This window comes from bacterium, assembly GCA_019637795.1.
In the GTDB taxonomy this organism is placed as follows: domain Bacteria; phylum Desulfobacterota; class Binatia; order HRBIN30; family CADEER01; genus JAHBUY01.
On record JAHBUY010000006.1, the window covers coordinates 343,981 to 401,651 of the forward strand.

General features: G+C 72.8%; 48 protein-coding genes (2 of these 48 only partly in view). 6 read left to right on the forward strand and 42 right to left on the reverse strand.

Features of this window, described 5'->3' with window-relative positions:
* Nucleotides 1-913, reverse strand: partial view of a magnesium chelatase gene (locus tag KF840_21380; GenBank protein MBX3027456.1) — the 5' portion only. It extends 509 nt beyond the left edge of the window; the window shows 913 of its 1,422 coding nt (coding positions 1-913); the start codon lies at nt 911-913; its stop codon lies beyond the left edge, outside the window.
* Between the two features lie 131 nt (nt 914-1,044).
* On the opposite strand from KF840_21380, the gene corA reads away from it, so the two are divergent.
* Nucleotides 1,045-2,028 carry a magnesium/cobalt transporter CorA gene (gene corA / locus KF840_21385; protein ID MBX3027457.1) on the forward strand — a complete coding sequence of 328 codons (984 nt, stop codon included), beginning with the start codon at nt 1,045-1,047 and terminating at the stop codon, nt 2,026-2,028.
* Between the two features lie 9 nt (nt 2,029-2,037).
* Here the strand turns inward: corA and KF840_21390 are convergent, their stop codons facing one another.
* The 15 genes from KF840_21390 to KF840_21460 form a co-directional block, all read right to left on the reverse strand.
* Nucleotides 2,038-3,018 carry a peptidyl-prolyl cis-trans isomerase gene (locus KF840_21390; protein MBX3027458.1) on the reverse strand — a complete coding sequence of 327 codons (981 nt, stop codon included), beginning with the start codon at nt 3,016-3,018 and terminating at the stop codon, nt 2,038-2,040.
* 88 nt (nt 3,019-3,106) lie between these two features.
* Nucleotides 3,107-4,225: a hypothetical protein gene (locus tag KF840_21395; GenBank protein ID MBX3027459.1), complete on the reverse strand. Its 1,119-nt coding sequence runs from the start codon at nt 4,223-4,225 to the stop codon at nt 3,107-3,109.
* A 70-nt stretch (nt 4,226-4,295) separates the two neighbouring features.
* Nucleotides 4,296-12,782, reverse strand: a complete 8,487-nt coding sequence (locus KF840_21400) for a hypothetical protein (protein MBX3027460.1) — start codon at nt 12,780-12,782, stop codon at nt 4,296-4,298.
* Nucleotides 12,783-12,808: 26 nt separating this feature from the next.
* Nucleotides 12,809-14,956, reverse strand: a complete 2,148-nt coding sequence (locus KF840_21405; GenBank protein ID MBX3027461.1) for a hypothetical protein — start codon at nt 14,954-14,956, stop codon at nt 12,809-12,811.
* A 268-nt stretch (nt 14,957-15,224) separates the two neighbouring features.
* The gene (locus KF840_21410; GenBank protein ID MBX3027462.1) at nt 15,225-15,716 is read right to left on the reverse strand and encodes an HIT domain-containing protein; all 492 of its coding nucleotides are present in this window, start codon (nt 15,714-15,716) and stop codon (nt 15,225-15,227) included.
* A 19-nt stretch (nt 15,717-15,735) separates the two neighbouring features.
* The gene (locus KF840_21415) at nt 15,736-16,050 is read right to left on the reverse strand and encodes an integration host factor subunit beta (GenBank protein MBX3027463.1); all 315 of its coding nucleotides are present in this window, start codon (nt 16,048-16,050) and stop codon (nt 15,736-15,738) included.
* Between the two features lie 10 nt (nt 16,051-16,060).
* Complete coding sequence (locus tag KF840_21420; protein ID MBX3027464.1) at nt 16,061-17,803, reverse strand: 30S ribosomal protein S1; 1,743 nt, start codon at nt 17,801-17,803, stop codon at nt 16,061-16,063.
* A 59-nt stretch (nt 17,804-17,862) separates the two neighbouring features.
* Complete coding sequence (cmk, locus tag KF840_21425; GenBank protein MBX3027465.1) at nt 17,863-18,534, reverse strand: (d)CMP kinase; 672 nt, start codon at nt 18,532-18,534, stop codon at nt 17,863-17,865.
* Nucleotides 18,531-19,814, reverse strand: a complete 1,284-nt coding sequence (aroA, locus tag KF840_21430) for a 3-phosphoshikimate 1-carboxyvinyltransferase (GenBank protein MBX3027466.1) — start codon at nt 19,812-19,814, stop codon at nt 18,531-18,533. Before aroA ends, cmk begins: the two co-directional genes overlap by 4 nt.
* A complete protein-coding gene (locus KF840_21435) occupies nt 19,811-20,671 on the reverse strand; it encodes a prephenate dehydrogenase/arogenate dehydrogenase family protein (GenBank protein ID MBX3027467.1) in 861 nt (286 codons plus the stop codon). Before KF840_21435 ends, aroA begins: the two co-directional genes overlap by 4 nt.
* A complete protein-coding gene (locus tag KF840_21440; GenBank protein ID MBX3027468.1) occupies nt 20,661-21,773 on the reverse strand; it encodes a histidinol-phosphate transaminase in 1,113 nt (370 codons plus the stop codon). The genes KF840_21435 and KF840_21440 overlap by 11 nt, the downstream gene beginning before the upstream one ends.
* A complete protein-coding gene (gene pheA / locus KF840_21445) occupies nt 21,770-22,876 on the reverse strand; it encodes a prephenate dehydratase (protein ID MBX3027469.1) in 1,107 nt (368 codons plus the stop codon). The genes KF840_21440 and pheA overlap by 4 nt, the downstream gene beginning before the upstream one ends.
* Before the next feature lie 46 nt (nt 22,877-22,922).
* Nucleotides 22,923-23,813 (reverse strand): tRNA (adenosine(37)-N6)-dimethylallyltransferase MiaA, encoded by an 891-nt coding sequence (gene miaA / locus KF840_21450; protein MBX3027470.1) that lies wholly within the window; start codon nt 23,811-23,813, stop codon nt 22,923-22,925.
* 94 nt (nt 23,814-23,907) lie between these two features.
* On the reverse strand, nt 23,908-25,695 hold the full coding sequence (mutL, locus tag KF840_21455; GenBank protein ID MBX3027471.1) for a DNA mismatch repair endonuclease MutL: 1,788 nt from the start codon (nt 25,693-25,695) through the stop codon (nt 23,908-23,910).
* Nucleotides 25,692-27,092 carry a glucose-6-phosphate isomerase gene (locus tag KF840_21460; GenBank protein ID MBX3027472.1) on the reverse strand — a complete coding sequence of 467 codons (1,401 nt, stop codon included), beginning with the start codon at nt 27,090-27,092 and terminating at the stop codon, nt 25,692-25,694. The genes mutL and KF840_21460 overlap by 4 nt, the downstream gene beginning before the upstream one ends.
* 102 nt (nt 27,093-27,194) lie before the next feature.
* Here KF840_21460 and rfaE2 point away from each other — a divergent pair, with 102 nt between their 5' ends.
* A complete protein-coding gene (gene rfaE2 / locus KF840_21465; GenBank protein ID MBX3027473.1) occupies nt 27,195-27,698 on the forward strand; it encodes a D-glycero-beta-D-manno-heptose 1-phosphate adenylyltransferase in 504 nt (167 codons plus the stop codon).
* Between the two features lie 17 nt (nt 27,699-27,715).
* On the opposite strand, the gene KF840_21470 is transcribed toward rfaE2, so the two are convergent.
* Nucleotides 27,716-29,272: an MFS transporter gene (locus KF840_21470; GenBank protein MBX3027474.1), complete on the reverse strand. Its 1,557-nt coding sequence runs from the start codon at nt 29,270-29,272 to the stop codon at nt 27,716-27,718.
* Between the two features lie 147 nt (nt 29,273-29,419).
* Between KF840_21470 and rpmB the strand changes: the two genes are divergently transcribed.
* The gene (rpmB, locus tag KF840_21475) at nt 29,420-29,608 is read left to right on the forward strand and encodes a 50S ribosomal protein L28 (protein ID MBX3027475.1); all 189 of its coding nucleotides are present in this window, start codon (nt 29,420-29,422) and stop codon (nt 29,606-29,608) included.
* 73 nt (nt 29,609-29,681) lie between these two features.
* Complete coding sequence (locus tag KF840_21480) at nt 29,682-30,071, forward strand: RidA family protein (GenBank protein MBX3027476.1); 390 nt, start codon at nt 29,682-29,684, stop codon at nt 30,069-30,071.
* Between the two features lie 251 nt (nt 30,072-30,322).
* On the opposite strand, the gene KF840_21485 is transcribed toward KF840_21480, so the two are convergent.
* From KF840_21485 to KF840_21510, 6 genes are all read right to left on the reverse strand, one after another.
* Nucleotides 30,323-32,470 (reverse strand): bifunctional (p)ppGpp synthetase/guanosine-3',5'-bis(diphosphate) 3'-pyrophosphohydrolase, encoded by a 2,148-nt coding sequence (locus KF840_21485; protein ID MBX3027477.1) that lies wholly within the window; start codon nt 32,468-32,470, stop codon nt 30,323-30,325.
* Nucleotides 32,467-33,012 carry a cytidylate kinase family protein gene (locus KF840_21490; protein MBX3027478.1) on the reverse strand — a complete coding sequence of 182 codons (546 nt, stop codon included), beginning with the start codon at nt 33,010-33,012 and terminating at the stop codon, nt 32,467-32,469. Before KF840_21490 ends, KF840_21485 begins: the two co-directional genes overlap by 4 nt.
* Before the next feature lie 93 nt (nt 33,013-33,105).
* Nucleotides 33,106-33,984 carry a YicC family protein gene (locus tag KF840_21495; GenBank protein ID MBX3027479.1) on the reverse strand — a complete coding sequence of 293 codons (879 nt, stop codon included), beginning with the start codon at nt 33,982-33,984 and terminating at the stop codon, nt 33,106-33,108.
* 21 nt (nt 33,985-34,005) lie between these two features.
* Nucleotides 34,006-34,995, reverse strand: a complete 990-nt coding sequence (gene rfaE1, locus KF840_21500) for a D-glycero-beta-D-manno-heptose-7-phosphate kinase (GenBank protein ID MBX3027480.1) — start codon at nt 34,993-34,995, stop codon at nt 34,006-34,008.
* Nucleotides 34,995-36,026, reverse strand: a complete 1,032-nt coding sequence (locus KF840_21505) for a glycosyltransferase family 9 protein (protein ID MBX3027481.1) — start codon at nt 36,024-36,026, stop codon at nt 34,995-34,997. The genes rfaE1 and KF840_21505 overlap by 1 nt, the downstream gene beginning before the upstream one ends.
* The gene (locus KF840_21510) at nt 36,026-37,009 is read right to left on the reverse strand and encodes a hypothetical protein (protein ID MBX3027482.1); all 984 of its coding nucleotides are present in this window, start codon (nt 37,007-37,009) and stop codon (nt 36,026-36,028) included. Before KF840_21510 ends, KF840_21505 begins: the two co-directional genes overlap by 1 nt.
* 72 nt (nt 37,010-37,081) lie before the next feature.
* On the opposite strand from KF840_21510, the gene KF840_21515 reads away from it, so the two are divergent.
* On the forward strand, nt 37,082-37,963 hold the full coding sequence (locus tag KF840_21515) for a glycosyltransferase family 2 protein (protein MBX3027483.1): 882 nt from the start codon (nt 37,082-37,084) through the stop codon (nt 37,961-37,963).
* A gap of 27 nt (nt 37,964-37,990) precedes the next feature.
* Here KF840_21515 and KF840_21520 read toward each other — a convergent pair whose 3' ends face one another.
* From KF840_21520 to KF840_21540, 5 genes are all read right to left on the reverse strand, one after another.
* Entirely contained in the window at nt 37,991-38,764 is a 774-nt protein-coding gene (locus tag KF840_21520) for an FkbM family methyltransferase (GenBank protein MBX3027484.1), read from the reverse strand.
* A gap of 145 nt (nt 38,765-38,909) precedes the next feature.
* Complete coding sequence (locus tag KF840_21525) at nt 38,910-39,716, reverse strand: glycosyltransferase (GenBank protein ID MBX3027485.1); 807 nt, start codon at nt 39,714-39,716, stop codon at nt 38,910-38,912.
* Entirely contained in the window at nt 39,713-40,486 is a 774-nt protein-coding gene (locus KF840_21530; GenBank protein ID MBX3027486.1) for a glycosyltransferase family 2 protein, read from the reverse strand. Before KF840_21530 ends, KF840_21525 begins: the two co-directional genes overlap by 4 nt.
* Nucleotides 40,483-41,583, reverse strand: a complete 1,101-nt coding sequence (locus tag KF840_21535) for a glycosyltransferase family 4 protein (protein ID MBX3027487.1) — start codon at nt 41,581-41,583, stop codon at nt 40,483-40,485. Before KF840_21535 ends, KF840_21530 begins: the two co-directional genes overlap by 4 nt.
* Nucleotides 41,584-41,674: 91 nt before the next feature.
* Complete coding sequence (locus tag KF840_21540) at nt 41,675-42,460, reverse strand: glycosyltransferase (protein ID MBX3027488.1); 786 nt, start codon at nt 42,458-42,460, stop codon at nt 41,675-41,677.
* 302 nt (nt 42,461-42,762) lie between these two features.
* On the opposite strand from KF840_21540, the gene KF840_21545 reads away from it, so the two are divergent.
* Nucleotides 42,763-43,533 carry a class I SAM-dependent methyltransferase gene (locus KF840_21545; protein MBX3027489.1) on the forward strand — a complete coding sequence of 257 codons (771 nt, stop codon included), beginning with the start codon at nt 42,763-42,765 and terminating at the stop codon, nt 43,531-43,533.
* A 20-nt stretch (nt 43,534-43,553) separates the two neighbouring features.
* Here the strand turns inward: KF840_21545 and KF840_21550 are convergent, their stop codons facing one another.
* The 14 genes from KF840_21550 to KF840_21615 all read right to left on the reverse strand — a co-directional run.
* Complete coding sequence (locus KF840_21550; GenBank protein MBX3027490.1) at nt 43,554-44,285, reverse strand: hypothetical protein; 732 nt, start codon at nt 44,283-44,285, stop codon at nt 43,554-43,556.
* A gap of 164 nt (nt 44,286-44,449) precedes the next feature.
* Nucleotides 44,450-44,623, reverse strand: a complete 174-nt coding sequence (locus KF840_21555) for a Trm112 family protein (GenBank protein ID MBX3027491.1) — start codon at nt 44,621-44,623, stop codon at nt 44,450-44,452.
* On the reverse strand, nt 44,610-45,704 hold the full coding sequence (gene lpxK, locus KF840_21560; protein ID MBX3027492.1) for a tetraacyldisaccharide 4'-kinase: 1,095 nt from the start codon (nt 45,702-45,704) through the stop codon (nt 44,610-44,612). The genes KF840_21555 and lpxK overlap by 14 nt, the downstream gene beginning before the upstream one ends.
* Complete coding sequence (locus KF840_21565) at nt 45,701-47,026, reverse strand: 3-deoxy-D-manno-octulosonic acid transferase (GenBank protein MBX3027493.1); 1,326 nt, start codon at nt 47,024-47,026, stop codon at nt 45,701-45,703. The genes lpxK and KF840_21565 overlap by 4 nt, the downstream gene beginning before the upstream one ends.
* Nucleotides 47,023-47,766 carry a lysophospholipid acyltransferase family protein gene (locus KF840_21570; protein ID MBX3027494.1) on the reverse strand — a complete coding sequence of 248 codons (744 nt, stop codon included), beginning with the start codon at nt 47,764-47,766 and terminating at the stop codon, nt 47,023-47,025. Before KF840_21570 ends, KF840_21565 begins: the two co-directional genes overlap by 4 nt.
* 6 nt (nt 47,767-47,772) lie before the next feature.
* Complete coding sequence (gene msbA, locus KF840_21575; protein ID MBX3027495.1) at nt 47,773-49,515, reverse strand: lipid A export permease/ATP-binding protein MsbA; 1,743 nt, start codon at nt 49,513-49,515, stop codon at nt 47,773-47,775.
* 156 nt (nt 49,516-49,671) lie between these two features.
* Complete coding sequence (gene lpxB, locus KF840_21580; protein MBX3027496.1) at nt 49,672-50,832, reverse strand: lipid-A-disaccharide synthase; 1,161 nt, start codon at nt 50,830-50,832, stop codon at nt 49,672-49,674.
* Nucleotides 50,829-51,767 carry a Gfo/Idh/MocA family oxidoreductase gene (locus KF840_21585; protein ID MBX3027497.1) on the reverse strand — a complete coding sequence of 313 codons (939 nt, stop codon included), beginning with the start codon at nt 51,765-51,767 and terminating at the stop codon, nt 50,829-50,831. The genes lpxB and KF840_21585 overlap by 4 nt, the downstream gene beginning before the upstream one ends.
* The gene (gene lpxI / locus KF840_21590) at nt 51,760-52,572 is read right to left on the reverse strand and encodes a UDP-2,3-diacylglucosamine diphosphatase LpxI (GenBank protein MBX3027498.1); all 813 of its coding nucleotides are present in this window, start codon (nt 52,570-52,572) and stop codon (nt 51,760-51,762) included. Before lpxI ends, KF840_21585 begins: the two co-directional genes overlap by 8 nt.
* 187 nt (nt 52,573-52,759) lie before the next feature.
* A complete protein-coding gene (gene lpxA, locus KF840_21595) occupies nt 52,760-53,593 on the reverse strand; it encodes an acyl-ACP--UDP-N-acetylglucosamine O-acyltransferase (GenBank protein MBX3027499.1) in 834 nt (277 codons plus the stop codon).
* A 14-nt stretch (nt 53,594-53,607) separates the two neighbouring features.
* Nucleotides 53,608-54,129, reverse strand: a complete 522-nt coding sequence (locus KF840_21600) for an OmpH family outer membrane protein (protein MBX3027500.1) — start codon at nt 54,127-54,129, stop codon at nt 53,608-53,610.
* 28 nt (nt 54,130-54,157) lie between these two features.
* Complete coding sequence (gene bamA / locus KF840_21605; GenBank protein ID MBX3027501.1) at nt 54,158-56,563, reverse strand: outer membrane protein assembly factor BamA; 2,406 nt, start codon at nt 56,561-56,563, stop codon at nt 54,158-54,160.
* 95 nt (nt 56,564-56,658) lie between these two features.
* On the reverse strand, nt 56,659-57,333 hold the full coding sequence (locus KF840_21610) for an ABC transporter ATP-binding protein (GenBank protein MBX3027502.1): 675 nt from the start codon (nt 57,331-57,333) through the stop codon (nt 56,659-56,661).
* Nucleotides 57,326-57,671 carry the 3' end of a lipoprotein-releasing ABC transporter permease subunit gene (locus KF840_21615; protein MBX3027503.1) on the reverse strand. The gene runs 905 nt beyond the window's last position, so 346 of the gene's 1,251 nt are visible here — the last part of the coding sequence; its start codon lies off the right edge, out of view; its stop codon occupies nt 57,326-57,328. The genes KF840_21610 and KF840_21615 overlap by 8 nt, the downstream gene beginning before the upstream one ends.

The following is a 57,671-nucleotide window of genomic DNA, read 5'->3' on the forward strand; positions in this document are numbered from 1 at the left end:
TGTCGGGACAGGCGCGCGCCTCGAACGTCACCTGGGCGATGATCGCCTTCAGGAAGTCGGGGACGTGGACGGCGCGGCCGCCGCGGTCGATCGCCGGCAGCTCCTGCTCCATGATCGCGATCTCGTGCGGCAGGCTGCGCGGATAGTGGGTGCGGATCTGGACGTCGAAGCGGTCCTTGAGCGGCGTGATGATGCGGCCGCGCGAGGTGTAGTCCTCGGGGTTGGCGCTGGCGACGATGACCACGTCGAGCGGCAGCCGGATCCGGTAGCCTTTGATCTGGACGTCCTTCTCCTCCATCAGGTTGAAGAGGCCGACCTGCACCTTCTCGGTGAGGTCGGGCAGCTCGTTGATGGCGAAGATGCCGCGGTTCGAGCGCGGCACCAGGCCGTAGTGGATGGTGTCCTCGTCGGCGAGATAGCGCCCCTCGGCGACCTTGATCGGATCGACCTCGCCGATCAGGTCGGCGATCGACGCGTCGGGCGTCGCCAGCTTCTCGCCGTAGCGCGCCGCGCGGCCGATCCAGACGATCGGCGCCGCGTCGCCCTCCTCGGCGACCCGCGTGCGGCAGGCCTTGCAGATCGGCGCGTAGGGATCGTCGTGCAGCGGGCAGTCCGCGAGCGCCGGGATCGCCTCGTCGAGCAGCGCCGTCAGGCCGCGGATGATGCGCGACTTGGCCTGACCGCGTTCGCCGAGGAAGACCATGTGGTGGCCGGCGAGCAGCGCGTTCTCGATCTCCGGGATCACCGTCTCGTCGAAGCCGATGATGCCGGGCAGCAGCGGTTCGCGCCGCGCCAGCCGATCGAGCAGGTTGCGCCGCATCTCCTCGCGCACCGGCCGCACCGTGACGCCGGCGGCGCGCAGCTCTCCGAGGGTTCGCGGCCGGGCCGCGCCGCTCGTCGCGTCGGATGACATCGGCCGCGAGTATAGGGGGGTGCCTGGGGGTCGGCAACCGCCGGGGCGCGCCGTGCAGGGAGCGCGGAAGACGCCCCGCGGCGCCGCCCCGGCGATTGCGCCGCGGCGAGCGCCCGCTATAAGCGCCGCCCATGAACATGGTCGTGAACTGCGCCGCCTACGAGCACGGCCGGCGGGTGCGCAACATCCCGATCGACGACATCAGCGAGGTCCTCGAGCTGCCCGGGCCGTTCGTCTGGGTCGGCCTGCACGAGCCCGACGAGCCGCTGCTGCGCCAGATCCAGCAGGAGTTCGGGCTGCACGATCTCGCGGTCGAGGACGCGCTGCGCGCCCACCAGCGGCCGAAGCTCGAGGAGTACGGCGACGCGTTGTTCGTCGTCCTGCGCACGGCGCGCATCGACGACGGCGGCGCCGGGCACATCGTGCTCGGCGAGACGCATCTCTTCGTCGGCCCGCGCTACATCGTCTCGATCCGCCACGGCGCCTCGGCCTCGTATGCCGACGTGCGGCACCGCTGCGAGACCACCCCGCACCTCCTGAAGAAGGGCCCGGGGTTCGTCCTCTACGCGATCATGGACTTCGTGGTCGACCACTACTTCCCGATCGTCGACCAGCTCGAGGACCGGCTCGATTCGATCGAGGAGGCGATCTTCTCCTCCGCGACGCCGGACCGCGGCGCCGTCGAGGAGATCTACGACCTCAAGCGCGATCTGCTGGTCGGCAAGCGCGCGGTGTCGCCGCTGGTCGACATCTGCAACCGGCTGATGCGTTTCGATCTGGCGGTCATCCCCGAGGACACGCGGCCCTACTTCCGCGACGTCTACGATCACGCCATCCGCATCAACGAGACCATCGACACCCTGCGCGAGCTGGTCACCAGCGCCCTCGAGGCGAAGCTGTCGCTGATCTCGGTCGAGCAGAGCGACATCACCAAGAAGCTCGCCGCCTGGGCGGCGATCATCGCCGTGCCGACGATGATCGCCGGCATCTACGGCATGAACTTCGAGTTCATCCCCGAGCTGCGCTGGCACTACGGCTACCCCAGCGTGGTGGCCATGATGCTCGGCATCTGCGGCTTCCTCTACTGGCGCTTCCGCGCGGCGGGCTGGCTCTAGCCGGGCGGCTCACAGGCCGGGGAGCGGCGGCGGACCCGGCGGGCGCGGCGCGGCCGGCGGCGGCAGCGGCACGGCGGACAGTCGTTCGGGGTGCACCTCGACGTCGACCCGTCCCGCCGCCTCGGCATACAGCGCCTCCAGGCGCCGGTGCCGCTTCTCCGCCAGCACCTGGGCGCGGATCAGCGGCGCCACCTCCTCGAGCGGTCGCCGCGTCGCCGGGCGGGTGTCGACCAGCCGGATGACGTACAGGCCGTCCGCCGTCTCGAGCAGCGGCGCGAGCTGCCCGGCGCGTTCGAGCGCGAAGACGGCCGCGACGACGGCGGGAGCGAAGCGGCCGTCGGGTTGTCCGGCGACCAGCCAGCCGGTGTCGCCGCCGAGGTAGCGGCTCGCCTGGTCGTCCGAGTACTGCGCCGCCAGCGCCGCGAAGCGCGCCGCCTCCGGCTGCTGCTCCACTTCGGCGCGCACCGCGGCGGCGCGGGCCCGCGTCGCGACCACCGTGGTCTCCGCGGCGGGCTGGCGGAGGGCGAAGTGGATGATCGCGGCGCGCGCCGCGGCGGGAATGGTGAAGGCCTGGGGATGGGCGTCGTAGAAGGCGGCCACCTCGTCGTCGCCGACCCCCAGCGCGTCCAGGATCGGGTCGACCGCCTCCTCCCGATACTTGCCGGCGAGGATGTCCAGCATGTCGCGCCGCACGCCGTAGTCGTCGAGATAGCCGCGGGCGCGGCCATTGGCGGCCAGCACCTCGGTGCGCACCATCTCGTCCAGCAGGGCGCGCCGCGCCTCCTCGCTGGGGAAGTTGGCCGGGCCGCCGCGCCGCGCCATCTCGGCGCCGAAGTCGTCGACGCTGATCGACCGACCGTCGACGACGGCCAGCGGCGCCGCCGGCGCCGCGACCGGGGCGCGCTCCCGGCCGCGCGGCAGATGCTGCACGCCGATCGCCAGCAGCGCGCCGGCGATCGCGGCGAGGAGGAGCCTGCCCCAGGGCCTCACGGGCGGCGGCGCGACAGGGCGCGCGAGCGGTCGCCGGCGCGGCCGGCGCGGCGGAAGGATCCGCCCCGCCAGCCGGCCGGATGGCGCTTCAGGAGCCGCACGAGGTCAGCGCCCGGCTGACCGCCGCGATCAGCTCGGAGATGGTGATGGTGCCGTCGCCGTTGCCGTCGCCGGCCGGGCACTGCGCCACCGGCGTGGTGCCGAGGGCGATGTTGACCATGCGGATCAGCTCCGAGATCGCGACCTGGCCGTCGCCATCGCAGTCGCCGGCGCAGCCGCCCGTGCCCGGGGTCACGGTCGGCGTCGGCGAGGGCGTCGTCGGCCCGCCGGTGCCGGTGCGCACCGGCGTCGCGGTCACCGTCGGCGTCGCCACCCGCTGGCCGCAGGCGCCGCCCGGGCACTGGGCGGCGTCGAGGCAGGAGTAGCCCGCCTGGCTGCCATCGAGACAGACCAGGGTGGGCGAGACGCAGGTCGAGCCGGGGCACTGCGCGTTGCGCAGACACGGCAACCCCTTGCGCGCGCCGTCCAGGCAGAGCTTCTGCGAGCCGACGCAGGAGCCGCCGGCGCAGTTCTGCGCCACGTCGCAGCACTCGCCCGCCTGGGCGCCGCCGCTGCACGTGCCGCGCCCCGGGTTGATCGCGCAGGCGACGGCGGTGGAACACGCCGCCTCGATGCACTGACAGGCCTGCCCGTCGGCGCTGCCGCCGTCGCACAGCGCCCGGGCGACGGTGCAGAAGCCGCCGGGGCAGTCGACGTCGCCGACGCAGGTCTGGCCGTCCCGGCCGCCGCCGCTGCACAGCGCCTTGCCGCCCGAGAGATCGCGGCGGATGACCGTACCGCCGCGCACGGCGACCTCGCCCGCCAGACGGTCGTTGATGAAGAGTTGCACGGTGCTGCCGTCGAGGGCGGTGCCGGCGGGCAGCACCTCGCCGCTCTGGGTGGCCTGGGCGAGGGAGATCGCCAGACCGTAGAACGCCGGCGCCGCCGCGTTGGCGCCGACCACCGAGGATCCGAGCACGGTGTCGCCGAGGCGCGCCGAGACGACGCCGCCCGGCACCGGCTGGCCGTTGACCGAGACGCGCCCGTAGCACATCGCGTCGGGCGTGCTCAGCGCCGCCTGGCTCGCCGCGCCGCCGCAGGCGACGCTCAGGCAGACGGCGAGCAGCATCCCGGCGCGCCGCCGCGCGGCCGATTCCGTGGCAGCCATGGGTCCCGCCTCCTCGTTGCCGAAGGCCGTTCGCGGACGGCGTGTCGCGTGCGGCGCCGGCGTCTGCATCTCAGTTCCCCGACAGCGCATAGGTCTGGAAGAAGATGAGGATGTCCGAGATGCCCTTGCCGTCGCGGGCAACGCCATTCGGATCGACCACCGTGCCGCCACCGGCCACCGGCTTTCCGTAGATGAAGGTGTTGAGGCCCTGGTCGGCGTCGGCCAGCAGGGTGCCGCCGGTGATGATGAGCACCCAGCGCGTGTTCCACACCGAGCGGGCGATGGCGCGGCTCTCGGTCGTCACCTGGCCGGAGTCGAGCGAACCGCTGTCGTGATAGGCGCGGAAGCTGGAGTGGCGGCGGATGTCGCCGATCGGATCGCTCAGCGAATCGAGCTGCGGGATCCAGGTGAGGTCGCTGAGGGTGGTGTTGCCGATCGGGAACGGCACCGGGATGCGCTGGTCGAGGATGGCCCAGTTGCGGGTGCGGAAGTCGCCGGCGGCGGGCGACCGCAGCACGTCGGCGCCGACCGGAATGAGATAGACGCGCGGCGTGTTGGACAGCCCCTGGGCGTTGTAGTTCTTGAACCACACGCCCATGGTCCGCACCTTGGTGGCGAAGTTGGTCGGATCGTAGGCGCTGTCGCCGCCCGACAGCGGCCAGCCGAAGAAGTTCAGGCCGAAGGTGACGGTGGTCGGGATCGGGATGACGATGCCCGGCAGCGGCGTGCTGCCCTGCGGCCCGGGCGGGCGGGCGAAGCGCCGGAAGGCCTCGACGTCCCACAGGTTGGCCACCCGATGCTGCGCCAGGGTCGAGCGCCAGACGTCGTCCGACCCATCGAGGACGCGGAACAGCTCCTTGCGCAGCGAGAAGCGGTTGGTCTCGGTCTGCGGGGTGTTGAAGCCGAGCTGTCCCTTGAGGACGCTGAAGTTGGCCTTCATCTGCGCCAGCGTGTCGCCCAGCCCGGGCGAGCCGGCGACCGGTTGCCCGTCGACGAACTGGCCGAGGCTGCGCTGGCGGACGATGTCGGTGAGGAACTTCCGCCCCGCCTGCGGCGCCGTGCCCTGCAGGTTGGTCTCGTAGTCGTAGGCGGCGGCGGTGAGATACGCATAGCGCGACGCGAGATCGAGCTGCGCCCGGTACTTCTGCAGCGCGTCGTTGCGGAAGACGCGGAAGGCCATGTCGCTGTAGCGGCGCTCGGCGACCTTGGAGGCGGTCATCTTGCGGAACGCCTCGAGCTCGTCGATCAGACGCACGCCGCGGGCGAGCGTGCCCTGCAGGCGCGCCGCCGCCTGGCGCGCCGCCTCGGCCTGGGTCAGCGCCTCGAGCCGCAGGCTCGGCTCCTGGCGCAGCTTCTCGCCCAGGGTGCCGAGCAGGTTGAAGCTCTCGAAGTCATCGTCCAGGCCCTGCAGCGCGATGCCGTCGACCTGCGCCTGGATCTCGTTCGCCTGTTCGAAGCCGAGCTGCGCCAGCTCGGCCGCATCGCCGCCGATGCCCAGGCCCATGAGGGTCCCCGCGACCGTCGCCTTGAGCGCGCCGCGCACCCCGGAGAGGGCGTCGAAGGCCAGCCCCGTGACCTTGGGAACCGACTCCGCTCCGGCTTCGACGAAGCTCTTCATGGTCTCGCTGGTGCGCTTCAGGCCCAGCTCGACGCCCTTGGCGGCGAAGATCAGCGCGTTCATGCTGAGCTTGGTGTTCTTGGTGCGGTTGAGGATGACCAGGCGATCGGCGGCCAGCCTGTTCTGGCCGCGGATGGTCGAGAAGACGCATTCGATGTCGCCGATCAGCCGCTCGTAGTCCTTCACCGCGCGCTCGAACTGGGCGCGCGTCTGCAGCAGGTCGGACTGCGCCAACTGCAGCTCGCCGGGCGACTCGCGGGTCGTCCAGCTCGCGTCCTTGATGCGGCCGAAGCCGCTGTTCGAGAGCGTCACCGTCACCGTGCTCGGCGTCGTCACCAGCGTGCCGTCGGAGTTGAACCGCAGCTTGCTGCTGGAGTCGTAGCGGCAGGTGCCCTCCTGCGCTTCGCAGTTGTCGGTTTCAGGCACCGCCACGGAGAGCGTGTACGACGACGAGCCGGCGGTGAGCAGGTCCGGAATCTCGCCGGTCAGCTCGGATTCGTCGACCACGTTCCAGTTCCAGACGTCGGGCCCGGTGTAGCCCAGCTTGTAGGTGCGGCCCGGGCCGATGTCCTCCTTGTACGGCGAGCCGAAGAGCTCGATCAGGCGGTTGTTGTAGTCGCGCTCCTGCTGCGCCACGTTGCGGGCGAAGTCGACCGCGGTGTCCTGGTTGCGACGCAGCAGTTGCGTCAGGCCGTTGGCGTAGTCGAACACCCGTACCGCGTTGGCCAGGGCGACCCCGGCGCGATCCGCGATCTGCTCGTAGTGCTGCTTGCCCTGGACGCTCGAGCCGACCTGCAGGAAGGCGGGATCGACGTCGAAGGGCACGACGTTCTTGGCCAGGCCGAGCGGGTTCATGCCCTGGTCGACGAGGTCGAGCTGGGCCTGCACGGCGAGCGACTGGCTGGCGATCTCGGCCAGCTCGGGCACCGTCGTGCGGTCGATCTTCTCGATGCCCGGAGGGGCATCGCTCTGCGGCGGCAGGATGGCGTTGGCGACCACCCAGTCGAAGAAGGCGCCCTGACCGGAGCGGGCGGCCCACTCGGAGACGCCGAAGGCGCGGCTGGCGTCGGTGTCCTTGTAGCCCTGCCACTGGCCGGCCGGGTCGTCGACCCAGCGCTGGCGGTAGGTGAGGTCGACGATCTGCGCCCCGGTGCGGGCGCGCGCCGCCGCCGCGGCGGCGAAGCGGCGCTCGTCGGTGAAGTCGACCAGCACCTCGCTGCCGGCGACCAGGACCGAATCCGAGCGCGGCAGCCAGATGAAGTTGGGATGGCGCAGCAGCTTGTAGTAGCCGGTGAGCGCCGTCAGGTAGTGCCCCCAGGCGTCGCCGTGCCCCTGCGGGAAGAGCTTGCGGGCATCGAATTCGTCGATGTCGCCGTCGCCGTCCTGGTCGGTGATCTTGTAGTTCTGCTGGTAGGCCACCTGGCCGTTGCGGCCGGTGAAGTTCCAGATCAGGCGGTTGTACACCGGCGGCGCCCCGCCGCTGTCGTCGCGGCCGCGCAGCAGCGCCAGCTCCTCGCTGAGCAGCGAGTCGGTCTGGTCCTGGAAGGCGAAGATCGACGGCGCGGCGGTGCCGAACTGGCCGCTGGTGTCGAAACCGATGGTCGGATCGAGGGCGTCGCCGAAGGCCTCGTTGCCGAGCAGCATGTAGAGGTCGGCGATGCGCGCCGCGACGTCGAGCAGCTTGCTGTCGACGGCGCCGACGCTCAGCCCCTGGTCGATCGACAGGCCGCGGCCGCGATCGAGCACCGTCTCGTAGATGTCGATCAAGCCGACGCTGTTGAGCGCGTCGGCGTCGGAGTTGAAGGCGATCGGCCCCTCGAAGCGCGCCCCGGCCGAGACCAGGGCGTTGGCGAGCGTGTCGACGCCGTTGTTGCGGAAGTCCTTGGTCCGCTGGTCGAAGGGGTTCAGCCCGGCGGTGACGCGGGTCAGCCAGCCCGGCACGAGCTGGGCGCGCGGATCGGTCGCCTGCGTCGGCCCGAGCGGGGCGCCAGCCCACTGGCTCGGTTCCGTCGCGTTGCTGCACAACGGGTAGCCGCGATAGCGCGCCACGACGCAGGTGTCGGCGAGGCTGGTGACGCCGGGGCCGCTGAGCGTCACGTCCGACACGCCCATCCCGCCGGGGAGCGGGATCCAAGGCGCGCTGACCGGCGCCGGATATGCGGGCACGGCGATGCTGCGGCAGTCCTTCTCCTTGAGCGCGTAGTACCACTCGAACGCGAGGCCGCTCGGATCGCCGCCGAAGTCGCCGCTGTGGCGCAGGGTGATCGCCTCGTCGAAGACGTTGGCGGCGGGGACGATGTGGACCTGGCCCTGGTAGACGCCGCAGTCGACGCGCAGCACCGACAGGGTGATCGGCAGCGGGCTGAGGGTCGGGTCGTTGTTGAAGGCGACGGTGACGTACCCGGTGCCGTCGGCGAGGCCGGCCGAGAGGGCCTTGGGGCCGAGCAGTTGCTCCGCCACCACCTTGTTGCCGCGCATGGTGAAGCCGACGTCGAGGGCGTCGTCGGCCATGCCGTCGCCGTCGGCGTCGACGTCGTTCGGATTGCGCGACTTCATGTAGAGGGCGTCGACCGCGGTCTTCCACGCCGGGACGGTGCTCAACGCCTTCAGCTCGTCGCGCTCGCGGGCGGTCATGACGTTGAGCGCCAGGAACGGCTCGCCGAGGCCGCTGTCGTCGAACACGCCCTTGATCGACAGGCGCTTGGCGGTGGCGTCGTAGAACAGCCGCTGGCTGACGCCCGGCGACAGCTTGCGCTCGCCGTTCTCGCCGCCGGTGATCTGCGACTGCAGACCGCGGCGGACCGAGACGATGTCGGTCGGCAGCGCCTCCAGCGTCACCGCGCGCGGCGTCAGCGGATCGATCAGCCGCACCAGCTTCGCCGGCTCGTTGGCGGCGTCGGGAGCCGGGGATGTGGTCTCGAAGACGACGCTGGCCGCCGCCTGCGTGGAGATCGCCGGCAGGCCGCGCTTCGGCTTGAGCAGCGTCTCGCCGATCTGCAGGACCGGCGGGTTCGCCGGCCAGACGGCGTTGTACGTCACCCGGCGCTGCGTGCCGGCGTCGACCAGCCAGGGCTCGCAGGTCCCGACCGGCACGTCCGGCGTGCCGTCGCCGTCGAAGTCGGTGTAGAAGCCCTGCTGCACCGGATAGTCGTAACGGGCGCGGATGGTGCCGGCGGAGCGCGCCCACCACCCCTTCCAGGTGCCGTCGTCGCCGATGCCGATGTGGTCCTTGAACAGCGCCAGATTGGCCGCGCCGCCGCACAGGGGATCCGTCGATCCCGACTGCAGGCAGGCGGACTGACACTGCGCGTCCATCGTGCAGGCGTCGCCCTCCAGCGATCCGCCGACGCAGCGTCCGCCCTGACAGGCCGGGCTGGTCGCGGCGCAGTCGCTGGCCAGCGGCGCGCACGATTCGACGCACGGCGGCAGCACGGTGAGCGGATACGGCGGCTGGATGTGCTGGCCGGCGGTCGCCGGATAGACGTCGGTGTACGGCGGATCGACGAGCGCCACGCCGTAGACGCGCATCCGCCACGCCTGGGTCGCCGGGTCGCGGTACTTGAGCAGGACGTAGGGATCGGAGAGGCCGAGGGTCGCGTTCAGGTCGTTGCGCAGGGCGAAGACGGCGTTGACCCCGGTGCCGGCGTTCGAGGGCAGCAGCAGCGCGTGCTCCTCGTTGGGATTGAAGCCGGCCAGGGCGGGGTCGTCCTGGCTGTAGATCTGCGCCGCGGGGAAAGCGGCGGGCGTCAGCGGCGGCTGCACCTGGCAGGTGCCGCTGGCGCAGTCGCCGTCGTTCTGGCAGGCGCCGCGCACGTCGCGGCAGCGCCCGTCCGAACCGAGACCGCTGGCGACGATGATGGTGTCGGGATTCGCCGGCCACTGGCAGTCGTAGCGCACCGCCTTGGAGGGCCAGGCGATGCCGCGCCCGTCCTGGCGGTACCAGGCGATGAGCATGTCGTCCGCCGGATCGTCGGCGAGATCGCGGTTGACCGGCAGGATCGGCCCGCTGCGCGAGGCGTCGCGGGTGTAGGCGGCGCTGGCGCCGACGCCGTCGTAGCGCGCCCTGGCGTTGACCATCCAGCCGTTCTTGCCGTTCGGGTCGACGTGATCGGGGTCGCTCAGCGCCGCGCCGATCGTGCACGCGGCCGGTCCGCCGGAGGTGTTCTTGGCCGGGTCGAGGGTGCGCACGACGACCAGCGCGGAGGAGTAGTTGTCGGTGTTCGAGCTGGGACCGTTGACGAACAGCAAGGTCGCCCAGCCGCCGCTGGCGGTGAAGACCTTGGTGGCCGGGTTCACCGCCGCGTCGCTGTCCTGCGACTGGTAGAGGATGCCGCCGAACGACCAGGTGGACGCCGCGCTCAGCGGCCCGCAGGTCTGGCCGGCGCCGCAGTCCTGGTTGCGCGTGCACGTCGCGAACGGACGCGCGCTGTTGGCGGCGCAGCGATTGACGCGCGAGAGCTCGATGTCGACCGGCGCCGAGGCCAGGTGCACCTGCGGATCGTCGGGCAGGCGCACCACGCCGTTCACGTCGATGGTGCCGAGCTGCGGGTTGAAGTCCTTCTGCCACTTGATCTTCGCCGGCAGCTCGGAGGGCTTGGCGGCGAACAGCTTCTGGTCCTTGGCGGCCCAGAAGAAGAAGGTCTGCGCTTCGGCCGCCGACAGCCCGGTGATCTCGACCGCCGGCTTCACCGCCACCGTGTTCGCCGGCCGCGGCACCTCCCGGCCCACCACCCAGCGGTCGACCGGCAGGAGCCATTCACCGTCGTCGCCCGCCTTCATGGCGAAGCCCGTGCGCGACGGCGGCGTCACGCCGCCGAGGCAGAGCAGCGGCAGGTTGCAGGCGGTGGCCATGCAGACGCTGCCCTCGTTCAGCCGGTTGCACGGCTTGTTGACCGTCATGTTGTTCTCGAGCACCGGGCAGGTGCTCTCGCAGGACTGCTGGAACTTGCCGAAGGCGGCGGGCGCCAGGTAGCTGCCGACGATGGCCGCGCCCTTCGAAGGGCTCGAGGGGTCGCTGGCGATGTCGGTCGGCTGGTCCGCTCCGGCGCCGCCGGCGCGCTGCGCCCAGCTCCAGTTGCCGGAGTCGTCGTCGATCTGGCCGACGAAGATGTCCTCGCCCGACCCCGGGGTCGGCAGGAAGGGATCGAGCGGCAGCAGCGATTCCGGCACGAAGCTCGCCAGGCCGAGGTAGCTGGCGGTGGTGTACACCTTGCGATTCAGACCGAAGGCGAGCTTGCGGCCGAGCAGGGCGCCGCCCTCGTCGCGCAGCCCGGCCACCCAGGAGCGGCTGAGCGAGGCGCCGCCGCCGTCGAGATCGAAGCGGGCGACGGCGAGGCCCGGCCCGGTCAGCGAGCTGCCGCCGTAGGTGATGGTCTTGCCGGCCGGCAGGTAGCCGACCGCGGCGAGCCCGCTGGCGCCGTCGCCGACCACCTGCTCGGCGGCGAAGCCGAGGTCGAGGCCATTCTGGCTCTGCACCGCGAGGTCGGCCGCCGCCAGGACCACCAGCGGCGAGACGTCCTCGTAGTAGAAGGCGACATCGACGCTGGCGACGTCGCGCGTCGCCGGCAACGTGTTGATGGCGTCGAAGACCGCCGGATTGGCGATGCCGAAGTTGCCGCCCGCCAGCCGCGCCCGCACGGCGACGTCGACCGCGAAGCTGCCGCTGCCGACTTCGAACAGCCGCGTCACGTCGCCGTTGGCGTTGTTGGCGATGCCGCTGCCGACCTCGACCGGACGCAGCGTCCCGGCGTTGCGGGTGAGCGTCAACTGATTGTCCACCGCCCGGTTGGCGCCGCTGATCTGGTCGGCGATGGTCGTCGCGCTGGCGTAGGCGATGGTGTTCGCGGTGTTGCCGGTGGCGGCGAGTCGGAACACCGCCGTCCCGGACGGCGCGGCGCCGGTCATCGTGTTGCCGTTCGCCGTCTGGTCGTTGCGCAGGCCGAAGTAGATGGCGCCATGGGCAGCGACGTCGATGCCGGTGCAGGACACGGTGGCGCCGCTGCCGCGGCTCGGACTGCCGTTGACCGTGCAACTGCCGCCGCCGGGCAGCGTGTACACCGGCCCCCTGGCGATGGCGGCCGCCTTGGCGCTGGGGGCGAAGGCGAGGGTGTGGGCCGCCGCGATCACGCGCCCGCCCTGCACCACCACCGACTTGGCGAAGAAGTCGATCCCGGCCAGCGCGGCGGCGTCGGCGCTCGGCCACGTCTGGGTCGCGCTCCACTGGCCGGCGCTGCTCAGCTTGGCGAAGAAGGCGTCGGTGCGATCCTGGCGGCTGGCGATCGAGAACCCGCCGCCGGTGGTGGCGCTCAGGCCGCCCGCCACCCAGCCGCCGATGAAGACGTTGCCGCCGTCGACGGCGACGCCGGTGAGCCGCAGGCCCGACGTGCCGGCCGCCGCGCGCGACATCGGGCGCACCCACTCCCAGGTGCCGTCGGCGGTCAGCTTGGCGACGTAGGCGCTCTCGACGTTGCCGGCGACCGAGACCGAGGTGGGCGCGCCGCCGAAGGTGGCGGTGCAGGTCGGCGGCGCCGGCGACAGCGTGCCGCAGATGCCGCCGACGAGGTACGCGTTGCCGCTGGCGTCGACGGCGAGCTCGTTGACCGTGTCGGCGCCGGCGCTGCCGGCCACCCGGGTCCACAGCAGGTTGCCGTCGACGTCGAGCTTGACGACGACGATGTCGCCCTGGCCGGCGGCGTTGTACTGCATGCCGCCGATCGTCGCCGTGCCGCTGAAGGTGCCGGCGAGATACGCGTTGCCCGCCGCGTCGAACGCCAGCGCCTCGGGGCGATTGGCGGCCAGCGGTCCGAGGTCCAGGGTGTACGGCCAGCGCGCCGCCGCCGGCCCGGCGCCGAGCGCGAGCATGCCGATGACCAACAGCAGGCGGCGCGCCCTCGCCCCGGCGGCCCCGCTCAGTCCCCGAGCCGCGTGCTGCGTCCACATCGCCGTCGTCCTCCCGCTGTCGGCCATCATCGGTTGAGCTCCGGCGTCGTGCTGATGCGCTGCAGGCGGAAGATGCCTTCGACCTGGATCGGACTGCGGTGCAGACCCTGCAGCTCCTCCGCGTAGGTGCCGCCGACGGTGTCGAAGCCGTAGTCGGGATCACTGAGCCCGCTCGGATCGGTGCCGCTGAACGTGAGGCGGATGGCGCGCTGGATCTGGAACGCCTCCGGGGTCGGCCGTCCCTGGGGATCGAGGTTGTCGTGGTCGGGGTGGAATTTGTGGCGGTAGGGATTGGTCGGGAAGTCGGGCGTCAGAACGATCGCCGCCGTCAGCGCGCCGGTGCCGCCGAAGTCGCCGGTCATCGCCAGCTCGTTGCCGGGGAAATCGAAGTGCGCCGTGCTCAGGCGCCGGCCGACGGGGATGCCGTCGCGCAGTGCCGCGCCGCGGAAGGTGGGGATCAGCCCATCGTCGGTCAGCAGCACGTAGCGCCCGGGCGTGGCGTCGACCTGGAGCTGCGGGTCGTCCCGGTCGGGCCGCGTCGTGCCGTTCTGCCACATCTGGATGACCTGCTTGAGGAGCCGCGTCGTGCCGCTGCCGTCGACGTGGATGAGGAGCCGCATCGAGAAGGTCGAGCCGCCGCCGGACTGGTCGCAGCGGAAGGCGCAGTCGGCGGCGCGCGCGCACGACCGGTTGTCGTTCACGCCGCCGAGGCAGCGGCTGCCGCTGTTGCACGTCGACCCCGGGCAGTCCTGCGCCGCGGTGGCCGGGCTGCAGGACTGGCCGGCGCGCGCGCCGCCGGCGCAGACCGCCGTGTCGCCGCAGCTCGAACCGGGGCAGTCGCTGGCGGCGCTGCACGGCAGACCGAGGTTGATGCCGCCGGCGCAGGCGCGCGGCGGCGCCGTGCAGCTCGACCCGGGACAGTCGGTCGCCTGCGTCGCCACCGTGCAGGCCGTGCCGGCCTTGCTGCCGCCGGCGCAGGTCAGGGTGCAGACGCCGGGGCAGTCCGTCGGCCCGGTGCAGCTCAAACCCTCGTTGGCGCCGCCGGTGCAGACGTTGCCCTGGCCCTGCGTCGATACCGGCGTCAGCGAGCCGATCTGCGGTTGGCTCACCTTGCGCACCTCGGCCGCGCCCACCCAGAGGCCGGCGAACGCGGACGATCCCCCAGATCCCGAGACCGCCGCGGCGGCGACATCGCTCTTGACGCTGAGCGGCAGCAGCCAGCGCATGCCGGCGCCGCGGATGGCGAGCACCGATCCCACCTCCGGCTGCGCCAGGGCGCTGCGGCGCACCGCCAGGCGCGCCGACTGCGCCCCGCCGGCGGTGGTCGGCAACGACAGCGCGCCGCTCAACGCCGGCCACTGCACCGTGCCGGCATTGGGACCGCTGGTGACCAGGGTGCGGTAGGAGAGCGGCAGCGCCGTCGGCGAGGCGAGGTCCTGGATGCTGATCGCCAGCGGTGCGGCCGAGAGATTGACCAGGGCCAGCAGGTGCTGACTGACGCCGCGGCCGAAGCTCACGCCGTCGGAGGTCGGCACGTCGACCCGGATCGGCCCCAGGTAGTCGGAGCCGCTGGCGCTGTAGACCCAGTAGGCCTCGCCGTAGCGCATGGTGGCGGCGTTCGGCGCCGCGATGCGCTCCCACACGCCGCTCGGCAGCAGGTGGTAGACCGGCTGTCCGCGCTGCGCCGCCGACGGCGCGAAGTACGCCGCGAAGGTCGGCGCCGCGTTGGGATCGATCGGGAAGCCGGTGAGGGTATAGGCGTTCGCCTGCCAGTTGATCAGCGGCACCAGCGGCCGGCCGGTGATGCGCAGGGTGGTCGCCGGGCCGTCGAGGTAGATCAGGAAGGCGCGATTGCCCTCGATGCTGACCAGTTCGCGATCGGCCAGCGTCGCGGCGAGCGCCTCCTCGCGGTTGGCGGGGATGTACGCGACCCAGCCGCGCTGGCCGAGCAGCGCGTCGTCGGGATTGCGGATGAACTCCACCGAGCTGGTCTCGGTGCCGCGCGTCCACACGCTGCGCACCGGGATGCCGTCGAAGATGTTGGCGGGCTCGCTGTCGTTGGGCGACACGTGCAGGTAGATGGCGTTCCAGCCGGGCACGAGATCGAAGCTCTGCGTCCACTGCGGCTGGCTGGCGCGCGCCGCGGTCGCCACCGCCAACGCCGCGATCGCCACCAGCAGCGTGCGGAGCGTGGGCGACGCGAACCGCCTCCACGTCCCCCTGGACCATCCCGCGCTCGCAGCCGCCATATCGCCCTCCCTGCAGAAGTCGTGCAGACCGTCAGCTAGGAAGAACCGCTGCCCCGCGGGCGCTGAAGTCGCTGCCAAGGAGCTACTTGATTGCCGACTCACAAGTCAACGAAAAAGAGAGCCGCGGCTGCCCATGCGTCCGCCAGCGGCGCGGTCTGCGCGACGCGGTGGCGAGCGGCGGCGGCGGCGGCGCTCAGCCGTCGAGCGGCGCGAACACCGGCCGCAACCGCGCCCACAGCGCGTCGAGGTGCTCCGGGAGGCAGCTCACCTCGGCGATGACCGGCATGAAGTTGGTGTCGCCGTTCCAGCGCGGCACCAGGTGCCAGTGCAGGTGCTGCGCGAAGCCGGCACCGGCGGCGGCGCCGAGGTTGAGGCCGACGTTCATGCCGTCCGGGCGGAAGGTCGACTGCAGGAGCCCGACGGCGCGCCGCAGCGTCTCGCTCAGCGCCGCGTACGCCGTCGCCTCGAGCGCGCCGAGGTCGGCGGTGTGGGCGCGCGGCGCCACCATCAGGTGGCCGTTGGCGTACGGGTAGCGGTTGAGCATCACCACCGCGTGCGCGCTGGCCGCCAGCACCAGCGCCGCCTGCGGGTCGGCCGCCGGCGCGTCGCAGAAGATGCACGCGCCGGACTTCGGCGCGCCGATGTAGGCCATGCGCCACGGCGCCCACAGGGCTCGATGCGCCATGGCGGGTGTGGGCCCCGCGTCAGCTCTGGGCCGCCGCCTCGGCGGCGCCCTCGGCGTCGCCGTCGACGCGCAGCCGCAGCTCCTTGCCGACCTTGAAGAAGGGCACCCGCTTGGCGGCCACCGCGACCCGCTTGCCGGTGCGCGGATTGCGCCCGTCGCGCGCCTCGCGGTGCTTGACCACGAAACTGCCGAAGCCCCGGATCTCGATCCGCTCGCCGCGCCGCAGGGCGTCGGCGAGACTCTCGAAGACGGCGTTGACCATGACCTCCGCGTCGCGCCGCGAGAACCGCGGATAGAGGGTCACGAGCTCGTCGATCAAGGCCCGCTTGGTCACCGCCGCCGCCTCACTTGGTCTCGCCGTTGTCTCCGCGCTTCGCCTGGTCGTCGCGATCGAGCCGCAGGTCCGAGCCGAGGATGTCCTCGAACGAGAAGCGGCCGCCCTCGCGCTCGCGCTGCAGGTACGACTCGATCTCCTCGCGCTCCTCGGACTTGCGCAGCGCCTTGATGCTGAGCGCGATCTTGCGGTCACGCGCGTCCACCGCCGTCACCTCGGCCTCGACCTCCTGGCCGGGCTGGAACAGCCCCTGCGGCTTGTCGACGCGATCCATGCTGAGCTGCGAGACGTGGATGAGGCCTTCGATGCCCTCCTCCACCTCCATGAACACGCCGAAGTCGGTGACGCTGGTGACCTTGCCGTGCACCCGCGTGCCGACCGGGTAGCGCGAGCTCATGCTCGACCATGGATCCTCGGCCAACTGCTTGATGCCGAGCGAGATGCGTTCGTTCTCGACGTCGATGCCGAGCACCACCGCCTCGACCTCGTCGCCCTTCTGGAACAGCTCCGACGGGTGGCGGACCTTCTTGGTCCAGTGCAGGTCGGAGATGTGCACCAGCCCGTCGATGCCCTCCTCGACGCCGATGAACACGCCGAAGTCGGTGAGGTTCTTCACCGGGCCCTTGATGTGGCTGCCGATCGGATGGTTGATGCGCACCATCTCCCAGGGGTTCGGCTCCGCCTGCTTGAGCCCCAGGGAAATTCTGCGGTTGCCGGTGTCGACGTCGAGCACCATGACGTCGACTTCCTGGCCCACCTCCAGCACCTTCGAGGGATGGGTGACGCGCTTGGTCCACGACATCTCGGAGACGTGCACCAGGCCCTCGATGCCGGGCTCGAGCTCGACGAAGGCGCCGTAGTCGGCCAGGCTCACCACCTTGCCGTGCACCCGCGCGCCGACCGGATAGCGCTCGGCGACGCTCGCCCACGGGTCGGGCATGATCTGCTTCATGCCCAGCGACACGCGACCGCGCTCGGGATCGTACTTGAGGACGACGACGCGGGCGCGGTCGCCGACGTTGACCACGTCGGACGGCTTGTTCACCCGGCCCCACGACATGTCGGTCACGTGCAGCAGGCCGTCGATGCCGCCGAGGTCCACGAACGCCCCGTAGTCGGTGATGTTCTTGACGATGCCCTCGAGGATGACGCCCTCCTCGAGCACCTTCAGCGTCTCCTGCTTCAACTGCGCGCGTTCCTTCTCCATCACCGCGCGCCGCGAGACGACGACGTTGCCGCGCGCGCGGTTGAACTTCAGCACCGCGAAGTGCCCGCGCTGGCCGATGTAGCGATCGAGATTGCGCGACGGCCGCAGGTCGGCGTGCGAGCCGGGCAGGAACGCCGGGACGCCGACGTCCACCTTCAGACCGCCCTTCACCTTGCCGACGATGACGCCCTCGACGACGCCGTTGTTCTGGAAGGCCTCCTCGATGTCCCGCCACACCTTGGCCTGTTCGGCCTTGCTGCGGGAGAGCAGGATGCCGCCGTGTTCGCCCTCGTCGGCATCGAAGTAGACGTCGATCTCATCGCCCTCGTGAACCGTCACCTCGCCGTCGCGGGTGCTGAACTCGCTGATCGGGATCTGTCCTTCGGACTTGTACCCGATGTCCACGGTGACCTGGTCGCGGCCGATGTTCACCACCCGGCCCCGGACCACTTCGCCCGGCTTGACGGCGCGCAAGCTCTCTTCGAAGAGCTTGCGAAACTCGTCGCCGCCGCCTTCGGGCGCGGCCACTCTGGGTTGCTGACTCATGTGGGTAATCCTCTCTCGAGACGAGATTCCGGCTTCATAGCCCCGAAGGGTGTTACTTTTCAAGGGTTCCCCTGCGCCGCCACGAGCTTGCGCACGCGCGCCACGACCTCGTCGACGCTCTCGCTGGTGGTGTCGACGAGCAGCGCGTCGGCGGCGGGCACCAGCGGCGAGTGCGCCCGGCCGCGGTCGCGCGCGTCGCGCTCCTCGATCTCGCGCTGGATGTGTCCCAGGTCGGCGGGGTCGCCCCGCGCGGCGAGCTCCGCCCAGCGCCGGCGCGCCCGCTCCGCGGCGCTGGCGACGAGAAAGATCTTCACCGTGGCGTGCGGCAGGACGACGGTGCCGATGTCGCGCCCCTCCATCACCACCCCGCCGCCCTCCCCCATCCGGCGCTGCAGGGCGACCAGGCGTTCGCGCACCGCCGGGTGGGTCGAGACCCTGGACGCCCACTGCCCGGCCTCCGCGCTGCGGATGGCGCCGGTCAGATCGCGGCCGTTGGCGAGCACGCGCACGCCGTCGGCGCGCTCGGCGAACTCCAGGCGCAGCGCGTCGCACAGCGCCGCCAGCGCCGGCGCATCGTCGAGTTCGACGCCGGCCTCGTCGGCCAGCACGCCGACCACGCGGTACATGGCGCCGGTGTCGACGTAGCGCAGGCCGAGCGCCTGGGCGAGGCGCCGGCTGACGGTGCTCTTGCCGGCGCCGGCGGGCCCGTCGATGGCGATCGTCGGCTTCATCGCCGCAGCCCCTCCAGACGGGCGAAGAAGTCGGGAAAGGTCTTGGCGACGCACCCCGGATCGGCGATCGTCACCCCCGGCACCTTCAGGCCGACGAGCGCGAAGGCCATGGCGATGCGGTGGTCGTCGTAGGTCGCGATCCGCGCCGCGTGCAGCGGCGACGGCCAGACGCTGAGGCCGTCGTCGCGCTCCTCGACCCGCGCCCCGAGGCGCGCCAGCTCGCTGGCGACGGCGCGCAGCCGGTCGCTCTCCTGCCAGCGCAGGTGGGCGACGTTGCGGATGTGCACCGGCCCGCTGGCGAAGGGCGCGATCGCCGCCAGGGTGGGCGCGGTATCGGAGCAGGCGTTGAGGTCGGCGTCGATGCCGGCGAGCTGCGCCGGCCCCTCGACGCTGATCGCGTCCGCCTCCCAGCGCACGCGCGCCCCCATGCGCTCGAGCAGGGCGGCGAACGCGACGTCCCCCTGCAGCGAGCCGCGGTGCAGGCCGACGACCCGCACCCGCCCGCCGGTGAGCGCCGCCGCCGCCCAGAAGTAGTGCGCGCTCGAGGCGTCCGGCTCGACGGCGTAGCGCTGGGCGCGATAGCGCTGGCCGCTCGCGACCCGATAGACGCGGTCGCCGGCGCGCTCCACCGTCACCCCCCACTGCCCCATCACCGCCACCGTCATGTCGATGTACGGCTGGGCGATGACCGGGCCGGTGAGCGTGATGACGACGTCGCGCGCCGCGTACGGCGCCACCTGCAGCAACGCCGAGACGAACTGGCTCGAGCGCGCCGCCGCCAGCTCGGTGGCGCCGCCGGGCAGGCCGTCGGCCTCGACCAGCACCGGCGGCGACCCGGTGCCGGCTTCGCTGCGCAGCCGCGCGCCGAGGCGCCCCAGGGCGTCGACGAGATCCTGGATCGGCCGCTCGCGCATGCGCGGCGTCCCGTCGATGCGGTATCGGCCGTGGCCGAGGCAGAGCGCCGCGACCAGGAAGCGCATCGCCGTCCCGGCGTTGCCGACGAACAGCTCGGCGGCGGCGCGGGGCCAGGTGCCGCCGCGGCCCTCGATGGTCAGCCGGGCGGCCGCCTCGTCGGCCTCGACCGCGATGCCGAGGGCGCGCAGCGCCGCCGCCATGTAGCGGGTGTCGTCGCTGAACAGCACCCCGTCGAGCACCGAGCGGCCGTCGGCCAGCGCCGCCAACAGGGCGACCCGGTTGCTGATCGACTTCGAGCCCGGCACCCGCACCACCGCGTCGGGCGGCCGCGCCAGGGGCTGCAGCGTGATCGCGTCGTCGCTCACGCCGCGCCGCCGTCAGCGCCGCCGCGCCGCGCCGCGACCGCGGCCTCGAGCAGCGCCTGCAGCGCCCGTTCGTCGCCCGCCGCCACCGCGGCGCGCAGCCGCGCCACCGCGGCGCTGAAGGCGTCGGTCGCCGCCAGCACCGCCTCGGCGTTGGCGAGCAGGATGTCGCGCCACAGCTCGGCCGGGCTGGCGGCGACGCGCGTCGCGTCGCGCCAACTGCCGCCGGCGAACGCCGCCATGCCGCCGTCCGCCGCCGCCAGCGCGCCCACCAGCGCGTAGGCGACGACGTGCGGCAGGTGGCTCACCCAGGCGAGCGCCCGGTCGTGCGCCGCCGGCGTCATCGTCTGCACCCGCGCGCCGACGCCCTCCCAGAGCCCCCGCACCCGCGCCAGCGCCGCCGCGTCGGTGCGCGGCGACGGCGTCAGGATGCACGGCGCGCCGCGGAACAGCGCCGCGTCGGCGGCGGCGGCGCCGGCGCGCTCGCTGCCGGCGATCGGATGCCCGCCGACGAACGGGCGATCGGCCGGCAGCACCGCTTCGCACTGCGCCACCACCTCGCCCTTGACGCTGCCGACGTCGGTGACCAGGGTCCCGGGCCGCAGGTGCGGCAGCAGGCTCCGCGCCACCGCCGCGGTGCTGCGCACCGGCACCGCCAGCACCACGAGGTCGACCGGCCCGAGGCCGGCGGGGTCGCGCAGCGTGCGGTCGCAGATGCCGCGCGCCCGCGCCACCGCCAGGTTCGCCTCGCCGCGGCCGATGCCGACTACCTCGCCGATCAGCCCGGCGGCGCGCGCCGCCAGCGCCAGCGAGCCGCCGATCAGCCCGACGCCGACGATCGCCGCGCGCTCAAACCCCAACGCCCCGCCCTTCCTCGCGCAGGGTGCGCAGCGCCGCCACCAGCCGCTCGTTCTCGTTGCGCGTGCCGACGGTGACCCGCACGTGCTCCGGGAAGCCGTACACCGGCACCGGGCGCACGATGACGCCGAGGCGCAGCAACTGGTCGTAGAGCCGCGCCGCGTTGCCGACCCGCACCAGGATGAAGTTCGCCCAGCTCGGGACGCATTCCAGGCCGAGCTCGGCGAACGCCGCGCGCAGGAACGCCATGCCCTCGCGGTTGACGGCGCGCGTGCGCTCGACGTGCTCGTCGTCGTCGAGCGCCGCCAGGGCCGCCACCTGGGCGAGCGTGTTGACGTTGAACGGCGCCCGCAGGCGGTTCAGCAGGTCGATGATCGCCGGATGCGCGACGCCGTAGCCGATGCGCAGGCCGGCGAGGCCGTAGATCTTCGAGAAGGTGCGCAGCACGATCAGCAGGTGGTCGCCGCCGACGTCGGCGAGGCCGTCCGGATAGCGCGGGTCCTCGACGTACTCGAAGTACGCCTCGTCCATGACGATCACCACGTCGCGCGGCACCGCCGCCAGGAACTCCTGCCACTGCTCGCGGAAGACGATGGTGCCGGTCGGGTTGTTGGGGTTGGCGAGGAAGATCAGCCGCGTCGCCGGCGTGATCGCCTCGGCCATCGCCTCGAGGTCGTGGGTGAACTGGCGCAGCGGCACGATGATGCCGCGCCCGCCCTGCGCCTGCACCAGCATGCGGTAGATGACGAAGGCCTGGTCGGCCATCACCGCTTCCTCGCCGGCGTGCAGGAAGGTGCGGACGACGAGCTCGATGATCTCGTTCGAGCCGTTGCCGAAGACCAGCGACTCCGGCGACACCCGCAGCGCGCGCGCCAGGGCGCGGCGCAGGTGGTAGCAGTTGCCGTCCGGATAGCGGTGGATGTCGGCGATCGCCGCGTGCAGCGCCGCCAGGGCCTTCGGCGACGGGCCGAGCGGGTTCTCGTTCGACGCCAGCTTGATCGAGTCGGTGATGCCGTACTCGCGCTCCAACTCGTCGATCGGCTTGCCGGGCGGATACGGCTGCAGCGAGTGCAGCCAGGGCCGGACCAGGTTCTTCACGTTCATGGTCGCGCCTCGCCCTCCGGCCAGCGCCAGGCGGGATACGAGCCGAGCACCTTGACGAACAGCGCCCGCTCCTTCAACCCCGCCAGCGCCTTCTGCATGCGCGGCTCGGCGCTGTGGCCGGCCAGGTCGATGAAGAACACGTACTCCCAGGCGCGGCCCTTGAGCGGTCGCGACTCGATGGTGCTGAGGTTGATGCGCTGCCGGGCGAACGCCTCCAGCACCCGGAACAGCGCCCCCGACTCGTGCGGCACGGCGAACAGGATCGAGGTCTTGTCGTCGCCGGTCGGCGCGCCGTTGCCGTCGTGGCTGACCACCAGGAAGCGGGTGACGTTGTTGGGCAGGTCCTGGATGCTGGCGGCGACGATCTTCAGCTTGAGCCGCTCGGCCGCCCGCCGCGAGGCGATCGCCGCCGTGCCCGGGTGCGCCGCCGCCTGCTCGGCGGCGACCGCGTTGCTCGCCACCTCCGCCACCGGCAGGTTCGGGAAGTGCTGCGCCAGCCAGCCGCGGCACTGGGCGAGCGACTGCGGATGGGAGACGATGCGCCGCACCCGGCGCGGCTCGGCGCTGCGCGCCAGCAGACAGTGGTCGATGCGCAGCAGCACCTCGGCCTTGATGGTCAGCGGCGAGGCGATGAAGCGGTCGAGCGTCTGCGCCACCACGCCCTCGGTCGAGTTCTCCACCGGCACCACCCCGTACTCGGCGCGGCCGCGCTCGACCTCGTCGAACACCGCGTCCACCGAGCCGAACGGCAGCAGGTTCGGCCCGGAGCCGAACTGCTCGCCCGCCGCCTGCTGGCAGTACGTGCCCGCCGGGCCGAGATAGGCGACGCGCAACGGCTGCTCGAGGGCGCGGCAGCCCGAGATCACCTCGCGGAAGATGGTGCGCACGTGCGCCGGCCGCAGCGGCCCCTCGTTCAGTCGCGCCAGGCGCTGGAAGATGCGCTTCTCGCGCTCCGGGACGTACTTGCTGGTGTGGCCGTTGCGCGCCTTGGCATGGCCCACCTGCAGCGCCAGCGCGGCGCGCTCGTTGAGCAGGCGCAGGAGCTGGTCGTCGACGCGGTCGATCCGCGCTCGCAGCGATTCGAGAGAGGGAGCTCTGGCCACGACCTGTTGGCTCTAGCAGGGGCGGCAGGGCATCTCCACCGTCCCGTCAGGCCGGCAGCCGCGCCGCCGCCCCGGGCGCCAGCCACTGCACCGTCGGGTCGGCGCGGAACCAGGTCATCTGTCGCTTGGCGAGCTGCCGCGTCGCCCGCTGCATCGCCGCCAGCGCCGCCGCCAGCGCCGCCTCGCCGCGCAGGTACGCCCCCATCTGCCGATAGCCGATGCTGCGCAGCGCCGGCAGCTCGGGCGGGTAGCCGCGCGCCCACAGGGCGCGGATCTCCTCCAGCAGGCCGCCCGCCACCATCGCCTCGCAGCGCGCGTCGAGCCGCGCGTAGAGCGCCGCCCGCGGCACCCGCAGTCCGACCAGCCGCATCGTCAGCCCGCTCGCCGCCGCGCGGGACGCCGCGTGCCACTCGCTGAGCGGACGCCCGCTCGTCTCGAACACCTCCAGCGCGCGCACCAGGCGCACCCGATCGCGCGCCGCCAGCCGCGCCGCGGTGGCGGGGTCGACCGCCGTCAGCCGCGCGTGCAGCGCGCCCGGCGTCGCCTCCTCCTCGGCGATCAGGCGCGCCCGCAGCGCCGGGTCCGCCCCCGGACCCGGGAACAGCCCGACGCGCAGCGCCCGCAGGTAGAGCCCGCTGCCGCCGACCACGAGCACCCGCCGCCCGCGCGACTGGATGTCCGCGATCGCCGCCCGCGCCAGCGCCGCATAGCGCGCCGCATCGAACGCCGCGTCCGGATCGACGACGTCGAACAGGTGATGCGGCACCCGCGCCCGCTCCGCCGCCGTCGGCTTCGCCGTGCCGATGTCGAGGCCGCGGAACACCTGGCGCGAATCGCAGTTGACGATCTCGGCATCCCAGCGCCCCGCCAACTCGAGCGACACCGCCGTCTTCCCACTCCCCGTGGGGCCGACCAGCGCGACGATTTCGGAATCCATAGACGTCCTTCACCGCAGAGACGCAGGGGCGCGGAGGCTTCGGACTGGAAGCGGTTGCCTCCGTGTCTCGGCGCCTCTGCGGTGAAAGCCTTCCTCAGGTTCGCTTGAACCAACGCTCCAGGTCGCCCCGCGACAGCACCAGGAACGCCGGGCGGCCGTGCGGGCAGTTGCCGGAGAAGTCCACCGCGTCCATCGCCTGCAGCAGGGCGCGCATCTGCGCCGGGGCCATGTTCTGGCCGACGCGGACGGCGCTGTGGCAGGCGAGGCGCGACAGCACCGCCTCGGCGGCCTGGTCGAGGCGGCGCGAACGCCCGATGTCGACCAGGTCGGTGGCGACGTCGCGCAGCAGGCCGACGGCGTCGTCGTCGGCGAGCAGCGCCGGCACGGCGCGCACCGCGAAGGCGCCGCCACCGTAGGCCTCGACCTCGAAACCGACCGCGTCCAGCGTGTCGAGCTGCTCGCCGAGCAGCGCCGCCTCGCGCGGCCCGAGCTCGACCACCGCCGGCACCAGCATCTGCTGCCGCGGCACCAGGCCGCTCGCGTAGGCGCCGCGCAGGCGCTCGAAGGTGACCCGCTCGTGCGCCGCGTGCTGGTCGATGAGCACCAACTGGTCGCGCCCTTCGCAGATCAGATAGCCCTCGAACACCTGGCCGAGCGGCCGCAGCGCGGCGAAGAACCCGGCCGCCGCCGCGGCCGCCTCGACCGCCGGCAGCGGCGCGCTCGGGCGCGCCGGCGCCGGCGCCTCCAACAGGCGCAGCGGCGGCGCCGCCGGGGCCGCCCCGCGGTCGCCGCGCGGCGGGATGCGCAACGGCATCTGCGGGGGCGGCACGGCGCCCAGGGCGACGGTGGCGCGCGGCGCCTCGCCGCGCTGGTCGCGCAGGCGCGCCTGGACGCCGCGCGCCAACAGCTCGTGCACCGCGCCGCCGTGGCGGAACCGCACCTCCGACTTCGCCGGGTGCACGTTGACGTCGACCTCGCCGCACGGCACCTCGAGGAACACCGCCGCCGCCGGATACCGACCGTGCATCAGCAGCGTGCTGTAGCCGGCGAGCAGCGCGTGCGTCACCAGCTTGTCGCGCACGTAGCGGCGATTGACGTAGGTGTAGACCTGGCGCGGGCTCGGCAGGCTGAAGTGCGAATCGCTGAGCCAGCCGTGCACCAGCGCGCCGCCGGCGCGATGCGCGAACGGCAGCATCGCCGCGGCGCGCTCGCGTCCGAACACCTGGCGGATGCGCTCGCCGTCGTCGGCCACCGCCGCCAGCTCGACCAGCGCGCGGCCGCCGTGGCGGAGCGTGAAGCCGACCTGCGGGAAGGCGAGCGCGGTGCGCGTCAGCAGCTCGCTGACGTGCCCCACCTCGGTCGCCGGCGCCTTGAGGAACTTGCGCCGCGCCGGCACGTTCCCGAACAGCTCGGCGACCTCCACCCGGGTGCCGATCGGCGCCCCGACCTCGCGCGCCTCGACCCGCCGCCCGTGCTCCATCACCACCCGCGTGCCGGCGAGGTCGCCGCCGCGCCGCGTCGTCAGCGTCGTGCGCGACACCGCGGCGATGCTCGCCAGCGCCTCGCCGCGAAAGCCGAGGGTGGCGATGGCGCCGAGGTCGTCCACCGACTGCAGCTTGCTGGTGGCGTGGCGGGCGAAGGCGGTGACCGCGTCGTCGGCGCCCATGCCCTCGCCGTCGTCGATCACCGCGATCAGCGCCGTCCCCGCCTGCTCCAGCTCGACCGCGATGCGCCGCGCTCCGGCGTCGAGGGCGTTCTCGACCAGCTCCTTCACCACCGACGCCGGGCGCTCGACCACCTCGCCGGCGGCGATCTGGTCGGCGATCTCGGCCGGCAGCACCCGCACGCGCCGGCCGCCGCTCGCCGCCGGCGCCTCGCTCACACCAGGGAACGCGTCGCCTTCGCCGCCAACCATGCCTCGACCTCTTCCCGATCCTCCCACGCCTTGCGCCCCGCCAGGCCGAACGTGAGCTGCCGCCCCTCGTCGGCCGCCGGCTGGTCCCAACTGTTCACCCGGTGCAGGCCGGCGGCGAACACCGTCGCCGCCTCGAACAGGAACACCAACTGGCCGATGGTGAAGGCGTTGATCTGCGGCACCGACAGGGTGAGCGACAGCCGCCCCCGCTGCTGCAGCGCCAGCTCGGTGGCGCGCTGCTCCGTATTGAGCAGCGCCCCCAACCCTTTGCCGCGCAGGTAGCCGACGCCCTCGAGGTCGCCGTAGGCGCTGGGGATCTCGATCTCGCGCCCGTGATCCTCGACGCGCACGAAGCAGACGACGCGATCGGCCGGGCCATCGAGCCAGAGTTGCAGCAGCGCGTGCTGGTCGCTGACGCCCACCGCCGCCTGCGGCGTCGTGCCGACGGCGCGCGGCCGGCCGTCCAGGTCGACCGCCTTGCCCAGGCTCTCCGCCCACACCTGCGCGAACCAGCGCGCCAGGGCGCGCAGCCGGTCGCTGTAGGGCATCAGCACGACGGTGTGCGTCTGCGCCTGCGTCTCGGCGAGATAGAGCAGCGCCGCCAGCAGCAGCGCCGGGTTCTCCCACAACAGCGGCGAGCGCGTGCGCTGGTCCATCCAGGCGGCGCCGGCCAGCACGTCCTCGACCCGCACGCCGCCCACCGCGGCGGGGAACAGCCCGGCGGCGGTGAGCACCGAGAAGCGACTGCCCACCCCGGCCGGAACGGCGAGGTCGCGAAAGCCCTCGTCGTTGACGATCTGTCGCAGGCTGCCGCGCTCGGCGTCGGTGGTGATGATGACCCGGGGTTTGTAGTCGATGGCGCCGAGGGCGCGCAGCAGGCGATCGCGGACGATCATGAACTGGGCGATGGTCGATGCCGTCTCGCCCGACTTGCTGACCACGTTGAAGGCGGTGCGCGTCAGGTCGAGATCGTCGAGCAGGGCGCCGAGGCTCCAGGGGTCGACGTTGTCGGCGACCACGACGCGCGGCCCGCCGGCGCCGAGCGCGCTGAGCATGGCGCGGCTCCCCAGCGCCGAGCCGCCGACGCCGAGCACCACCAGGGTGTCGATCTCGTCGCGCACCTCGCGCGCCAGGGCGGTCGTGCGGGCGAGCGCCTCGGGCTGCTCGACCAGGTCGAGCACCGGCATCTGGCCGCCGCGCCGGCGCTCGGCGACGGTACGGACGCAGTCGGCGGCGCGCTCGGCCAGCGCCTCGAGGTCGGCGCGCGCCAGGCCACCCTCCTCCAGCGCCTCGCTCAGCATGCCGCTCGGGTCGAGGCGGACGGTCATCCGCTCGCGCACCGCCCGACGGCGGAAATCAGGCATGCCGCTTCCTAACACGCCGCCGCGCATCGAGTCGACGCTGCGCTGGCCGGCTGTCAGTCGCCGCGGTCAGCAGCCGCCAGCCGGCTGTGCTATCAGCCGCCGATGGTCTCCGGGATCCTGAGTCTGCCGGCGCTGCGGCGCCGCCTCGCGGCCGATCGGCGCGCCGGGCGGCGCGTCGTCTTCACCAACGGCGTCTTCGATCTGCTCCATCCCGGGCACGTGCGCTACCTGCGCGCCGCCCGGCGGCTGGGCGACGTGCTGGTGGTGGGGCTCAACAGCGACCGCTCGGCGCGCCGGCTGCACAAGGGGCCGGGCCGGCCGCTGGTGCGCGCGCGCGATCGCGCCGAGGTGCTGGCGGCGCTGGAGATGGTGGACTACGTGACGATCTTCGACCAGGACACGCCCTACGAGCTGATCCGCGCGGCGCAGCCCGACGTGCTGGTGAAAGGCGGCGACTGGACCGTCGACCGCATCGTCGGCGCCGACCTCGTGCTCGCCCGCGGCGGCAGCGTCAAGTCGCTGCGCTTCGCCCCCGGGTACTCGACGACGCGCCTGGTCGAGACGATCGCCACGCGGGCGCGCCGCGGCGCGCGCAGGACGACCTGACCGCGATCCGACGATCGTCACCGCGCGGGCGCCGAGACGCCCCGTCCAGGGGAACGATGCCGTTCGACGGCGCCCCGCGGCGCGCCGCGGTGGTGAATGCTGGCGCGCCACAGGAGCATCGCCGCCACCGGGTTCACCAGCAGCGCCCACAACATCGCCGAGCGCAGGTCGCCGAGGGCGACGCTCAGGCGGCCGATGGTGTACGGCCCGAGCGCCAGGCCGATGAAGGTGACGACCAGCAGGTAGGCGGCCGACGCCGTGCCGCGCAGGCGCGGCGGCACGAGATCCTGCACGGTCGCCGCCCCGGGGCCGATCCACAGCGAGGTGCCGACGCCGACCAGCGCGTTGAGCGCGAATGCCGCCGCGGTCCATTCGCTGCGCAGCATGCCGACCGCGAACGGCAGCGGCAGCAGCGCCGCCGCGACGCCGACGTAGAGGCGCGCCGCGGCGGCCCGGCGGTGCCACCGATCCGCCCACAGCCCGCCCAGCGTGACCCCCAGCCAGCCGGCGGCCGCCGCGGTGCCGCCGAGCCAGAGCCCGGCCTCCGCCTCGCTGACGCCGAGCACGCGCACGAAGTACGGCGGCACCCAGAAGCCGACGCCGTAGCCGGTGAAGGCGAGGAGCGCGAAGCCGAGCGCCGCGTAGCGCAGGCTCGGCACGCCGACGATGGCCGCGTACCCGTCCGGATCGCGACGGCGCAGCGCCTGCGCCCACGACAACGCCGCGTAGGTGCCGATGCCGAGGGCGATCCACTGCGCCGGCGTGCCGAGCAGCGTGGTCAGCGCCCACGCCCCGACCGCGACGGCGGCGGCCAGCCCGAGGTTGGCGACCACCGCCGGGGCGCCGCCGAGGCGCGCCTGGGCGAGCAGCGTCAGCGGCGGCAGCACCGCGGCGAGCTCGTCGCCCAGGGCGCGCAACGGCCGCGGCGAGGGGCCGGCGCCGCCGTCGCCGCGCGCCGGCTCGCGCAGGCTCGCCACCCACAGCGCCAGCAGCAGCCCCGGCAGGCCGACGGCGAGAAAGGCGACCTGCCAGCCGCGCAGGCCGAACGGCGCCGCGGCACCGGGAAAGGCCGCGTCCCAGCGCTCGACGATCAGGCCGCCGATGCCGAGCCCGAGGCCGGCGCCGATGTAGATGCCGCTGGAGTAGATGGCGAGCACGGTCGCCCGCCGCGCCGGTGGAAAGGAGTCGGAGAGCAGGGAGTACGCCGCCGGGTTGGCGCTCGCTTCGCCGATGCCGACGCCGACCCGCGCCGCCGAGAGCTCGACGAAGTTGCGCGCCAACGCCGAGGCGGCGGTCATCACGCTCCACACCGCCAGCCCGAGGGCGATCAGCCGCGTGCGCGTCCAGACGTCGGCCAGGCGGCCGAGCGGAATGCCGAACAGCGCGTAGAAGACGGCGAAGGCGGTGCCGTAGAGGAAGCCGATCTGGTCGTCGCCCAGCCCGAGATCGGCCTTGATGCGCTCGGCGAGGATCGAGAGGATCTGCCGGTCGAGGAAGTTGAGAACGTAGACCACGACCAGCAGCCCCAGCACGTAGCGCGCATAGGCCTCGGAGGAGCGGTCGGGGGGCGCCATGGTCGAGCGCGCATGGCACGATTCGCGGCGCCGCACCATCGCCGGCCGCGGCGGAACCGGGCCGCCGCCCTTCGTTGCCCTTGGCGGCGGGACCGTGCTAGCTGTCGTCGATTCCCCTCCGAGCGGAGCGGACAAAGGAGCACGCCAATGCGTCAGTGCGAGATCTGCGGCAAGGGCCCGTCGGTGGGCAACAACGTCAGCCACGCCAACAACAAGACCAAGCGCCGCTGGAGTCCCAACCTGCAGCGCGTCCGCGCCAACCTGAAGGGCACGGTGAAGTACATCCGCGTCTGCACCCGCTGCCTGCGTTCGGGCAAGGTGCAGAAGGCCGCCTGAGCACGCGCGTGACCGGTGACCGGGAGGGCGCTGCCCCGGGACCGGTCACGGGCACCGGCCACCGGCCACGCCCGTGAAGCCCCTCTCCACCCCGCACGCCCCCGCCGCCATCGGCCCGTACAGCCAGGCGGTCGAGCACGGCGGCGTCGTCTACTGCTCCGGCCAGATCGCGCTCGACCCCGCCAGCGGGCAACTGGTCGCCGGCGGCACCGCCGTCGAGGCCGAGCGCGCGCTGGAGAACCTCCAGGCGGTGCTCGCGGCCGCCGGCTGCACCTTCGCCGACGTGGTGCGGGTGACCATCTTCCTGGTCGACCTCGCCGACTTCGCCACCGTCAACGAGATCTACGGCCGCTACGTGCGCGCGCCCTATCCGGCGCGGGTCACCGTCGGCGTGGCGGCCCTCCCGCGCGGCGCCCGCGTCGAAATCGACGCGCTGGCGGTGAAGCCGGTCGTCGGTCGCTAGCCTCGATGTGGCCGAAATGCGTTCACCACGGAGGCACGGAGGCACGGAGGAACCTGGACAAGAGAGGGTTCGCGGGCGAGAGCCCCAACGCCATCAGGAATGGCCATGGGGATCGCGCCCGCCCGCCATTCCCACGCTGCACCCTCCGTGTCTCCGTGCCTCCGTGGTGAACGTGGTTGTCGTATCGAGGTCGGTTGTTGCGCCAGAGGGATCTGGCTCGCCGAACGACGAACGACCCGACGCCCGGCCCTTCAGGCGCGCGGCCGGCTCACCCGGATGACGCCGCGCAGCTTGCCGATGGCGCGGATCACCTTGTTGAGCTGATCCGCCGTCCCGACCACGATCTCGAAGCTGTTGAGCGCCTGCTTGTCCGGCGTGCTCTGCACCTGGGCGCGGCTGATGTTGACGCCGACCCCGGAGATCGACTTGGTGATCGCGGCCAGCATGCCGGGCTGGTCGACACACACCACCTCGAGGTTGATCGGCCGCAGACCGTTGGCGCCGCTGGCCCACACCACCTCGACGCGGCGCGCCGGATCGCTCTCGAGGACGCGCGGGCAGTCCATGGCGTGCACGGTGACGCCGCGGCCGCGGGTGATGAAGCCGAGGATGCGTTCGCCGGGCAGCGGGTCGCAGCACTTGCCGAAGCGCACCAGCACGTCCTCGACGCCGCTCACCTGCACCCCGGCGCCCTGGCCGGCGACGCGGCGCAGGAACTTGCGCAGCGCCCCCTCCTCGCGATCGGCGCGGCGCGCCAGCTCCTCCTCCGGCAGCAGCTTCGCCAGCACCTGGGCGGTGGTGATCTTGCCGTAGCCGACGCTGGCGATCAGGCCTTCCTCGTCCTTCACGCCGAGCGCGTGCGCCGCCTGGTCGAGGCCGCCGGCGCGCTGCACCTTCTTGAGGTCGAGCTGGTGGCGGGCGAGGTCGCGCTCGAGGATCTCGCGCCCCACCGCCAGGCTGCGGGTGCGCTGCTGGTGGCGCAGCCAGGCGCGGATGCGCGCCTTGGCCCGACTGGTCTTGACCGCGCCGAGCCAGTCCTTGCTCGGCGTCTGGCTGGCGGTGGTGACGATCTCGACCGTATCGCCGTTGCGCAGGCGGTAGCGCAGCGGCACCAGGCGGCCGTTGACCCGCGCCCCGGCGCAGTGGTGGCCGACCTCGGAGTGGATGCGGTAGGCGAAGTCGATCACCGACGAGCCCTCGGGGAAGTTCAGCACGTCGCCCTTCGGCGTGAAGACGAAGACCTCGTCGCTGAACAGGTCCTCCTTCACCGAGCCGAGGAACTCCTGCGGGTCGGAGACGTTCTGCTGCCACTCCAGGAGCTGCCGCAGCCAGGCGAAGCGCTGCGCCTCGGCGGCGCCGACCAGCTCGCCGCCCTTGTACTTCCAGTGCGCCGCGACGCCGAACTCGGCGACCCGGTGCATCTCGTGGGTGCGGATCTGCACCTCCACCCGCTCGCCGTAGAGGCCGATGACGGTGGTGTGCAGCGACTGGTACATGTTGTTCTTGGGCAGCGCGATGTAGTCCTTGAAGCGCCCCGGCACCGGCTTCCAGTTGGCGTGCACGACGCCCAGGGCGCCGTAGCAGTCGGCCAGCGAGTCGACGATCACCCGGAACCCGACCAGGTCGTAGATCTGGTCGTAGAGCAGGTTCTCGCGCTGCATCTTGCCGTAGATCGAGTAGAAGTGCTTCGGCCGCCCGGAGACCTCCGCCTCGACGCCGGCCTCGCTCAGCTTCTTCGCCAGCACGGCGCTGAACTCGTTGATGTACTTGGTGCGCTCGGCCTTCTTCTTGGCGACGTTGCGCTTGAGCTGGTAGTACACCTCGGGGCGCAGGTAGCGCAGCGCGTTGTCCTCGAGCTCGTTCTTGAGCCAGGAGACGCCGAGGCGGTGCGCGATCGGGGCATAGATGTCGAGCGTCTCCTGGGCGATGTCGCGCTGCCGCTCGCTCGACAGGTGCTGCAGGGTCCGCATGTTGTCGGTGCGGTCGGCGAGCTTCACCAGGATGACGCGGATGTCGCGCGCCATGGCGAGGATCATCTTGCGGAAGTTCTCCGCCTGCTTCTCCTCGCGGCTGGTGAAGTTCACCTGCGAGAGCTTGGTGACGCCGTCCACCAGGGTCGCCACCTCGTCGCCGAACTCCGCCTTCACCTCGTCCAGGGTCGTCAAGGTGTCTTCGACCGTGTCGTGCAGCAGTCCGGTGACGATGCTCGGCACGTCGAGCCGGAGGTCGGCGATGAGACTCGCGACGCCCACCGGGTGGATGAAGTACGGCTCGCCCGACTGCCGCTTCTGCCCCTTGTGGACGACGCGCGAGAACTCGTAGGCGCGGCGGATGAACCCGGCGTCGGCGGCGCTGTGATAGGCGCGCACCTTGCTGACCAGGTCCTCGGCGCTGGTCATCGGATCGCCCCGTCGAAGCGGGCCCGCGCCGCATCGGTCAGGGTCTCGACCAGTTCCTCCGGCGTGCGGTCGTCGGTGGCCAGGATCACGTCGTAGACGCCGTGGTCGGCCAGGTCGTACCCGTAGATCGCCTGGTAGCGCTTGGCGTCCGACTGGTGGCGCAGCCGGTTCACCTCCAGCACCGCCCGCCAGTCGCTGCCTTCGCGCTGCGCCACGCGCCGGGCGCGCGTCTCGTCGCTGGCGTCGAGCCAGACCTTGAGCGCGTCGAGCCCGTTCTCCGCGGCGAGAAAGCCGGCCAGCCGCCCTTCCAGCACGACGTCGCCCTGGCGCGCCCGCGCCGACATCGCGGCGTCGAGGTCGCGGTCGATCGAGTGGTCGCGCTCGCACAGCGCGTTGAACGCCGCCAGGCTCAGCCCCCGGCGCTTCGCCTCCTGCCGGTACAGATCCCCGGCATAGACGTGCGGCACCCCCAGCCGCGCCGCCAAGAGCCTGGCGACGGTGGTCTTGCCGCTGCCCGGCACGCCGGAAATCGTGATCAGCACGGCGCTACTCTACCGAGAATCGAAGGGGAAATCTTCACCACGGCGGCAGCGAGCCGTGCCTCGCGGCTCGCTGCCGCCGTGGTGAAGGCTGGGTCACTCCACGTTCTGCACCTGCTCGCGCAGCTTCTCGATCTCGCCCTTGGCCTCCAGCGCCAGGTTGGTGACGTCGAGGTCGGCGCTCTTGGAGGCGATGGTGTTCACCTCGCGGTGGATCTCCTGGATGAGGAAGTCGATGGCCTTGCCCACCGACCCCTTCTGGCGCAGCAGCTCGGCCAGGCGGTCGAGATGGCTGTCGAGGCGCACCAGCTCCTCGGTGACGTCCGCGCGCTCGGCCAGCAACGCCGCCTCCTGGACGAGGCGCTCCTCGTTCACCGTCCCCTTGCCGAGCAGCGCCGTCACCCGTTCGCCCAAGCGCTTGGCGAGCTCCGGCACCAGGGCGGTGGTGCGCGCGCGCAGCGCCGCGTCGATGGCGCGCAGGCGTTTCAGCCGCGACTGCATGTCGGCCTGCAGCAGCCGGCCCTCGCGGTCGCGGGCGCGGTTGAAGTCCTTGAGCGCCGCCGTCAACAGGCGTCTGACCTGCGGCAGGTCGGCGCTGGCGTCGGCGCGCCGTTCGACCACCCGCACCAGATCGGCGCCGCGGCCCATCAGCATGCCGATGTCGATCGCGCCCGGCAGCTTGAGCCGCCGCTGCAGCCCCTGCCAGCCGGCGAGGATGGCGCGCGCCAGGGGTTCGTTCGCCTCGACGGTGACCTCGTCGCCGGCGCTGCCGGCGCGGAAGATCGTCACCTCGACCTTGCCGCGTTCGGCGACCCCGCTCACCAGCTCGCGCAGCTCCGCCTCCCAGGCCTGACACTCGCGCGGCAGCGACAGCTTGACATCGAGGAAGCGCTGGTTGACGCTGCGCACCTCCACCGACAGCCGCGTGCCGCCGCCCTGCCAGCTCGCCTGGCCGAACCCCGTCATGCTCCGCATGCTCGCTCCACCCTTTCTCGGCTACCGCCGCCCTCGCAGATCCGCCCGCACCTGCGCCGCCGTGACCGTCGCCGTGCCGACCTCGCCGACGACGATGCCGGCGGCGTGATTGGCGAGCACCGCCGCCGCCTCCAGGCTGGCGCCGGCGCCGAGGGCGAGGGCGCAGGCGGCGACCACCGTGTCGCCGGCGCCGGTCACGTCGAACACGTGCCGGGCGACGGTCGGGAAGTGGCGCGCCGGCGCGCCGCGCGCGAACAGCGACATCCCCTGCTCGCCGCGGGTGATCAGCACCGCCTCGGCCTGCCAGCGCTCGAGCAGCGCCGCGCCGGCGCGCGCCAGGCTGGCGGCGTCGCGGATCTCGATCCCCGCCGCCTGGCTCGCCTCGTCGCGGTTCGGCGTCAGCAGACTGGCGCCGCGGTAGTGGGCGAAGTTGGCCTTCTTCGGGTCGATGAGCAGCGGGAACGGCCGCCGCCGCCGCACCGCGGCGAGGGCGGCGAGCAGCTCCGGCGTCACCAGCCCCTTGCCGTAGTCGGAGATGACCACCACGTCGGCGTCGCCGAGGTGGGCGAGGAGGAAGCCGCGGGCCCGCGCCGCGGCGCGGCTCTCGCGCCGCTGCGCGTCCTCGCGATCGAGGCGCACCACCTGCTGGCGGTGGGCGATGATGCGCGTCTTGCGCGTCGTCACCGCCGTCCGGCTCTGCACCACCCCGCCGACGTCGGCGCCCACCCGGCGCAGCTCGTCGAGCAGGTCGCGGCCGGCGGCATCGGCACCGACGACGCCGCACGCCACCACCGCGCCGCCGAGGGCGCGGATGTTGTGCGCCACGTTGGCGGCGCCGCCGAGGCGGCGGCTCTCGGCGGTGACCTGCACCACCGGCACCGGCGCCTCGGGGGAGATGCGGTCGACGGTGCCCCAGACGAAATGGTCGAGCATCAGGTCGCCGGCGACCAGCACCGTGACGCGCCGGAACCGGGACACCACCGCCGCCGGATCGTCTCGCCGCCCCGCCATCATCCGCCCTCCTCTCCAGCCGCCGCCGCGCCGCGCGCCAGCGCCGCCTCGACCCGCTCGATCACCTTCCCCGGCGTGATGGTCTCCATGCACAGGCGACCGATCGGACAGCGCGGACGGTAGCACGGGACGCACGGCGCCTCGCCGCGGAGCACGTAGTCGTGCCAGCCCCACGGCCCGGAGCGCCGCGGACTGGTGGCGCCGAACAGCGCCACCACGGGCGCGCCGACGGCGGCGGCGATGTGCATCGGCCCGGTGTCCGGTCCGATCGCCACCGCCGCCCGCTCCATCACCGCGATCACGTCGCGCAACCCCGTGCGTCCGACCAGGTTGATCAGCGGCCCGGCGCCGGCCGCGCCCACGGCCTCGGCGAAGGCGGCGTCGGCCGGCCCGCCGACCAGCACCACCGGCAGGCCGAGGGCGCGCAGCAGCCGGCACAGCTCGGCGGTCGCCGCCGGCAGCCAGCGGCGGCTCGGCCACGTCGAGCCGACGTAGAGGACCGCCGGCCGCTCGCCGGCGTCGGCGAGCAGCGTCGCCACCCGCTGCCGCTCCTCCGCGGTCGCCGCCAGGCCGAAGGTCAGCGGCGCCGGCAGGACGCCGAGGCGATCCGCGAAGCGCTGGAAGTGGGTCACCTTGAGGGTGAAGGTCTGCACCGGCTCGATGGTCTCGGTGTTGAAGAACCAGTTGCCCTCGCGCGAGTTCCGCCAGTGGAAGCCAACCCGCCGCGGCGCCCGCGTCGCCCAACTGAAGAGGCCGCTCTTGAAGTGGCGCTGCAGGTCGAGGACCACGTCGGCGCGCCGCTCGCGCAGCCCGCGCAGCATGCGGAGCAGCGCCGGCGCGCCGCCGCCGCGGCGGAAGACCAGGACGTCGTCGACCGCCGGATGATGCGCGAGCAGCGGCGCCGCCGCCGGCTCGACCGCCCACATGATGCGGGTCCGCGTCCACCCGGCGCGCAGCCGCTGGGCCAGCGGCATGCCGCAGACGACGTCGCCGATGGCGCCGAGCAGGATGATGAGCAGGCGCTCCGGCATCAGATCGGCACCCCGGGCGCCGGCGCCGGCAGCGGCGCCCAGCCGGCGCTGGCCCGCGGGTACTCGGGCCACAGCAGCGCCGCGCTCAGCGCCTGCACCAGCAACGCCGCCGCCGCCAGGCGCAGCAGCCCCGGTCCGCGCGCCCGCGCCACCGCCGCGCCGGCCAGCAGCGCCAGCCACGGCGCCGCCAGGACCGCCAGCAGCACCGGCACGCCGATGCCGATCGCCAGCGCCACCGCCAGCCCGATGACCGTGGCGCCGTCGGCGTATCGACTGGTCCGCCGCGGGCGCTGCGCCATCGCCAACCCGAGCAGCGGCAGGGCGTTGAGCACCAGCAGCGGGCTCACCCCCCGGGACGCCAGCTCGTCGGCGAACGCCGTCGCCGCCCAGACACGGGCGTACTCGGTCGGTTCGAACGGTGGCAGGGCGTCGATCCCCAACAGCACCGCGGCCGACACCGCCGCGCCGAGGACGACGCTGACCACGGCGCCCTGGACGACGCGGCGGCGCGGCTCGCAGCGCTCGGCGGTGAGGATGCGCCAGCCGACCAGCGCGACGGCGCCGATCGCCAGCGCCGCGCACACCGGTCGCCGCGCCGCGCCCTCGACGTGCAGCACGCCGATCGCCAGGCCGAGACAGACGCCGGCCGCCACCGCGCGTTGCACGGTCGGGTCGAGCAGGCCGCGGATGAGCAGCGTCAGCCCGGCGGTGAGCAGCAACGCCGCCGGCAACCCGCCGCCGCCAACCGCGCCGAGCACCGGCGCGAAGAGCACCAGCGCCAGCGCCGCCGTCCCGGCGCCGCGCTCGCCGTAGCGGGCGCGCGCGTTCGCCCACACCACGGCTGCCAGCAACGCCAGCAGCACGGTGTCGACCAGCGCGGTCTCGAACGGCACCAGGTGACGGGCGGCGCTCAGCGCCAGCGCCAGCGCCGCCGCGAGGGCGAGGAATGGGGCGGAGGCGGACGGCGACGAGGGGGTGGCCATGACGGGCAAGGGCGCGATCCTCGCGATGCCGGGCGGCTGGGTCAAGCGGACGCCATCTGCTAGTCAGCCGCCGTGCGCGTCAGTGGCTTCAGCTTCGTCCGCAACGCCATCGACCTCTACTATCCGGTGCTGGAGTCGATCCGCTCGGCGCTGCCGATCTGCGACGAGTTCGTGGTCGCGGCGGGCGACTCGACCGACGGCACCAGCGCGTTGTTGCGCGGCATCGGCGACCCCAAGCTGCGTCTCATCGAGACGGTGTGGGACCAGTCGCAGTTCGTGCGCGGCGCCAGCAACGCGGTGCAGACCAACATCGCGCTCGATGCCTGCGGCGGCGACTGGTGCTTCTACCTCCAGGCCGACGAGGTGGTGCACGAGGACGACCTGGAGCCGCTGCGCCGGCGCATGCGGAGCTACCTGCACGACCCGCGGGTCGATGGGCTGCTGTTCGAGTACCTGCACTTCTACGCCGACTACGACCATGTCCACGCCGGCCACGCCTGGTACCGCCGCGAGGTCCGAGTCGTCCGCGGCCAACGCGGCATCCGCTCCTGGAAGAGCGCCCAGGGGTTCCGCCGCGCCGACGGCAGCAAGCTGCGGGTCGTGCCGGCGGGGGCCCGCATCTTCCACTACGGCTGGGTGCGGCCGCCGCGCCGCATGTCGGCCAAGGCGCGCGCCCTCGCCGAGGTCCACCTCGGCGCCGCCGGCGCCCGCGCCCACGTCCCCGACATCGACACCGGCTACGATTTCGGTCGGCTGCACGGCCGCACCCGTTTCACCGGCACCCACCCGGCGGTGATGCGCGAGCGCATCGCCGCCTGCGACTGGCGCGTCGAGCCGACGGCCACCGAGCGCAAGCACGACCGCCTCGGGCAGCGGGTACTGTCGTTCCTCGAGAACCAGGTGCTCGGGTTTCGCGTGGCGGAGCACCGGAACTACGTGCTGATCCCGCCGTGAACGGGCGGGCGCGGCGCCCGCCGCCGGTCACGCTCTGCGCTCCGCGAACACGTAGCCCGTGCGCGACGGCAGGTGATCGCGCGTCGTCACCGCGAAGCCCTCGGCCGCGAGACGCCGCACCAGCTCGTCGTGGTGATGGTCGGTGATCCAGTCGTGATACTCGAGGGCGATGCGGCGGATGCGGGCGTAGGCGTCGGAGGGCGCGTCGAGCAGGATCTCGTACTCGGCGCCTTCGCAGTCGAGCTTGAGGAAGTCGCAGCGCGCCACGTCGTAGCGCGCCAAGGCGTCGGCCAGGGTGATGCACTCGATGCGCACCGCCTCGCCGGAGGTGCCGAACAGGGAATGGACGCCGTGCCGCCCCTGCATGTGCAGCTCGCGCGTGCCGGCCTGCCCGGCGATGGCGAGCGGGATCGGCTGGATGGCGTCGAGGCGGTTGCGCGCCGCGTTGCGCTGCAGCAGCGCGAAGCTCTCCGGAAACGGCTCGAAGGCGAGGACGCGCGCCGCGCCGTGGTCGGCGGCGACGTGCAGCGCGAACATGCCGATGTTGGCGCCGACGTCGATCACCACCGCGCCGGGCGGCAGGGGGTCGCGGCGCAGCCGGTAGTCGTCCTTGTAGACGATCTCCTTGTACAGCGGCACCAGCAGCGCCCCCGGCGCGCTCTCGATCTCGAGGCCGTTGCGCAGGCGCAGGCGGGTCACCTCCTCGCCGCGCAGCGCCGCGGCGCCGATCTGCAGCCAGTTGGCGACCCCGCCGGCGTAGCGGACCGACTTCAGCGCTTCCGCGAGGCCCTGCTTCGGCATCGCGTCAAGGAACCACAGATGCACACGGATGGCCACAGAGGCACACCGATCCCCCGCCTCTCGCGCCGTTCACGACGTCGGGCGGAGGTGGTGCAGCGGATCGGCGTTCGGTGTTCATCCGTGGCCATCGGCGTCGATCCGTGGCTCATTCGTGGATGCCGTGGGGCGTCCGCACGACCCCCGCGGCCCGATTCTGATCGTACAGCGCCCTGTTGGCGGCGATCACCGCGTCGTTGCGCCAGGGGCGCGGGTGATCGAGGTGGTAGACGGGGGCGGTGTAGCGGACGGAGACGCCGACCACGCCGGCGAGCAGCAGGCGCTGGCCGAAGTCGGCGTCCTCGTAGCCGTAGGTGAAGCGCTCGTCGAAGCCGCCGACGGCATGCGCGTGGCGAGCCCAGGTGGAGGCGTTCTCGCCCCGCCACCCGGGTGGCCGCGGCACGTTGCGGTCGAGCAGGTCGCGCAGGCCGGGGATCCAACTCGCGACCAGGCGGCGCCGCTTCGCGACGTCGAGCCACCAGCGCCCCGGGCGGTCCAGCACGCCGCGGCGCACCGCCGCGGCGTCGAGCGCCGCGCTGGCGTGCCGCCCCAGCAGCACCTTGCCGCCGCTGACGTAGCGACCCGGGGCGGCGCGGGCGGCATGCACCGCCAGGCAGTGCGCGGCGGGGATGCAGTCGCCGTCGAAGAACACCAGGTACTCGGCGCGGGCGGCGAGGATCGCCTGGTTGAGAATGCGGCATTTGCGGAAGCCCGCGTCGGGATGCCAGACGTGGCGCACCGGATACGGCAGGCGGCGGGTCCAGGATGCGATCAGCCGCCGCGTCTCCTCGCCGCTGCCGTCGTCGGCGATCAGCAGCTCCTGCGGCGGCCGCGTCTGCCGCGCCAATCCGCTCAGCACCAGATCGAGGGCGCGCGGGTTCTCGTAGGTCGAGACGATGACGGCGAGCGAGATCATCGGCCGTCGCCCTGCAACGCCAGCAGCTTGGCATAGCGCAGCCGCACGTAGTGCGCCGCCAGGTAGGCGAGCAGCAGGCCGCGCCAGCCGTCGCGGAAGCCGGCCTTCAGGACGTAGAACTGGAAGAAGCGCCACGCCGGATGGAGCACCAGGTCGAGGGCGCCGGCGCGGCGGCCACGCGCGTGCAGGCCCTCCGCCATGATCGTGGTGTAGCGGTCGATGGTGCGCAGGTGCTCGCTGATCGAGCGGTAGGGGATGTGCAGGAGGTCTTCGTGGAGCGCGGCGACCGGGCCGTCCACCACCACCCGCTCGTGCAGGTCGTAGGTCGCCTTGGCGGCGAAATGGCCGCGGCGGCGATCGAACAGGCGCACCGAGCGGTCGGGATACCAGGTGCCGTGGCGGATCCAGCGCCCGAGGTATTGGCTGCAGCGCGGCAGCGAGTAGGCGGCGGCGCCGGCGAAGCCGGTGGCGCGGCGGGCGGCGATCGCCGCCTGCAGCGGCTCGGAAACCCGCTCGTCGGCGTCGATCACCAGCACCCAGTCGTGCGCCGCGGCGCGCACCGCGAATTCCTTCTGCGCCGCAAACCCCGGCCAGTCGCGCTCGATCACCCGCGCGCCCAACGCCGCGGCGCGCTGGCGCGTGTCGTCGGTGGAGTGCGAGTCGACGACCACGACCTCGTCGCACCAGGCGAGCGAGCGCAGGCAGTCCTCGATGCGGTCCGCCTCGTCGCGGGTGACGACGCAGGCGCTGATCGGCGGCAGATCGCTCATCGTCCGAGCACGTCGCGGTAGAGGCGCTCATACGCCGCGACCATCTGCTCCGCCAGGAACCCCTCCCCGACCCGTGTCGGGCCGGCGGCGCCGAGGGCGGCGCGCAGGGCCGGCTCGCGCAGCAGGCGCTCGAGCGCGGCCCCGAGGGCGACCGCGTCGCCGGGCGGCACCAGCAGGCCGGTGCGGCCGTCGACCACCGCCTCGGCGAGGCCGCCGACGGCGCTCGCCACCACCGGGCGGCCGGCCGCCATCGCCTCGAGCGCCGCCACGCCGAGCCCCTCGGCGCGCGACGGCAGGACGAAGACGTCGGCGGCGGCGAGCAGATCGCCGACGTCGTCGCGCTGGCCGAGCCAGGCGACCTGCGCCGCCACGCCGCACCGTTCGGCCTGCGCCGCCAGCGCCGCGCCCTCCGGCCCCTCGCCGGCGACCCAGAGGAGCGGCCGCAGGCCGCGCGCCGCCAGCGCCGCCAGGGCGTCGAGCAGCACGTCGATCCCCTTCCGCCGCACCAGCGCCGCGGCGCACAGGAGGACCGTCGCGTCGGCCGCCGCCCCTTGCGCGCCGCGCACCGCCGCGGTGCCGAGACGCGGCCGCACGCGCTCCGGATCGACCGCGCTGGGGATGAGGACGATGCGCTGGCGCGGCACGCCGCCGGCGATCAGTTGCGCGACGATGCCGGGCGCGATCGCCGCGGTGCGCTGGCTGCAGCGCTCGTAGATGAGCCGCGTGCGCCAGCCGCGCCGCACCGGCCGATCCATGCGCCGGGTGACCACCGCCGGCAGTCCGGCGCGCCGCGCGGCGAGGCCGCCGAGCCAGGCGGCGCGGCCGGTGTGGAGGTGGACGAGATCGGCGCCGCGCAGCGCGCCGGACAGCCGCCAGGCGGCGATGAGGTCGAGGTCGCCCCGCATCGCCACCGGCCGCACGGCGATGCCCCGCCGCGCGGCCGCGGCCGCCGCGGCGCTGCCGGGCGGGCAGAGCAGCACGTTGCGATGCCCGCGCCGCGCCAGGCCCTCCATGAGCAGGAACACCTGCACCTCGCCGCCGGAGAACCGGCGCTCGGCGACGACGTGGGCGATGGTGAGTGGAGACGGGGTGTTCACCGCAGGGACGCAGGGGCGCGGAGGCCAGAGAATGTTGGCGCCAGGCGGATGTCTCCGCGCCTCGGCGTCTCCGCGGTGACGGTCTTGGTTCTCATCGATCCAGTGACGCGTCGGCGAGGATCGCCCGCGTCGCCGGGCGGGCGAGGAAGCCGTCGACGTGGCGGCGGTGGCGGCGGATGCGGGCGGCGAATTCGGGGTCGGCGGCGCGGAAGAGGCGATTGGCGATGCGCGTCGTGTCGCCCTTGTGGAAGACGTAGTAGCCGACGGCGCGGTCGGGCAGCGACAACAGGCGTTCGCCGCGCGCCGCCAGGGCGGCATTGGCGGCATGGGTGGCGTCCTCGCGGCCGTCGCTGGCGAAGGCGCAGCCGGCGGCGCGGAAGGCGGCGGTGCGATAGAGCGTCAGGCAGGAGCGCAGCCAGGGCACGCCGTCGCCGGTGGTGCGGCCGCGCCAGCGCGCCAGCAGCGGCGCGCTGCGCTCGGCCAGTCGCGCCGCCCAGGCGGCGTCGTAGACGCGGATGGTCTGGTGGCGCGAGCCGACCGCCGCGTAGCCGCGTCGCAGGACGCGGAGGAGCATCGACAGCCAACCGGCGCGGTGCACGTAGGTGTCGGAGTGCAGGACCGCGAACACGGGCGAGCGCACCCGCGCCGCCCCGAGGTTGAGCGCCGCCGCCTGGGCGGCGACGAGATCGTTGGCGATGCCGGTGTCCACGCACTCGACCCAGGTGAGCGACCGCAGGTAGTCGCGCGCGCCGTCGCGCGAGCCGTTGTCGAGCACCAGCACCCGCGGCGCCGGGTCGGTATAGCGGCGGATCGAACGCAGACAGAGCCGGATCGCGTCCAGGGTCTGGAAGTGGGGGATGAGGAGCGTGACGTCCATGGGCAGCCGGGTTGTTGCGTTGTTAGGTCGTTAGTTGTTGGGTTGTCTACCGATCGGCGCCCGGCTGGCGGCCGGTCCGCGAACCACTAACCTCGATGCGACGAAAACACTTCACCACGGAGACACGGAGGAGCCGGGACAAGAGGGGTTCGGGAGCGAGATCCCCAACGCCATCGGCAATGGCCATAGGGATCGCATCCACCCGCCATTCCGACGCTGCCCCCTCCCTGTCTCCGTGCCTCCGTGGTGAAGGTGTTTTGTCGTCTCGAGGCTGACAACTCGCCACACCCCAACGACCTCACATGCCCGATATCGCTCCCCTCTCCCACTCCGTCACCAGCGAGCGCGTGCTCGGGCTGCTCGACGGGCTCGATTGGCGGCAGGCTCGGGTCTGCGACGTCGGCGCCGGCAACGGCTACTTCTCGCAGGCGCTGGGCGAGCGGCTGCGGGCCCGCGGCCTCGACCCCGCCGCCCATCTCGCCGCCTGCGATGTCGTGCCGGCGGCGTTCCGCTATCCGCGGCTGCGCTGCGACGCCATCGCCGCCGACGGCGTCCTCCCCTACCCCGATGCGAGCTTCGACGCGGTGGTCAGCATCGAGGTGGTGGAGCACGTCGAGAACCAGTTCGCCTTCCTGCGCGAGCTGGCGCGCATCGCCAGGCCCGGGGCGCCGGTGATCGTCACCACGCCCAACACGCTGAACGCCAACTCGCGTCTGCGCACGCTGCTGCAGGGCTTCCCGCTGCTCTTCGACCCGCTGCCGCTCGCCGCCGGCGACGTCCGCCACCTGAGCGGCCACATCCATCCCGTCAGCCCCTACTTCCTCGCGCTCGCTGCCCTGCGCGCGGGCCTCACGGCGCCGCGCTTCCATCCCGACCGCACCAAGACCTCCGCCGTCATCCAGACCGCCCTGCTCGCCCCCGCGCTGTGGCTCGCCGCCGCCGCGCAGCGCCGGCGCCTGCGCCGCAAGTGGCCGGGCCTCTACGAGCAGAACGCGGCGCTGCTGCGCGCCGTCAACGGCTGGGGCATGCTCACCTGCCGCACCGCGGTGCTGGCGGTCGCGAAGCCGCGCTGACGGCCGACCGCCGGCCACGATCAGCGGTCGGCCAGCACGGCGCGGAAGGCGTCGACGCAGGCCAGGGTGATCACCGCCGACTCGGGATCGAGGCGGCGGATCGAGCGGCAGATGCGGGCGAAGGCGGCCTGGCGGTGGCGCGGCGTCACAGTGGCGAAGCGCACGCCATCGAGATCGATCAGCCACGCCTCGAGACCGCCGGCGGCGCGGCGGATGAGGACGTTCTGCAGATTGAGGTCCGGGTGCAGGGCGCCGGCATCGTGCAGACGGCGGACCAGGGCGGCGGCAGCGGCGCAGGCATCGCCGCGCTGCGCCGCCGGCGCCTGTTGCAGGAAGCGCCAGAGGTTGGCGGCGCCCCACAGCTCGCGGGTGACGAACGCGCCGCGGTAGAGCCCGGGCGCGTCCCACAGCACGGCGGCGCCGAGCGGCTCCGGCGTCGGCACCCCCGCCGCCGCCACCGCGACGGCGGTGCGCAGCTCGCGGAACGGGCGCGGCGCGACGCCGAGGTAACGGCTGCGGTTGAGCCGCCCGATCAGGCCGCCGCGCCGGTACGGACGCAGGACGACCGGCAGATCGTGGCGCAGCAGGAAGGCGCCGACCCCGCCGCGACCGCCCGGCAGCGCGCGCGCCGGCGGCAGGTCGTCGCGCGCCCAGCGCCGCAGCAGCTCACCCACCTCGGGGGCGTCGTCGCGCACCAGCAGCCGCAGCCGGCCGGCGCGAACGAACGAGAAGCCGTCGGGCGTGCGGGGCATCACGAAGGTTCGTCGATGACGGGTGTGTCGAGACTTCGGGGGTTGGGGGGCCGAGGAGCAGCGACCCGAGCCACGAATCCCTGACCACCAGCCCCTGGGAACGCCCGTCGCACCCACTGACTCGGCGGGTCCTCCCCGCTCCGTGCAGCAGTCGATCTCGAACTTCAGCCCGGCAGCGGCAAAGCTTCGTCGATCAGCATCACCGGAATGTCGTCCTTGATCGGGTAGAGGAGCTGGCAGGTGCCGCAGGCGAGGCCGTCGCCGGCGGCGGTGAGCTGCACCGGGCCCTTGCACTTCGGGCACGCCAGGATGTCGAGCAGGTCCTTACTGATGGCCATCGGGGGTCTCCTTCGCGGGTGGCGGCCGCAGGCCGACGCGGACCGCGATGTCGTCGAGCAGCGCCGCGCCGTGCTGCACGCGCGGCGCGATCCGTAGCGCAACCAGCTTGCCGGTTGCAAAGGGAAAGGCCTCGAGCTTCACGAGGTCCTTCTCGGTGGTGACGATGAGGTCGACGTCGTGTCCGCGGCGGGCGATGCGGTGCCACTGCTCGATCGTGTAGCGGTGGTGATCGGGATACTCGAAGACCTCCTCGATCGTCGCGTCCCAGCGGTGCAGCAGCGCGTAGAACGGATCCGGCCGCGCGATGCCGGTGACGGCGATGACGCGGCGGCCGGCGAGTCGGCCCATGGCATGGGCGTGCCAGAGGCCGGCGACCGATTCCACCACCGCCGCCGCCTCGAGATGGGCGTGGTACTGCGCCACGCGCAGCTCGCCCGGGGCGTCGACGGCATCCTGCTCGTCCCGTCCCATGAGCAGGATGGCGTCGGCGCGCGCCGCGGCGCGCGGCGGCTCGCGGAAGGGACCGGCGGGCAGCAACGGGCCGCGGCGGCCGTCGAGCAGGACGAGGTCGAAGTCGCGGGCGATGGCGCGATGCTGGAATCCGTCGTCGAGCACGACCACGTCGGCGCCGAGCTCGACCGCCCGCGCCGCTCCCTCGAGGCGGCGCTGCGCCACGACCACCGGCCCGGAGAAGCACTTGGCCATCATCACCGGCTCGTCGCCGGCGACGTCGGGACCCACCTCGGGACCACTGCCGCGCGACACCACGGTCGCGCCGCGCGCCGTGCCGCCGTAGCCGCGCGACACGATCGCCGGGCGCGCGCCGCGGGCCCGCAGCCCCTCCGCCACCCACAGCGTGACCGGCGTCTTGCCCGTGCCCCCGACCGCGAGGTTGCCGACGCTCACCACCGGCACGGGCGCGCGCCGGCCGCGCAGCAGGCCGAGGCGATAGGCGGCGCCGCGCAGGCCGACGCCGACGGCGAAGGCGGCGCTGAACGGCCGCAGGGCCAGCGACTCCGCCCGGCCGCGCAGGCCGCGCCGCGGCCAGACCCGCTCGCGCATGTGCCGCTCGAGGCTCACGTCGCCCCCAGCAGCGGCGCCAGCAGCTCCCACGTCCGCTGCAGCGACTCGGCGCGCGCCAGCGCCACCGCCCGCGCCCGTTCGCCGGCCGCCTCGGCCGCCTCGCGGCGCGCCAGCAGCCCGTCCCAGTAGCGCGCCAGCTCGCCCGGCGAGCGCACGGCCTCGGCGGCGCCCGCCGCCGACAGCGCCTCGGCCGCGGCGGCGACGTTCTCGGTGTGCGGTCCGAAGGCGACGGCGCGGCCGTGCGCCGCCGGCTCGAGGACGTTGTGCCCGCCGAGCGGCGCCACCGTGCCACCGACGAACACCGCCCAGGCCGCCGGGAAGAAGCGCGTCAGCTCGCCGAGGCTGTCGAGCAGCACCGCCTCGACCTCCGGACCGACCGCCGCGACGGCGCTGCGCCGCACCCAGCGCAGGCGCGCCGCGTCGAGCAGCGCCGCCGCCTCGTCGAAGCGCTCGGGCCGGCGCGGCGCGACGAGCAGCAGCGCGTCGCGATAGACGCGGCGCAGCGGCGCGAAGGCCTGCAACACGAACTCCTCCTCGCCGGGCTGGGTGCTGGCGGCGATCACCAGGCGGCGCTCGGCGAGGCCGCCGAGCGGCGGCGGGCCGGCGCTCGGCGGCACGCGCGCCGCCTTCAGCGAGCCGGTGACGTGCACGCGGTCGGACGGCGCGCCGAGGGCGACGATGCGCTCGGCATCGGCCAGGGTCTGCATGCCGAACGCGGCCACCCGCGCCAGCGCCGCCGGCAGCAGCGGCCCGGCCCAGCGGCCCCGCTCGACGGTGCGCGCCGAGAGCCGGCCGCTGACGATGGCGATCGGCGCCCCGACCCGCGCCGCGGCGCGGAACAGCCCGGGCCAGAGCTCCGTCTCCACCACCAGCAGGGCGCGCGGCCGGACGCGGCGGAAGACGCGATCGACGACGCGCAGCGCGTCCATCGGCAGCAGCGTCGCGACGTCGGCCCGCAGCTCGTCGCGCGCCACGGCGCGCCCCGTGGTGGTCGTCGTCGACACCACCAGCGGCCGCTGCGGACAGCGCTCGCGCAGCCGCGCCACCAGCGGCGCCGCCGACAGCGCCTCGCCGACCGAGGCGCAGTGCACCCAGATGGGCGGCGCCGGCAACGCCGCCGCGGCCGCCGGCACGCGGCCCAGCCGCTCCTCGATGCCCTCCGCCAGACCACGCCGGCGCAGCCACGGCCACGCCGGCACCGCCAGCACCGCGGCCAGTCCGCCCACCACGTCGTAGGCCCAGTAGGCGGCGCGGGCGGCAAGCGGCGACGGCGGCGCCGGCAGCGCCGACGGCGAGACGGGGGCGGTGTCGTCGCTCACGGTCGTCGTGGCTCCGTCGCCGGGCACTCGCCCGGCGCGGGATCGGGTGCGATCGCCGGCATGCCGACCATCGCCTCGACGCCGGCGGTCAGCTCGCGCAGCCGGCGCTCCAGCTCCTCGCGCAGCGCCTCCATCTCGGCGGCCGACGCCTCGGCGGGCACGGCGAGGGGCGTGCCGACGGCGATGACCACGCGCGTCAACGGCAGCGGAATCACCAGGCGATCCCAACTGCGCAGGTGGCGGGCGCGCGTCGCGGCGTAGGCGACGGGAAAGATCGGGGCCTGCACCACCCTGGCGAGGTGGATGACCCCCGGCTTCGCCACGTAGCGCGGGCCGCGCGGGCCGTCCGGGATGACGGCGAGATTGTCGCCGGCGCGGTAGGCGCCGACCAGGCGGAGGAAGCCGCCGACCGCGCCGCGGGTCGCCGAGCCGCGCACCGTGCGCACCCCCCAGGACTCGAGCAGGCCGGTGCCGAGGTCGCCGTCGCGGTGCTGGCTGACCAGGATGCACGTCGGCTGGCCGGCGGCGACGACCGGCAGCATGAGCAGCCGGTTGTGCCAGAAGGCGAGCACGACGCGCTCGCCGCCGCGCCAGCGGGCCCGCAGCGCCGCGTCGCCGACGTACTCGATGCGCAGGCTGGCCTGCAGCCCGCGCAGCAGCGGCCGCAGCAGCCGCGGCGCCAGGGCCGCCAGCGCCGACAGCACCCGGCGGCGGAGGGTACGCCGCCTTCGGTCAGCCATGCCCGCTCACGCCGCCGCGTCGGGAGCCGCGAACTGGAGATCGTGCAGCTTGCGGTAGTCGCCGTTGCGCGCCAGCAGCTCCTCGTGCGTCCCCTGCTCGACGATGGCGCCGCGGACCAGCACGATGATGCGGTCGGCGTTGCGGATCGTCGACAGCCGGTGCGCGATCACCAGCGTCGTGCGCCCCTGCACCAGGGTGTCGAGCGCCTGTTGCACCAGGCGCTCGGACTCGTTGTCGAGCGCCGAGGTGGCCTCGTCGAGGACGAGGATGGGGGCGTTCTTGAGCAGCGCGCGGGCGATGGCGATGCGCTGCCGCTGGCCGCCCGAGAGGCGCAGGCCGAGCTCGCCGATCATCGTGTCGTAGCCCTGCGGCAGCTCGCTGATGAACTCGTGCGCGTTCGCCGCGCGCGCCGCGGCGATGATCGCCTCCATCGGCTGCTCGATCGAGCCGTAGGCGATGTTGTTGCGCACCGTGTCGTTGAACAGGAAGGTGTGTTGGGTGACGAGCGCCATCTGCGCCCGCAGGCTGGCCTGGGTGACGTCGCGGATGTCGACGCCGTCGATGCGGATGGCGCCCGACTGCACGTCGTAGAAGCGCAGCAGCAGGTCGGCGAGCGTGCTCTTGCCGCCGCCGCTCGCGCCGACCAGGGCCACCACCTCGCCGCGGCGCAGGGTCAGGGTGACGTGGCGCAGCACCGGCTCGGCATCGTAGCGGAAGGTCACGTCCTCGACGTCGATGCGGTCGCGCAGCGGCGCCAGCACGCCGGCGCCGGGGCGATCCTGGACCTCCGGCTTGGTGTCGAGCAGCTCGAAGACCCGGTCGGCGGCCGCCAGGCCCTGTTGGATGGTGCCGTTGGCCCGCCCCAGCCCCTTGAACGGGTCGTAGAGCAGGAAGAGCGCGGTGAGGAAGGCGAGAAAGGAGCCCTGGGTGCGGCCGCCGACGACGACGCTGTAACCGCCGTACCAGACGACGCCGGCGATGCCGAAGGCGGCGAGGATCTCCATCATCGGCGTGTTGAAATTGCGGATGCGGGCGACGCGCATCGCCGTCCGCTGCAGACCGCGGCTCTCGGCGGCGAAGCGCTGCTTCTCGTAGGCCTCCATGTTGAAGGCCTTGACGACGCGGTTGCCCTGCACCGTCTCCTGCAGCAGCGCGGTGAGCACGCCGAGCGTGCCCTGCAGCTTGCGGGCGTGCTGGCGCATGCGCTTCGAGAGCCGCACCATCGGCAGCACCGAGGCGGGAAACACCACCATGCCGATCAGGGCCAGCAGCCAGTCCTGGTAGAAGGCGACCGCCATCAGCACGATCAGCGACACGCCGTCCTTGAGCACCGAGGCGGCCGTGCCGGTGAGCGAGGTGCCGATGACGTAGACGTCGCTGGTGACGCGCGACAGCAGCGCGCCGGTCGGGTGGCGATGGAAGAAGCCGAGCGACAGGTCCTGGATGTGCGCGTTGAGATCGTTGCGCAGATCGTTGATGACCTGGTTGCTGACGTACTCGCTGAGGTAGCCGCTGCCAAAGCCGCACAGGCCGCGGAAGATGAACACGCCGATGATCGCGAACGGCAGCACCTCCAGGACGTTGCCATTCTTGGCGGTGAAGATGTCGTCGAAGATGAAGCGCACGAGGAACGGCATGGCGCCGGCGGTGGAGCCGAAGAGGATCATGCAGGCCATGGCGCCGACGAAGTACGGCCACACGTAGGGCCGCAGATAGCCGAGCAGGCGGTGGATCAGTGCGCGGTCCATGCGAGCGTCAGCCTCGTCGCGGGCCGCGGGATCCACGGATGAACACGGATCCCCTTCCCCCACTCCGCCGATGGGCACAGGTCCGCCCCACCCTCCCCACACGGGAGAGGTGAGCTGGCAAGAGCTCCTCTGGCTGAGGGAAGTGGGGAGTGGCGTTCATCGGTGCGGTTGGGGATTGGGATCCGTGTTCATCCGTGGACCGACCAGCGTCAGCGCCAACTCCGCCGCCCGCGACGCGGCTCCCGGCTCGCCGAGCGCCGCCCGCAACTCGACGAGTGCCGCGGCGACCTCGGCGTGGCGGCGGTGGACGTCGCGCACCGCGTCGGCAATGGCGGCGGGCGTGACCGCGTCCTGAATGAGCTCGGGGAACATGGGGCGTTGGAGAATGATGTTGGGCATGCCGATCCAGGGCACGTCGACCAGCCGGCGGGCAATCCAGTAAGTGAGTGGTGCCAGACGATACACGATGACCATCGGGCAGCCCAAGAGGGCGGTCTCGACGGTCGCGGTGCCCGAGGCGACGATGGCCGCGTCGGCGGCGGCGACCACGTTGTACGTGTCGTTGTGCGCCACCGGCATCGGTACCGGGCGGCCGCCGAGGGCCGCCGCGAGGTCGTCGGGCGCCAGCGACTCGGCCAGTGCGGTGATCGACTGCCAGCCCTCGGGTGCCAGGCTGGCGGCCGCGTCGCACATGGCGCGGAAGAGGAGCCTCACCTCCTTCGTGCGGCTGCCCGGCAGCAGCGCCAGCAGCGGCCGGTCGGCGACCAGGCCGTAGCGGGCGCGGGTCTCCTCGCGGCCGCGGGTGGCGCGGACGACGTCGAGCAGCGGATGGCCGACGTGCTCGGCCAGGTGCCGCCCGCCGGCGTTGTAGACCCCGGGCTCGAAGGGGAACACGGCGGCGAGCTTGTCGACCCGTTCGGCGATGGTGCGGATGCGGCCTTTCCGCCACGCCCACACCTGCGGCGCGACGAAGTAGAAGACCGGGATACCCCGTCGTTTGGCCTGCTTCGCCAGGCGCAGGTTGAACTCCGGGTAGTCGACCAGCACCACCAGGTCGGGCCGGGTCGAATCGAGCGTGCGGACCAGCGTGCGGTAGGCGGCGACCAGACGGCCGAGGGTGCCGAAGGTCTCGGTGAAGCCCATGGTCGCCACGTGCGCGGTATCGACCAGCACCTGCATGCCGGCGGCGCGCAGGCGCGGGCCGCCGATGCCGACCACCTCGAGATCGGGGCGGCGGGCGCGCAGTTGGGTGACGAGCGCCGCGCCGTGCAGGTCGCCGGACGCCTCGCCGGCGACCAGCAGGACGCGCAGCGTCATGCCGTCTCCAGCGCGGCGCGGATGCGCTCCGCGACCTCCATGGCGCGCACCGCGGTGACGCCGTCCACCAGCGGCGTGGCGCGGCGGCGGACCGAGTCGACGAACGCCTCGATCTCGTCGAAGAGCGGATCGGCGTCGCTGAAGTGCTGCTCGCTGACGTCGATGGTCGGCAGCCCGCCGGCGGCGGCCGGCAGGCGGCGATAGAGGCGGATCGTGCGGTCGCCGTAGTCGACCGAGACGTAGGCGTCGGCCTGGAAGAAGCGGATCTTGCGCTCCCGCTTCATGGCGACGCGGCTGGCGGTGACGTTGGCGATCGTGCCGCCGGCGAAGCGCAGGCGGGCGTTGGCGATGTCGACGCGCTCGGAGAGCACCGGCACGCCGACCGCCTCGACCCGTTCGAGCGGCGCCGGGACGACGCTGAGGATGACGTCGAGATCGTGGATCATGAGGTCGAGGATGACGTCGACCTCGGTGCCGCGCTCGGTGAAGGGCGCCAGGCGGTGGCACTCGATGAAGCGCGGGTGGGTGAGCACGCCGGCCAACGAGCGGATGGCGGGATTGAAGCGCTCGAGGTGGCCGACCTGCAGGATGCGCCCGTGCTCGGCGGCGAGCGCGACCAGGGCGCGCCCCTCGGGCAGGGTCGCGGTGATCGGCTTCTCCACCAGCACGTCGATGCCGTGCGACAACAGCGCCGAGGCGACGGCGAAGTGGGCGTTGGTCGGCACCGCGATGCTGGCGCAGTCGATGCGGCCGAAGAGATCCTCGACCGCGGCGGCCGCCGGCGCGCCGACGCGGGCGCCGATGGCGGCGGCGCGGGCCGGGTCGGCATCGACGACGCCGACCAGCGCGACGCCCGGCAGGCTGGCGTACTTCTCGGCGTGGAAGGCGCCGAGATAGCCGACGCCGACCACCGCCGCGCGCACCGGCTCAGGCATCGGCGCGCACTCCGACGATCACCAGGTGGGCGGCGGCGGCGTCCGCCAGCAGGCGCTCGCGCTCGAGCAGCAGCGTGCGCCCGGCCTCCAGCGCCAGCACCGCGATGCCGGCATCGCGGCACACCGCGATCGTCGCCGGTCCGACCGCCGGCACGTCGAAGCGCAGGTCCTGCGTCGGCTTGCTCACCTTCACCGCCACCGCGCCGCCGCGGCCGAGCGCGCCGCCTCGGCGCAGCGTCTCGTCGGTCCCCTCCAGCGCCTCGACCGCCAGCACCATGCGCGACTTCACCACCACCGTCTGGCCGATGTCCCAGGCGCCGATGCCCTTCGCGGCCGCCAGCCCATAGCGGATGTCGGCCCACTGCGCCGCGTCGGGCGCGCCGGCGGTGAGCGCACCTTCCGGGGTGAGGATCGAGGCGAGGAAGAGGGTCGACTCGACCACCGCGATCCCCTCGCCCGCCAACTCCTCGGCGACGCCGCGCAGCACGACGTCGTCGCTCCACCGCGTCAGCCGGGCGAGAAAGCGCTGTCCGCGCTCGTCGGGCGCGAAATGCTCGAGCAGCGCCGCCTTGCGGATGCCGCCCGCCATCACCGCCCGGCGCACCCCGGCCTGCTGGAAGGCGCGGATGATGGTGTCGAGCTGACCGACCTTGATCCAGGCGCAGGACTCCACCTCCGCCGCGAGCGCGGGATCCGTCTCGCCCTCGTGCGCGACCGCGACGACCGCAACGCCCGCGGCGCGGGCCGTGCGCGCGAAGAGGAGCGGGAACGTGCCATTGCCGGCGATGAGACCGATGCGTTCCATGGACGATCACGGACGGCGCGCGCTGCCAGGCGGTGGCCCGCCGGAGCGCGGCGCGAGGCACGCGCCGGCAGGTGGACGACGCACGGAGGGGCGGGGCTTCGCGGCGCGCGCCCCGCGCTTCTCGCTTGTGCCTCGCGGTTCCCGGAACGTCACCGTCGCGCTCCTCGACGACCGCAGCAGCGGAGAGTCAGTCCTCGTCCCCCGACGGGGCCGGGGCATCCGACGTCCGTCGCCGATCCTCGCGACAGACGCCGCGCTGCGACGCTTCGATGAAGGCGACGAACCGATCCACCTCCGGCACGCCGGGGATCTCCGCGCGGACGCGCGCCGCGGCCTCGGCGACCCGCAGCCCCGACTGGAACATCAGCCGGTAGGCGGCGCGGATGGCCCGGATGGTCTCGGCGCCCAGGCCGCGGCGCTTCAATCCCAGGCTGTTGAGGCCGTGCAGGGTCGCCCGATCGCCGGTGGCGTTGCAGAACGGCGGCACGTCCTGCGACACCATCGATCCGGCGCCGATGATCGCCGACTCGCCGAGGCGGGCGAACTGGTGGATGCCGGAGAGCGCGCCGATCACCACCCCCGATTCGATGGTGACGTGGCCGCCGAGCTGCGTGCCGTTGGCGACGATGTTGCGGTCGCCGAGGATGCAGTCGTGGGCGACGTGCGCGTAGTTCATCAACAGGTTGCCGTTGCCGACCCGGGTCACCATGCCGCCGCCCTCGGTGCCGGGCTGCAGGGTGCAGAACTCGCGGATGCGGTTCTCGTCGCCGATCCGCAGCTCGCTCGGCTCGCCGTGGTACTTGAGGTCCTGGGGCACGGCGCCGATGGACGCGAACTGGAAGATCTCGTTGCGCGCCCCGATCGTCGTTCGCCCCTCGATGACCACGTGCGGACCGACCCGGGTGCCGGCGCCGATCCGCACCTGGGCGCCGATCACGCTGTACGCGCCGACGCTGACGCCGTCGCCGAGCTCGGCCCCCGCCGCGACGATCGCCGTCGGGTGAACCTGCGCCCCGCCCATCGCGTCCGTGCCGCCTACTTCTTCCGCGCGTTGTAACGGGCGATGATCTGCTCGGTGAGGTCGAGCTCGGGCGAGCCGTACAACACGCTGCTGCTCGATTGCTCGAGGATGATGCTGTAGCCCTGCTCCTTGCCGAATCCCTCGATGACCACCTGCAGCTCCTTGAGGAGCTCGACGGTCAGCTCGCTGTCCTTCTGCTGCAGCTCGCCCTGCGAATCCTTGTAGGCGCGCTCGAAGTCGCGCAGCTTCTTCTGGTAGTCGCTCTCCAGGTTGCGCGCCTCCTCGGCCTTCATCACCGCCGACTTCTTCTCCAACTGCTCCTTCATGCTGTCGAGCGCGTCCTTCTTCTTCTTCAGGTCCACCTGCAGGCGGTCCACCTGAACCTTGAAGCGCTCCTTGGCGGCCTTGCCGGCGTCGCTCTCGTTGAGCGCGCGCTGCAGGTCGACGTAGCCGATCTTCAGCTCGGCCGCCCGGGCGGCGGCAGTGAACGCGCACAGCAGGCTGAGCGCCAGCGCCAGGGTGGTGCGTACGATCATGTGCGGGACTCCTTCTCGGGGTTCTTTCTCACGGCGGGGCGCCAAAGGAAAACTGGATGCGCTGGATCTGGTCGCCGCTCTGCGGGTTGAGCGGGACGCCGACCTCGATGCGCAGCGGGCCGATCGGCGACAGCCAGCGGATGCCGCCACCGACGGACACCCGCATGCCCCCGAAGTCGATGCCCTGCGAGGCGAGGAAGGCGTTGCCGGCGTCGCAGAAGACGACGCCCTTGATGCCGAGCTGCTGGACGATGGGAAAGATGAGCTCGTTGTTGAACACGAGCTGCTGGCTGCCGCCGATGACGTCGCGGCGGAGCAGCCGGCCGCAGGCGTTCGGCCCGTAGGGGCACTGGTCGTCCTGGCCCTTGCCCTGCTCGAACACGTCGACCCGCGGGCCCAGCGACCGCACCTGGAAACCGCGCAGCGAGTTGATGCCGCCGGGGAAGTAGCGCTCGAACAGCGGCAGCTCCGGATTGTTGCCGAAGCCGAGGCCGTAGCCGAAGTTCCAGCCGGTGGCGAAGGTGAGCGGTCCGAGCTTCGGGATCTGGTACACCGGGATGTACCAGCGGGCGCGCGACTGGGCGTTGAGGAAGTCGCTGTCGCCGCCGAGACCGGCGATCTCGATCGAGAAGTCCTGGAACGAGCCCGCCGTCGGGTCGAGCAGGCTGTTGCGGGTGTCGCGGAAGATGCGGGGAATGATCGAGCTGGTCAGGCTGGTGCCGGCGGCGGCGCGCAGCACGGTGGCGGCGCTGCGGGCGACGTTGGAGATCTCCGCGTTCTCGATGCGGTACTCGACGCCCATGCGGGTATCGAGCAGCGACACCTCGCCCAGCGGGCCGAGGTGGACGACGTCGAGGCCGAGCGCCGGGAACGGATAGAGCGTCCGGATGCCGCCGCCGGTGCCGCCGCGGGTGAACTGGTCGAACTCGAGCTGCCAGTTGAAGGCGTCGATGCCGAGGGTCAGCGGCGTGTCGAGGAAGTACGGCTCGGTGAAGCTGAGGCTGATGTTGCGGCGGATCGAACCGAAGTCGGCGTTCAGGACGATCGCCTGGCCGCGGCCGAAGAGGTTCGACTCGGAGAGCCGGATGTTGAACAGGAACGACTCGCCCGAGCTGATGCCGGCGCCGGCGGAGAAGGCGCCGGTGTTTCCCTCGCGGACGTCGACCAGCATGTCGAGCTTGTCCTCGGCGTCCGCCTTGCGGGTGGTGATGTTGACGTCCTCGAAGAAGCCGAGGCGGCGCAGGCGGTCCTGGCTGCGGCGCAGCCGGGTGCCGGAAAACGGGCTCTGTTCCGCGAGCTCGAGCTCGCGGCGGATGACCTTGTCGCGCGTCTTGGTGTTGCCGCTGATCTCGATGCGGTCGATGCTCACCGCCGGGCCGCGGGTGATGGTATAGGTGACGTCGACCCGTTTGTCGGCCTGGTCGATGTTGGTCGTGGGGGTCACGTTGACGAAGGCGTAGCTGAGGTCGCCGTACGCCTCGGTGAGATTGTTGATGTCCTTGCGCAGCAGGCTCGGCTTGAAGATCTCGCCCTCGTGCGCCTCGAACTTGCCCTGCTGCGCGGTCTCGATCTCCGGCAGCGTCTCGCCGGCGGTGGCAATGGTGCCGAAGTGGTACTGCTCGCCCTCGTCGACCTTGATGGTGACGGTGAGGCCGTCCTCCTGGCGCTCGACCTTCGGTTCGTCGACGCGGACGTCGATGAAGCCGTTCTCGTAGTACCAGGCGGTGAGGCGCTCGGTGTCGGTCTTCAGCACCTCGCGGTCGAGGTTGCCGGATCCGGTGATCGGCGACAGGATGCCGCGCTCGCTGGTCTGCATGACGCGCTTCAGCTCGCTGTCGCTGAACTGGCTGTTGCCCTCGAACTCGATGTGCTGGATGCGGATCGGTTCGCGTTCGTCGACGACGAAGGTGACGTCGACCTCGTTCTCGCCCACCGGGGTCGTCTCGTAGCGGATGTCGGCGTCGAGGTAGCCTTTCTTCTGGTAGGCGTTCTTCGCCTCCTCGATGCCCTGCCGCGCCTTCTCGGGGTCGAGGATGGTGGTCGGGCGGACGCGCAGCATGCCCTCGAGCTCTTCCTTGTCGATCTTCTTGTTCCCCTCGATGCGCACCTGGCGGATGAAGGGCCGCTCGTGCACGTCGTAGGTGAGGACCCAGCCGCCGCCCTGGCGGTCCATGGTGGCGCGCACGTCGTCGAAGAACCCCATCTTGTAGATGGCGCGGATGTCGTCGTCGACGGCCTGCGGGTCGTACGGACTGCCGGCGCGCTGCTTCAGCTTGACGCGAACCGCCTCGTCCTCGACCCGCTGGTTGCCGACGATCTCGACGCGCTCGATGCGGATGCCCGCGGTCGGCGCCGCCTCCGCCAACTGCGACACGCCGACAGCCGGCCGGAGCACGAGCCCCGCGACCGCCAGAGCGATGATGAGCGCTCGCACGCTACGGCACATTCTGTCCGGCAAAACGGGCGAGACGTAACAAAGCGTCAGGGCCCAGTAAACCCGCGTCGGAACTCACACCGATGCGCACCGGGTCACTCCAGATGGCCGCGGCTCATGCGCAGGGTGCGATCGGCGAGCGCCGCCAGCTCGAGGTTGTGGGTGACGATCACCAGGGTGATGCCGCGCTCGCGCTTGAGGCTGAGCAGGAGCTGGTGGATCTCGTCGGCGGTCCCCGGGTCGAGGTTGCCAGTCGGCTCGTCGGCGAGGACGACGCGCGGCGACAGGACGATGGCGCGCGCCACCGCGACCCGCTGCTGCTCGCCACCCGAGAGCTCGCCGGGCTTGTGATCGAGGCGCGCCGCCAGCCCGACCTGGGCGAGCACCGCCCGGGCGCGTGCCGCGGCCTCGTCCCAGGAGAGGCCGCCGATCAGGCACGGCATCATCGTGTTCTCGAGCGCGGAGAAATCCGGCAGCAGGTGGTGGAACTGGAAGATGAAGCCGATCTCACGGTTGCGGAAGGCGGCCAACTCCGCCTCGCCGAGCGAGCCGAGAGCGACGCCGGCGAAGTCCACCTCGCCCGACGAGGGCGTGTCGAGGGCGCCGAGCAGGTGCAGCAGCGTGCTCTTGCCGACGCCCGACTGGCCGACGATGACCACCGCCTCGCCGGCGGCGACGTCGAGGTCGAGGTCGCGCAGCACCTCGACCGACTTCTGCCCGCCGTAGTGCTTGCACAGCCCGCGGGCGCGGATCAGCGGCCGATCAGTCATAACGGATGGCCTCGACCGGGACGAGCCGCGACGCCTGGCGCGCCGGGTACAGGGTGGCGAGCAGGCAGATGACGAGCGAGACGGCGACGACGAGCAGGAAGTACTGCGGGTAGATCTTCACCGGCAGGGTCGGCGTGTAGAACACGCCCGGCGGCAGCGGGATCACGTACTCGCGCAGCGCGGCGCAGAGCAGCAGGCCGAGCGCGGTGCCGGCCGCCGTGCCGACGCCGCCGATGATCAGCCCCTTGGTGATGAAGATCTCGGCGATGCCGCGCCGGGTGGCGCCCATCGACTTGAGGACGGCGATGTCGCGCCGCTTCTCCATCACCACCATCACC

Bases quoted from the DNA above. Each gene is read 5' to 3' on its own strand.
- KF840_21505 (MBX3027481.1), bottom strand. From the start codon at position 36,026: ATGCCGGAGCGCCTGCTCATCATCCTGCTCGGCGCCATCGGCGACGTC.
- KF840_21570 (MBX3027494.1), bottom strand. From the start codon at position 47,766: ATGGCTGACCGAAGGCGGCGTACCCTCCGCCGCCGGGTGCTGTCGGCG.
- KF840_21470 (MBX3027474.1), bottom strand. From the start codon at position 29,272: ATGGCGCCCCCCGACCGCTCCTCCGAGGCCTATGCGCGCTACGTGCTG.
- miaA (MBX3027470.1), bottom strand. From the start codon at position 23,813: ATGGATTCCGAAATCGTCGCGCTGGTCGGCCCCACGGGGAGTGGGAAG.
- rpmB (MBX3027475.1), top strand. From the start codon at position 29,420: ATGCGTCAGTGCGAGATCTGCGGCAAGGGCCCGTCGGTGGGCAACAAC.
- KF840_21550 (MBX3027490.1), bottom strand. From the start codon at position 44,285: ATGCCCCGCACGCCCGACGGCTTCTCGTTCGTTCGCGCCGGCCGGCTG.
- rfaE2 (MBX3027473.1), top strand. From the start codon at position 27,195: ATGGTCTCCGGGATCCTGAGTCTGCCGGCGCTGCGGCGCCGCCTCGCG.
- KF840_21510 (MBX3027482.1), bottom strand. From the start codon at position 37,009: ATGGCCACCCCCTCGTCGCCGTCCGCCTCCGCCCCATTCCTCGCCCTC.
- lpxA (MBX3027499.1), bottom strand. From the start codon at position 53,593: ATGGGCGGGGCGCAGGTTCACCCGACGGCGATCGTCGCGGCGGGGGCC.
- KF840_21495 (MBX3027479.1), bottom strand. From the start codon at position 33,984: ATGCGGAGCATGACGGGGTTCGGCCAGGCGAGCTGGCAGGGCGGCGGC.
- KF840_21530 (MBX3027486.1), bottom strand. From the start codon at position 40,486: ATGAGCGATCTGCCGCCGATCAGCGCCTGCGTCGTCACCCGCGACGAG.
- lpxB (MBX3027496.1), bottom strand. From the start codon at position 50,832: ATGACGCTGCGCGTCCTGCTGGTCGCCGGCGAGGCGTCCGGCGACCTG.
- rfaE1 (MBX3027480.1), bottom strand. From the start codon at position 34,995: ATGGCGGGGCGGCGAGACGATCCGGCGGCGGTGGTGTCCCGGTTCCGG.
- KF840_21525 (MBX3027485.1), bottom strand. From the start codon at position 39,716: ATGATCTCGCTCGCCGTCATCGTCTCGACCTACGAGAACCCGCGCGCC.
- KF840_21440 (MBX3027468.1), bottom strand. From the start codon at position 21,773: ATGAACGTGAAGAACCTGGTCCGGCCCTGGCTGCACTCGCTGCAGCCG.
- KF840_21555 (MBX3027491.1), bottom strand. From the start codon at position 44,623: ATGGCCATCAGTAAGGACCTGCTCGACATCCTGGCGTGCCCGAAGTGC.
- KF840_21420 (MBX3027464.1), bottom strand. From the start codon at position 17,803: ATGAGTCAGCAACCCAGAGTGGCCGCGCCCGAAGGCGGCGGCGACGAG.
- KF840_21540 (MBX3027488.1), bottom strand. From the start codon at position 42,460: ATGGACGTCACGCTCCTCATCCCCCACTTCCAGACCCTGGACGCGATC.
- KF840_21410 (MBX3027462.1), bottom strand. From the start codon at position 15,716: ATGGCGCATCGAGCCCTGTGGGCGCCGTGGCGCATGGCCTACATCGGC.
- msbA (MBX3027495.1), bottom strand. From the start codon at position 49,515: ATGGACCGCGCACTGATCCACCGCCTGCTCGGCTATCTGCGGCCCTAC.
- cmk (MBX3027465.1), bottom strand. From the start codon at position 18,534: ATGAAGCCGACGATCGCCATCGACGGGCCCGCCGGCGCCGGCAAGAGC.
- corA (MBX3027457.1), top strand. From the start codon at position 1,045: ATGAACATGGTCGTGAACTGCGCCGCCTACGAGCACGGCCGGCGGGTG.
- KF840_21520 (MBX3027484.1), bottom strand. From the start codon at position 38,764: ATGCCGAAGCAGGGCCTCGCGGAAGCGCTGAAGTCGGTCCGCTACGCC.
- KF840_21395 (MBX3027459.1), bottom strand. From the start codon at position 4,225: ATGGCTGCCACGGAATCGGCCGCGCGGCGGCGCGCCGGGATGCTGCTC.
- KF840_21485 (MBX3027477.1), bottom strand. From the start codon at position 32,470: ATGACCAGCGCCGAGGACCTGGTCAGCAAGGTGCGCGCCTATCACAGC.
- KF840_21400 (MBX3027460.1), bottom strand. From the start codon at position 12,782: ATGTGGACGCAGCACGCGGCTCGGGGACTGAGCGGGGCCGCCGGGGCG.
- KF840_21585 (MBX3027497.1), bottom strand. From the start codon at position 51,767: ATGCCTGAGCCGGTGCGCGCGGCGGTGGTCGGCGTCGGCTATCTCGGC.
- KF840_21460 (MBX3027472.1), bottom strand. From the start codon at position 27,092: ATGCCTGATTTCCGCCGTCGGGCGGTGCGCGAGCGGATGACCGTCCGC.
- lpxI (MBX3027498.1), bottom strand. From the start codon at position 52,572: ATGGAACGCATCGGTCTCATCGCCGGCAATGGCACGTTCCCGCTCCTC.
- KF840_21610 (MBX3027502.1), bottom strand. From the start codon at position 57,333: ATGACTGATCGGCCGCTGATCCGCGCCCGCGGGCTGTGCAAGCACTAC.
- KF840_21600 (MBX3027500.1), bottom strand. From the start codon at position 54,129: ATGATCGTACGCACCACCCTGGCGCTGGCGCTCAGCCTGCTGTGCGCG.
- KF840_21545 (MBX3027489.1), top strand. From the start codon at position 42,763: ATGCCCGATATCGCTCCCCTCTCCCACTCCGTCACCAGCGAGCGCGTG.